Below are 57671 nucleotides of genomic sequence, written 5' to 3'. Positions count from 1 at the left end.
TGCCCGCGCTCTCCACGATCAGGCCGCCGCCCCGGGGGTCGCCCAGACGGTCGCTCAGGGCATGGCGGGTCAGCCGCTCGGTGATCGGCGAGCGGCAGACGTTGCCGGTGCTGACGTGGAGGATGCGGAAGGAAGTGCTCTCGTGCCCCGCTATGCCACGCCCCTCAGGGGCGGTCAATTGGCCACCTCGAGGTCGGGTACGACCTTCCGGAGCTCCTCCGGGGAGAGCGCGCCCTGACGCAGCAGCAGCGGCACCTTGCCCGTGACGTCCACGATGGACGACGGCACGATGCCGGGGGTCGGGCCACCGTCGAGGTACACGGAGACGGAGTCGCCGAGCATGCCCTGGGCGGCGTCGCAGTCCTCCGGCGCAGGGTGCCCCGTGAGGTTGGCCGAGGAGACCGCCATCGGACCGACCTCGGTCAGCAGCTCGATCGCGACCGGGTGCAGCGGCATCCGGATCGCCACCGTGCCCCGGGTGTCGCCGAGGTCCCACTGCAGCGACGGCTGGTGCTTGGCGACGAGCGTGAGCGCGCCCGGCCAGAAGGCGTCGACGAGCTCCCAGGCCTGCTCGGAGAAGTCCGTGACGAGCCCGTGCAGCGTGTTCGGGGAGCCGATGAGGACGGGCGTGGGCATGTTGCGGCCCCGGCCCTTGGCGTCGAGCAGGTCCGCGACCGCCTCCGCACTGAAGGCGTCCGCACCGATCCCGTACACGGTGTCGGTGGGCAGCACGACCAGCTCGCCGCGGCGCACGGCGGACGCGGCTTCGCGCAGACCGGTCACACGGTCGGTCGCCTCGTTGCAGTCGTATCGCCGAGCCATCTAGCGGGCCTCCTCGTACACAGGGTGGGTCAGGGCAGCGCGGATCACGGCATCGCCTTGCGGGCGGTCGCGAAGCGCGGGCGGTTGTTCAGGTCCGGGTGGTCGGCGGCATCCGCCCAGCCGGCCTCCTCGTTGAAGATCCACGGCACCTGGCCGCCCTGGGTGTCCGCGTGCTCGATCACGACGAGGCCGCCCGGGCGCAGCAGACGGTGCGCGGTGCGCTCGATGCCGCGGATGGTGTCGAGGCCGTCCTCGCCGGAGAACAGCGCCATCTCCGGGTCGTGGTCGCGGGCCTCGGGAGCGACGTACTCCCACTCGGTGAGCGGGATGTACGGCGGGTTGGAGATGACCAGGTCGACCTGGCCGTCGAGCTCCGGGAGCGCGGTCAGCGCGTCGCCCTGGTGGACGGTGACCCGCGAGCCCTCCGCGTTCTTACGGGTCCACAGCAGCGCGTCGTCGGAGAGTTCGACGGCGTGCACGCGCGAGCGCGGCACCTCCTGCGCCATGGCCAGCGCGATGGCGCCCGAGCCCGTGCACAGGTCGACGATCAGCGGCTCCACGACGTCCATGGCGCGGACGGCGTCTATGGCCCAGCCCACGACCGACTCGGTCTCGGGCCGGGGCACGAAGACGCCCGGCCCGACCTGGAGCTCCAGGTAGCGGAAGAACGCCCGGCCGGTGATGTGCTGGAGCGGCTCGCGGGCCTCGCGGCGGGCCACCGCCTCCCAGTAGCGGGCGTCGAAGTCCGCGTCCTTGACGTTGTGCAGCTCCCCCCGCTTGACGCCGTGCACGAACGCGGCGAGCTCCTCCGCGTCGAAACGCGGTGAGGGAACGCCGGCGTCGGCCAGCCGCTGGGTGGCCTGGGCCACCTCGGCAAGCAGCAGGTTCACGCTGGTCCTCCGTGGTACGGGGTGGGGCTACGGAACTTACGCCACTCAGGCGGCGGCGAGCTTGGCCGCCGAGTCGGCGTCGACGCAGGCCTGGATCATCGCGTCCAGATCGCCGTCGAGCACCTGGTCCAAGTTGTACGCCTTGAAGCCGACGCGGTGGTCCGAGATCCGGTTTTCCGGGAAGTTGTACGTCCGGATCTTCTCGGACCGGTCGACGGTACGGACCTGGCTGCGACGGGCGTCGGCGGCCTTGGACTCGGCCTCCTCCTGCGCGGCGGCGAGCAGCCGGGACCGCAGGATACGCATGGCCTGCTCCTTGTTCTGGAGCTGGCTCTTCTCGTTCTGGCAGGAGGCGACGATGCCGGTCGGCAGGTGCGTGATGCGGACCGCGGAGTCGGTCGTGTTGACGGACTGGCCGCCGGGACCGGAGGAGCGGTACACGTCGATACGGAGGTCGTTGGCGTGGATCTCGACGTCGATCTCCTCGGCCTCGGGGGTCACGAGGACACCGGCCGCGGAGGTGTGGATCCGGCCGGCCGACTCGGTGGCGGGCACGCGCTGGACGCGGTGCACCCCGCCCTCGTACTTCAGCCGCGCCCAGACGCCCTGGCCGGGCTCGGTCGCGCCGTTGCCGCCCTTGGTCTTCACGGCGACCTGGACGTCCTTGTAGCCGCCGAGCTCGGACTCGGTGGAGTCGATGATCTCGGTCTTCCAGCCGACGCGCTCGGCGTAGCGCAGGTACATCCGCAGCAGGTCGCCGGCGAACAGGGCGGACTCGTCGCCGCCCGCGCCGGCCTTGATCTCCAGGATGACGTCCTTGTCGTCGCTGGGGTCGCGCGGGACGAGCAGCAGCCGCAGCTTGTCGGTCAGCTCCTCGCGCTCCTTCTCCAGCTCCTTGACCTCGGCGGCGAAGTCGGGGTCGTCGTGCATCAGCTCGCGGGCGGTCTCGATGTCGTCACCGTTCTGCTTCCAGGAACGGTAGGTGGCGACGATCGGGGTCAGCTCGGCGTAACGCTTGTTCAGCTTGCGCGCGTTGGCCTGGTCCGAGTGGACCGAAGGGTCAGCGAGCTTCTTCTCAAGATCGGCGTGCTCGCCGATCAGTTCCTCGACCGCCTCGAACATCGGGGGCTCCTGGTTTTCGTACGAACGGACTGCGGGGACGGCAAAGCGCCGGTCCGGTAGCTCCCTGCGGGAGCGACCAAGGACCGGCGCAGTGACGTGCTACTTCTTGGCCGCAGCCTTGCCGAAGCGGGCCTCGAAGCGGGCCACGCGGCCGCCGGTGTCGAGGATCTTCTGCTTGCCCGTGTAGAACGGGTGGCACTCGGAGCAGACCTCGGCACGGATGGTGCCCTCGGCCAGGGTGCTACGGGTGGTGAACGACGCGCCGCAGGTGCAGCTGACCTGGGTCTCGACGTACTCGGGGTGGATCTCGCGCTTCAAGGTGTCTCCTAGTTTCGGGAGGGCTCCGGGTCGCTGTGCGGGATGCACCTGCGTGAACCGGGGCCGACGTACCAGTCTGCCAGGACCGGCCGTATCTCCCAAAACCGGGTCCGTGATGAAACTATTCCGGGCTACTTCACGACGCCGTCGGCCTTGCCCGTCGCGGTGTCCTTGGTGGCGGAGGCCGGGATCGGCTCGTCGCTCTTGAGCGCCTGCCAGACCTGCTGGGACTGGGCCCGCAGCGGTATGACGCGGTTCGGGTCGGCGGGGTCGTACCGGACCGGCATCGTGACCATGTGGACGTCGTCGGCGCCGAGCCCCGCGAGGCCCTGGGCGAAGCCCATCAGCTCGTTGACCGAGTCGAGCTCGGAGTCGGGGGTGATGGCCTTGGTGGCGGTGTCCGCGATGTCGAGGAGCTTCTTCGGGTTCGTGAGGACGCCGACGTCCTTGACCTGGTTCATGAAGGCCTTCATGAACGCCTGCTGGAGCTGGATGCGGCCGAGGTCGCTGCCGTCGCCGACGCTCTTGCGGGTGCGGACCAGGCCGAGGGACTGCTCGCCGTCGAGGGTGTGCGTGCCCGGGGCGAGGTCCAGGTGGCTCTTGGAGTCCTTGATGGGCGCGGTGGTGGTGATCTCCACGCCGCCGAGCTTGTCGATCAGCTTCATGAAGCCGGTGAAGTCGACCTCGATGTAGTGGTCCATGCGGATGCCGGACATCGACTCGACGGTCTTCACGGCGCAGGCCGGTCCGCCGACCTCGTACGCGGTGTTGAACATCGCCCGCTTGTCGGCGGGGACGGCGGTGCCCCGCTCGTCGGTGCAGGCGGGGCGGTCGACGAGGGTGTCGCGCGGGATGGAGACGACACTGGCCTTCTTGTGGCCCTCGTAGACGTGGACGACCATCGCGGTGTCGGAGCGGGCGCCGCCCTCGTCCTTGCCGTAGGCGCCGTTCTCGCCGGAGCGGGAGTCGGAGCCGAGGACCAGGATGTCCATCGAGCCGTTGTCGAGGTTCTTCGGCCGGTCGGTGCCCAGCTGGGCGTTGATGTCCACGCTCTTGAGGTTGCCGTTGAGCTTGAAGTAGACGTAACCAAGTCCGGAGCCGCCGACCACGACGATCGCGGCCGTGCTCCAGGCGGCGACGGTCACCGCGCGGCGGCCCTTGGCGGGCTGCTTGCGGCGGCGGCCGTTGCCGCTTATTCGGCCGCTCTTGCTCTGCTCGGTCATGGCATACCCCAGGTCTATGGTTCACCTTCTGTGACGGCGAAGCATCCGAAAGGGTTGCAGAGGAACCTGTGAGGTTTCGCAGAGCGACGGACGGCAACGCATCGCGCCCACCGTGCGGGGCACGGTGGGCGCGATGGTTCGTGCAGGTCACGGCCGGGTCACGAGATCTACTCTCTACCCGGGCCGTGTGACCGAGGTCTCGCCTCAGTCGTTGTTGCCGGCTCCAGGGGTCGTCTTCTGGATCTGGAGCAGGAACTCGCCGTTCGACTTCGTCTGCTTCATCTTGTCGAGCAGCAGCTCGATCGCCTGCTGCTGGTCGAGCGCGTGCAGCACGCGACGCAGCTTCCAGGTGACCGCGAGCTCGTCGCTGCCGAGGAGGATCTCCTCCTTACGCGTACCCGAGGCGTCGACGTCGACGGCCGGGAAGATGCGCTTGTCGGCGAGCTTCCGGTCGAGCTTGAGCTCCATGTTGCCGGTGCCCTTGAACTCCTCGAAGATCACCTCGTCCATGCGCGAGCCGGTGTCGACCAGCGCGGTGGCCAGGATGGTCAGCGAGCCGCCGTCCTCGATGTTCCGCGCGGCACCGAAGAAGCGCTTCGGCGGGTAGAGCGCGGTCGAGTCGACACCACCGGACAGGATGCGGCCGGAGGCCGGGGCGGCGAGGTTGTACGCGCGGCCCAGGCGGGTGATCGAGTCGAGCAGGACGACCACGTCGTGACCCAGCTCCACGAGGCGCTTGGCGCGCTCGATGGCCAGCTCGGCGACCGTGGTGTGGTCCTCGGCCGGACGGTCGAAGGTCGAGGAGATGACCTCGCCCTTGACCGACCGCTGCATGTCGGTGACCTCTTCCGGACGCTCGTCGACCAGGACGACCATCAGGTGGCACTCGGGGTTGTTGTGGGTGATCGCGTTGGCGATCGCCTGCATGATCATGGTCTTGCCGGTCTTCGGCGGGGCCACGATCAGGCCTCGCTGGCCCTTGCCGATCGGCGACACGAGGTCGATGATCCGCGTGGTCAGCACGCCCGGGTCGGTCTCCAGACGGAGCCGGTCCTGCGGGTAGAGCGGGGTCAGCTTGTTGAACTCGGGGCGGCCACGGCCGGAGTCGGCGGCCATGCCGTTCGAGGAGTCCAGGCGGACCAGCGCGTTGAACTTCTCGCGGCGCTCGCCCTCCTTCGGCTGACGCACGGCGCCGGTGACGTGGTCACCCTTGCGCAGGCCGTTCTTGCGGACCTGGGCGAGCGAGACGTACACGTCGTTCGGGCCCGGCAGGTAGCCGGAGGTCCGGATGAACGCGTAGTTGTCGAGGATGTCCAGGATGCCCGCGACGGGGATCAGGACGTCGTCGTCGGAGACCTGCGGCTCGCCGGTCGCGAAGTCGTCACGGCCACGACGGCCACGACGGTCGCGGTAGCGGCCGCGACGGCCACGACGACCGCCCTCGTCGTCGAAGTCGTCCTGCGGGCCGGTGTTCTGCTGCTGGCCGCCCTGACGCTGCTGGCGCTGGCCGCCCTGGCCACCGCCCTGCTGGTCGTCGCCCTTGCCGCGGTCACGGCGGTCGCGCTGACGCTCACCGCGCTCGCCACGGTCACGGCGGTCACCGCGCTCGCCACGGTCACGGCGGCCGCGGCCCTCGGCGGTGTCGGCGGCGGTCTCGGCCTTGGCCTCGGCGGACGCGTCCGTACGGGACTCGGTTCGGGAGTCCGTCCGGGTGTCGACCTTGGTCTCGGTCTTCACGGCCTGGGCGGACTCGGCCTTGGCCTCGCCCTCCGGGCTGCCCGCGGGCGCGGTGGCCCGACGACGGCGGCGCTCGCCGGCCGGCTGGTCGTCGGAGGCCGGCTGGCCCGGGATGTCGATCTGCTGCTGGGCGACGGCCTGCTCGGCCTTCTCCGCCTTGGGGGCAGCGGTCTCGGCGGCGGCGCTGTCGGCCGTACGGGCCTTGGAGGTGGCGCGGCGCTTCGGCTTGGTCTCAGCCGTGTCGGCGGCGGCCTTGGCGGGGGCGGAGGAGCCTCCCTGGGCCTGCGCCTCCTTGATGACCTCGATCAGCTGGCTCTTGCGCATCCGCGCGGTGCCCCTGATGCCGAGGCCGGACGCGACCTGCTGCAGCTCGGCCAGGACCATGCCCTCGAGGCCGGTGCCGGAGCGGCGGCGCCGTGCGGTGGTGCCAGTGGCAGCACCTGCGGCGGGCGCGGAATTGTCGACCGTGTTGTCGGCAGTCACGCCCATCAGATCGGTGGTGTCGCTCACGAAGGGTCCTTCCCTGGAGCGGACGTCGGCCATCTGGCTCGGCGACCGGTTGTGCTGTCCGACAACGGTCCTGGCTTGTGGACCGTGTCGGGGCGGTGGTCCCGCCGGGTACGGCGGAAGAGAAAAAACGTGCTTGGGTCCGGCCCGAGGCCCCCTGCTCGGCCCTCACACGGGAAGAGCGAGGGGTGTCGTGCCGGTTCCGGAGCGTGCTCGAAACTGCTCAGGCAGGCTGCTCAGGCAGTTGGGGAGGCTCCCGGAAGAATCGGTGGTCCCGGATGGGGACACTCAGCACCGCGCCACAAAGGCGCCGGGTGCTGACTTGAGGTTAACACTACCGGCTCCAACAAACATTCCCCCTCTCCCTCACCGGCAATCACGTGTCCCTACGGCGCGAGCGGCAGAACACTCGCTCCGGACACATCGAGGTCGAGCCGGTTCGCGGCCCATCCCTCGCCCGCCAGTCGGGCGACCTTGTCGGCCGACCCGTGTTCGGCCAGCGCGAGCACCGTGGGGCCCGCGCCGGAGATGACCGCGGGGACTCCGTCCGCCCGCAGCCGGTTCACAAGCGCGATGCTCTCCGGCATCGCGGGAGCCCGGTACTCCTGGTGGAGCCGGTCCTCGGTGGCCGAGAGCAGCAGCTCGGGGCGGCGGGTGAGCGCCTCGACGAGGAGCGCGGCACGCCCGGCGTTGGCCGCGGCGTCGACGTGCGGGACGGTGCGCGGCAGCAGACCGCGCGCGGTCTCGGTCAGTACGGGCTTTCCGGGGACGAAAACCACCGGAACGATGGAATCGGAAGGGTCCATCCTGATCGCCCGCGCGGCACCGGACTCGGTCCAGGCGAGCGTGAAGCCGCCGAGCAGACAGGCGGCGACGTTGTCGGGGTGTCCCTCGATCTCGGTGGCGAGTTCGAGGAGGGCCGCCTCGTCGAGGCGGGTGTCGCCGCCTATGGTCACGGCGCGGGCGGCGACGATGCCGGCGCAGATGGCGGCGGAGGAGGAGCCGAGGCCGCGGCCGTGCGGGATGCGGTTGGCGCAGACGACCTCAAGGCCGCGCGGCTGCCCGCCGAGCAGGTCGAAGGCGGTACGCAGGGAGCGTACGAGCAGGTGGCTCTCGTCGCGCGGGAGCGTGTCGGCGCCCTCTCCGGCGATGTCGATGTGCAGCCCGGAGTCGGCGACCCGGACGACGACGTCGTCGTAGAGACCCAGCGACAGACCGAAGGCGTCGAAGCCCGGGCCGAGGTTGGCGCTGGTGGCGGGAACGCGCACCCGTACGGCGGCGGCGCGGAACGCGGGACCGGCCATCGCTCGATGACTCTCCTTGACTTGCGACTACGGGGATTTCAAGAGAAGTACACGAAAACCCGGGGGCCGCGTCTGCCTCGGGGGCGACAACGGCAACGACACCGCGCATATGCAACGGGGCGGGTTGGGTACAGCCTATCGAAGGAAGGTTCTGTGGCGACATAGGGCGCACAGGAGGCGCACGATGCGTGTCGCAAGCCTTCCTGTGCGCCTATGTACGTTCCTGATCGGGTTTCACCCCGATGGGAACCCCCGGGCGAGGGGGTCGGATCAGGCCAGGCCGAGACGCTCGGCCGCGGCGGCGGCGTCGACCGGGACGGTGACCGGCTGCGGCGCGCCGGCGACGGCCCAGTCGGGGTCCTTCAGGCCGTTGCCCGTGACGGTGCAGACGATCCGCTGGCCGGGGTCGACCTTGCCCTGCTCGGCGGCCTTCAGCAGACCGGCGACGGAGGCGGCGGAGGCGGGCTCGACGAAGACGCCCTCCTGCGAGGCCAACAGGCGGTAGGCGCGCAGGATCTCACGGTCCGTCACCTCGTCGATGAAGCCGCCGGACTCGTCCCGCGCGGCGATCGCGTAGTCCCACGAGGCCGGGTTGCCGATACGGATCGCGGTGGCGATGGTCGACGGGTCCTTGACGACCTCGCCGCGCACGAGCGGCGCGGAGCCGGAGGCCTGGAAGCCCCACATGCGCGGGGTGTGGGTGGCGAGGCCATCGGCAGCGTACTCGCGGTAACCCTTCCAGTACGCCGTGATGTTGCCGGCGTTGCCCACGGGCAGGACGTGGATGTCGGGGGCGTCGCCCAGCATGTCCACGATCTCGAACGCGGCGGTCTTCTGGCCCTCGATACGCACCGGGTTGACCGAATTGACCAGCGCCACCGGGTAGTTGTCGGAGAGCGCGCGGGCGAGGTCGAGGCAGTCGTCGAAGTTGCCGTCGACCTGGAGGATCTTCGCGCCGTGCACGAGGGCCTGACCCATCTTGCCGAGCGCGATCTTGCCCTGCGGCACGAGGACGGCGGACACCATCCCGGCGCGTACCGCGTAAGCCGCCGCGGACGCCGAGGTGTTGCCGGTGGAGGCGCAGATGACGGCCTGCGCGCCCTCCTCCTTGGCCTTGGAGATGGCCATGGTCATGCCTCGGTCCTTGAAGGAACCGGTGGGGTTGGCGCCCTCGACCTTGAGGTGCACCTCGCAGCCCGTGCGCTCGGAGAGGACCTGAGCGGGAACGAGCGGCGTGCCGCCCTCACGGAGCGTGACGACCGGCGTCGTGTCCGTGACCGGAAGGCGGTCCCGGTACTCCTCGATGATGCCGCGCCACTGGTGGGTGCCCTTGCTGGTCATGGGTCCTTACTCCCCTTCAACACGCATGATGCTCGCGACACCACGCACGGTGTCGAGCTTGCGCAGCGCCTCGACGGTCCCGGAGAGGGCGGCGTCGGGCGCGCGGTGGGTGACGACGACGAGGGAGGCCTCGCCGTCCTTGCCCTGCTGGCGGACCGTGTCGATCGATACGCCGTGCTCGGCGAAGACCGTCGCCACCTGGGCGAGAACGCCCGGCTTGTCGGCCACGTCGAGGCTGATGTGGTACCGCGTCACCACGTCGCCCATGGGGCTCACGGGCAGCTGGGTGTACGCGGACTCCCCGGGGCCGGTGGCCCCGTCGAGCTTGTTGCGGCACACGGCGACCAGGTCGCCGAGGACGGCGGAGGCGGTCGGAGCGCCGCCGGCGCCGGGGCCGTAGAACATGAGCTGCCCGGCGGCCTCCGCCTCGACGAAGACCGCGTTGTAGGCCTCGCGGACGGAGGCGAGCGGGTGGCTCAGCGGGATCATCGCGGGGTGCACGCGCGCGGTGACGGACTCGCCGTCGGCGGCCCGCTCGCAGATCGCGAGCAGCTTGATGGTGCAGCCCATCTGCTTGGCGGAGGCGAAGTCGGCCGCGGTGACCTCGGTCATGCCCTCGCGGTAGACGTCGTCGAGACGGACGCGGGTGTGGAAGGCGATCCCGGCGAGGATGGCGGCCTTGGCCGCGGCGTCGAAGCCCTCGACGTCGGCGGTCGGGTCGGCTTCCGCGTACCCGAGGGCGGTGGCCTCGTCGAGCGCCTCGCTGTACCCGGCCCCGGAGGTGTCCATCTTGTCGAGGATGAAGTTCGTCGTCCCGTTGACGATGCCCATCACGCGGTTGATCTTGTCGCCGGCGAGGGACTCGCGCAGCGGCCGGATGAGCGGGATGGCACCGGCGACGGCGGCCTCGTAGTACAGGTCCTCGCCGTGCTCCTCGGCGGAGGCGTAGAGGCTCGCGCCGTCCTGGGCGAGGAGCGCCTTGTTGGCCGAGACGACGGAGGCGCCGTGCTCGAAGGCGGTGGTGATGAGCGTGCGGGCGGGCTCGATCCCGCCGATGACCTCGACGACGACGTCGATGTCGCCGCGTTTCACCAGCGCGGTCGCGTCGGTGGTGATGAGCTCCGCGGGGACTCCCCCACGCACCTTGTCCGGACGGCGGACCGCCACGCCGGCGAGCTCGACCGGGGCACCGATGCGCGCGGCGAGGTCGTCGGCGTGCGTCGTCATGATGCGCGCCACCTCTGAGCCGACCACTCCACAGCCCAGCAGCGCCACCTTCAGCGGACGCGTACGCATCATCCGACCTCGTCTCTCGTACTTCTTCGTATCTCTACGGTTGTCCAGTCTCACTCACCGGACGAGGGTTTCTGTCCCTCGTCCGGATCCTGAGATATCTATTTCATCACCCGACGTCGAGACGCAGGAGATCTTCCTCCGTCTCACGCCGGACGATCACGCGCGCCTCGCCGTCGCGGACGGCGACGACGGGCGGGCGCAGTGCGTGGTTGTAGTTGCTGGCCATGGAGCGGCAGTACGCGCCGGTGGCCGGTACGGCGATCAGGTCGCCGGGTGCGACGTCGGCGGGCAGGAACGCGTCCCGTACGACGATGTCGCCGCTCTCGCAGTGCTTGCCGACGACGCGGGCGAGCATGGGCGCGGCGTCGCTGGTGCGCGAGACGAGGGCGACGCTGTACTCGGCGTCGTACAGCGCGGTGCGGATGTTGTCCGACATGCCGCCGTCGACGGAGACGTACGTACGGAGCCCTTCGAGGGGCTTGACGGTGCCGACCTCGTACAGCGTGAACGCGGTGGGTCCGACGATGGCGCGACCGGGCTCGACGGAGATGCGCGGGGTGGCGAGGCGGGCGGCCTCGCACTCACGGGCGACGATCTCCTTGAGGGCCTTGGCGATGTGGTGGGGCTCGCGGGGGTCGTCCTCGGAGGTGTAGGCGATGCCGAGGCCGCCGCCGAGGTCGATCTCGGGGAGCTCGACGCCGTGCTCGTCGCGCACCTCGGCGAGCAACTGCACGACACGCCGCGCGGAGACCTCGAAGCCGGCCATGTCGAAGATCTGGGACCCGATGTGGGAGTGGATCCCGATGAGCTCGAGCCCGTCGAGGGAGAGGGCGCGCCGGACGGCTTCCGCCGCCTGTCCCCCGGCCAGGGCGATACCGAACTTCTGGTCCTCGTGGGCGGTGGCGATGAACTCGTGGGTGTGCGCCTCGACACCGACGGTCACGCGGATCTGGACGCGCTGGCGCTTGCCGAGGGACTGGGCGATGTGGGCGACGCGGACGATCTCCTGGAAGGAGTCGAGGACGATCCGCCCGACGCCGACGCTGACGGCCCGGTGGATTTCCTCTTCGCTCTTGTTGTTCCCATGGAAGGCGATGCGCTCGGCGGGCATGCCGGCGGAGAGGGCGGTGCTCAGCTCGCCGCCGGAGCAGACGTCGAGGTTGAGCCCCTCCTCGGTGAGCCAGCGGACGACGGCGCGGGAGAGGAAGGCCTTGCCGGCGTAGAACACGTCCGCGTCCTGGCCGAAGGCGTCGGCCCAGGCGCGGCAGCGGGCGCGGAAGTCGGCCTCGTCGAGGAAGTAGGCGGGGGTCCCGAACTCCTCGGCGAGCTCGGTCACGCTGAGCCCTCCGACGGTCGCCTGACCCTGCTCGTTACGGCCGACCGTCCGAGCCCACACCTTGGGGTCGAGCAGATTGAGGTCGGCGGGCGGGGCGGTGTAGTGCCCCTCGGGGAGGACGTCGGCGTGGCGGGGCCCGGCGGGATGGGCGGAACGGCTCATGTCTGCATCTTTCAAATCTGGTCGGGCGCGGAGATGCCGAGCAGGGAGAGGCCACCGGCGAGCACCACCCCGGCGGCTTCGGCGAGCGCGAGCCGGGAGCGGTGGGCGGCCGAGGGTTTCTCGTCGCCGAGGGGCAGGACGGTGTGCTGGAAGTCGAGCAGCGCGTCGGCGACGACTTCGAGATGCCGGGCGACCCGGTCGGGGGCGCGGTGGCGGGCGGCGGCCGCGAGCACGGCGGGGTGATCGCCGAGGGCGCGAAGCAGGACGTCGACCCCGTCGACGACCGGCCCGACCTCACTCCGAAACCCCAGCTCCTCGGCGTTCCGCGCGAGGGCACGGGCACGGGAGTGGGCGTACCGGACACGGAAGAGCGGGTTGTCCTCGTGCTGCCGGAGGAGCCGGCGAGGGAGCGTGGCCCGGTCATGAGCGGCCACCGCAAGCAGGCCCCAACGTGCGGCGTCGATCCCGAGGTGCCGGAGGAGGTGGTGGGGGGTGTGGGGTACGGGGAGGGGGGCGAGGGGGGGTACGGGGAGGGCCCTGTGGCGGCGGGGGCCGGTTACGGTCTGGCGAAGGGACCCGGGGACGGCCGGGCGGGGGGAATCCGTGACGGCGGGGGCGGCGGCCACGCCGAGCAGGGACCATGCGTCGTCGGCGGCTCCGTCGCAGTGGACCCGCACGGCGAGGCCCTGGGAGACGAGGATCCGCCGCAGGGCGTCGGCGGTGACGGCGGCGCGGAGGTCGGCGCGGTGGAGGAGGTCGACGCTCTCGCCGCTGAGGGGCCGGGTCCCGTACCGGTGCCCCAGCCGCAGAATTTCCCGTACGAGTTCCTGCTGGGCACCGTCGTGGAGGGTGAAGTTGAGGAAGCCGGGCCCGGTGACCTCGACGGCGGCGATCCCGGGGCTCCGGTGGAGCCGGTCGCGGAGGATGGCGGCGACGTCGAGGGGCGGGCGGTGGGCGGCGCGGGCGAGGGTGAGGGCGACGTTACTGGCGTAGTCGCCGCGCCCACCGGGCCGGGGCCGCTCGACCTTGATGCTCGCGGGAACGCTGACCTGGAGCGCACCGTCGTCGACCGCGCTGCGCACGGCGTGCAGCACGGTGAGGGAGAGGTCCGCGGGGGTCACGGGACAAGCGTAGGGGAGAAGGGGGGTCGGAACGCGAACCGGTTTCGCGATGCGGGCACCGCAGCGGCGAGACAGGAACCGTCGAGCGGCGCGACGGCGACAGCGACAGCGACCCCTATGGACAGCTGCCGGCGCGCCCGACCCCGTGCCGTCCGTCGCTCTGTCCGTCGCGTCGTCCGTCGCGGGGTGCGTCCCGTCGTCCATCGTTACTGCCGTCGTGTCTTGCATCGACCCCCGACGGCCCCTCCTGTCCGCCACGCCGCTCCCCGGGCTCCCGCCCGTCGCGGTGCATGAGCTTGCGTACGACGCGTACGAGCTCGGTGGGTTCGAAGGGCTTGGCGAGGAAGGCGTCGACGCCGGCGGCGACACCGCCGTCCATCTCGTGCTGTGTGCAGGCACTGACGATGGCGACCGGCAGATGACGGGTACGCGGATCGGACCGCAGTCTCTCGGCGGTGCGCAACCCGTCCAACCGGGGCATGACGACGTCGAGGGTGACGACATCGGGCTGCACCCGATGCACGACATCCAGACATTCGGCACCATCGGCCGCGGTCACGACCTCGAAGCCCTCAAGCTCGAGATTGACCCTGATCAGCTGCCGGATCACCCGGTTGTCATCGACAACGAGCACCCGACCGGACATGCCTGACACACGACGAGAGTAGGTCGCCGGAAGTGGCTGCGTCCGGGTTTTGCCCACTTCCGACCCGTGAGGGGGAACGGGGGGCCGGTGACTCGACGGAAATACCTGTTCACGGGCACGGCCCGGATGCTGGTAGGGTTCTACCCGTCGCCGCCGAACGCGGCGGACGCCCCCGTAGCTCAGGGGATAGAGCAACGGCCTCCGGAGCCGTGTGCGCAGGTTCGAATCCTGCCGGGGGCACTTCCGGAAAGAGGGCCTGACCAGCGGAAACGCTGGTCAGGCCCTCTTCGCGTGGGGGCTCAAACAGCAACGGCCTACCTGGCCGCTTCTGCTCCCGGCGGCGTCACCCTGACCTGGACCTTTACCGCGCCGGACGCACAGTGTCCCGTATGTCCGATCCCGCGAAAACGACGTCGTGGGACATGCGCGGGACGAAAAGCCTCCGGAGAGGGCGGAGAACCCCACCCCCACCCCGTGACCTGCGCTTTTCCCGCCAGCGCGGGTCAACCGCATACGGAGGGCGGGGCCATTGCACTTCGCGTCCTCTTCTCCGGCCTGGTTCTTTACCTCGATACGGCGCGGGCTCCCTCCGACATCGGCGCACCCAGGGACGCGCGGGGCATGAAATCCCGTGGGCCACCGGAGTGACCGCGAGGAGGTGGACGGTCTCTCATCCGTATTCGTCCAGAAGCGCGTCGATGCGCCTGTTGGCGAGGGCCTGACGGCCGTAGAGGCATTTCGCGTACCGGGTCATGAGGACCTCGACGCTGTTGCCCGCCCGTTCGGCGACCTCGGTGGGGTCGACGCCGGCGTTCAGCCAGGTGGACAGGGCCGAGTGCCGCAGGTCGTAGGGGCGGACGGCGAGGGGAGACGCCACCAGGTCCGGCGGGAGGGCGAGTTCGCGGGCCTCGTGCCAGGCGCGATCGTACGTGCTGGAGCCCACGATGCCGCCCTTCTCGTTGAAGAACAGCCGACCGCCGTCCGCGGTACCGAAGGTGTCGACGCTCTCCCTCCACAGGCGGACGAGTTCGGGCGGAAGCGGCACGACACGCGTATCGCTCGGTGGGCGGCTCTTCAGGCCGCGGAGGTCGTGGTTCCGTCCGCTGTCGGTCCACTTCTTGCCGACGGAGGGGCGGGTGGCGTGCAGAACCGCGGTGCCCCACCCTGTCGCGGGCAGGTCGCAGTCGGGCAGCGCGACGGCCACGGCTTCGGCCGGCCGCAGTCCCGCGTAGTACATCCCGGCGAAGAGGCCGACCAGCCTTCGCCCTCGCGCCCGCTCGTAGCCGCCTACGTAGGAGACCGCGCAGAGCAGGCTCCGCGCCTGCGCAGGGTTGACGACGACACGGGGATCGACCTGCTGGACGGTCTCGGTGATGCGCCAACTGACGTGGGCCAGGGGATCGGCGCGGAGCCGTCCCAGTTCGATCGCGTACCGCACCGAGTTCACGAGCGTCGTGCGCTTGCGTCGCTGTGTTTCGGCAGCCGCGACCATGCCGTTCCGCTTCAGCCGGATAGCCTGCAGCACGCCGCGCATCACGACCGGGTCCAGAAGGTCGTCCAGGGGGCGCGAAGCCCGGGCGACCCAGTCCAGAGCGAGCCGCACCTCCGTGGGCGCGGTGCGCGCATCGGGCCGGGGGATCACGAACGCCCAGTTCCGCAGCGCCCGCCGCAGCAGCTCGTCATCCGGCCGTCCTCGCGTCCTTCGGAGCATCGCCATGGTGAGGGAGCAGAGGGCGTCGTTGGTCTCGCTCCGGGTCTTCGCCGAAACCTGCCCCCAGCGCACCTCCAGGTATTCGAGCGCGAAGGCGTACCAGCTGATGGTGGTCGCACCGCGCCCGCTCCGCGCCCGGCCGAAGTCGTCAGCGGCGACTTCCCTGACGGCTCGGACCAACGAAGCCCCGAGCTCGTCCGCCAGAGCCCTGACATCCACTCCATCGCCGGCCGCCGGCCGCCGCCGGGGCTTCATCACCCTCGGCCCGCGCCGTCCGGGTGCATTTCGTACCTGGCCTGCCGAACTGCGCATGACGACCACCGCCTCTCTCCAGGTCAACGTGCCGCCTGCGGCTCCCATGCCAGCCAAGAAAGCCCCACCAGGAGGATGAAGGGTAGGATACGTAGCATGAGCGAGCCCACCGGAAAGTACTCGATCACCATGCCGCGCGACATCGCCGAAGCCGCCAAGGCCCGCAGCGGCCCCTCCGGCCTTTCCGCCTACGTGGCCGCCGCCGTCGCCCGCCAGATCGAACGCGACAACCTCAACGAACTCATCACCGTCGCCGAGGCCGAGCACGGCCCCGTCACTGACGACGAGGTCCAGTCCCTGCGCGACCAGCTCGCCGAAGCCCGTCGCGAGCAGAACCAGCATGGAGCGAGCGCAGCGTGACCCGCTCCCCCGCGGTCCCCGGCGGAACCCTCGTCCTCGACAGCGAAGGGCTGGCGAAGGCCGTCCTACGCGACCGCACGGTCACCACTTGGCTCGCCCTGGCCCGCGCCGACGACCTGCGCGTGATCACCTCGGCGGCCACCCTCGTCGAGGTGGTCCACCCCCGCATCAACCGCCCGGCCCTGGAGTGGACTCTCTCCCGCCTCGTCGTGGAGCCGATCACCGAACCGATCGCCCGCCACGCCGCCGCCCTCCTCGCCGACGCCGGCCTGCACGGACACAAGTACGCCATCGACGCCATGCTCGCAGCCACCGCCCTCACCGCGCCCGGGCCGGTCACGGTCCTGACCTCCGACCCGGAGGACCTCAGCGCCCTCTGCGGCGGACGCGCGACCGTGATCAAGATCTGACCGCTCCGCCCCATTGAAGCCTCGGTCGGAATCTCAACGCTCCGTCCATGCTTGCTAGCGCAGCCGGAACGTCACGTCGTCGAGCCCATATCGGTCGCACCGTAGTCGGGGTCATACAGGCGCAGCATGGAGACGAAGCTGTCGAGCAGGTCGAGTTGTTCGGCTCTGAGCGACGGCGCATTGAAGTGCATGACCGTGTTGCGGACGTCCTTCACGCGGCCGAGCAGCCCGATGAAGTGGGCTCTGTCGACGAGGGGCCAGCCGAGTTTGTCCCAGCGTTCCTCGTTGTCCAGGAGGCGGACGTACTCGCCGAACATCATCTCGTCGACCGACGTCTTCTTCTTGTGCACTTTCTGCACGTCGGCCTCGTCGTAGACGCGTCCCAGGCAGCGTCGAAGGCGGCGCTCGATCTCAACCAGGGTGAAGAAGGGACGGGCCACGGTGCCGAACTCGCCGGCGAGGTCGGCGGAAGTGACGATGCCGCTCACCTGCCCGTCCGCAGCTCGGACGAGAACGAACTCGTGCGCGCGGATCGCCGGCAGTACCGGTAGCAGGTGAGCCGAGGCGTTGACGATCTCGTACTCCGTGCTGATCGCGTTGGCCAGACACGTCTTACGTCCGGTCGCGTGCATGTGAACGATGGATGCCCAGGTGACGACCCCGTGGAGGGTTCCTGATGTGTCGATCACGGGAAGCTGTGAGTACCCGTGCTCCGCCATCTTTCCCATCGCGGCGGACAGAGACTCATCGGGCGTGATCGAGGCGACCCTGTGGGCGCAGGGCAGGTCATGCACCCGCATGGCCGCCTGCGGGAACACTCCGACGGATTCCTCCGAGTCATCGGCCAGGTCCCGCTCGACGGCGCCATCGCCGGCTTCGGCAGCCGTGTCCCGCTCCTGGCCGATCGGGACGATCGCGACCTCGTCGTCCAGCGAGCCCACCGCGAAGTCCGGCACCGTGTTCAGGCCGGCGTTCGTCAGATCGAGCCGGATCTGAGGGACGGACGCGTGGTCACGGATCCGGTAGCCCCACACCGCCAACAGGCCCCGGATCGTCAGGGATGCACCCTCCAGTCCCTTGACCGCGGCATCAAGCGGCGTCGGCATCGCTCGCCCCCTCACGCACCGCGGCCTTGCCCATCTCTCGCTCCACGAGTTCCAGGAGCCTGGCCGTTCGATCCCGGTAGAAGGCATCGAAGTCGTCCGTGCGCAACGCCTTGGCGTCGATGAGGTGCGTTCCGATGATGTCGTCGAACCAGTCTCCCGGACTCCCGGTGTGCCGTTCGAAGGCGGTCAGGTACGCCGACGGCGGGCCGGCCCCCATCGCCTGCATCGCCCGGTAGGACAGCGGCGTCTTGTTGACGATGCTGCTCATCCGGGTGCCGTCCACGCCGTTCTGCTCGAACCACGCCTTCGGGAAGACCTGCCGGATGTCCACGTACTGCCCGATCAGGAACTGCTCGTTGATCGGTTCCCCGTGGAAGTACCAGTCGATCGCCCCCTCCTTGAGGAGGAGGGCGTGGATCCCCTTGTACGCGGCGCTGTTGCGTGAGGCGAGCCGGTGCAGGCGCTGTTCCTGGAACGTCGCCTCGGTGACGGTGTCGGGCTCCGCGCCGCCGTCCTTGATCCAACCGACCACCTGCTCGACGTCCCGCACGAACCGGGTGTCCGTGACCCCTCCGTAGAGCTCGCCGAGCACACCGCACCAGTACCAGCGGGAGAGCTTCTCCTGGGCGTCCGGCTCGTGCAACGCCTCACCGAGCAGGACGGCGATGGCCGCCAGGGGCACCACCTGCGACCCGTACGGCAGGTCACGCTCGCGGAAGACGTTCTGGGTGGCCAGGAAGCGGCCGACCCAGGACAGCGCCTCGGCCGTCTGCGGGGCGATCCGCGTGAGTCGGCCAGCGGAAGGTGCAGCAGGTCCCGGCGCTTGCAGCTCACCGCCGGGGCGTTGGCCGCACCGGGGTGCTCCGCCAGGAACTCCTGCTTGCGCATGTACGTGCGCACCAGCGCAATGGCTTGGAGGAAGTCCAGGCTCGTGAGTCCGGTCTCCTGGCCGGTGTCCCTGTCCAGGGTGCCGAACACCGGGTGGTCTGCGCACAGTTTGCCCTTGATGTCCTGCCAGTCCTTGATGAGGCTGAAGTCCTGGCCGCCGTGTTCCGCCGAGTACTGCGTGTCCCCCGCGTAGGTGGCCGTGAGCAGCTCGAAGACGTTGAGGACGACGCCGCCGGTGTTCACCCGCTCGAACACCGAGCACACCGCCTCCTTGCGGGTCTCCTTCGGGAGGCGGATCAAGGGCACCTTGAAGCCCTTGACCGTGTCGATGACACGGGCCTGGAACGCCGACCACAGATCCCAGCGGTCGTCGCCACCACTCACATAGACCCTTTGCCACTTCCCGGTCAGGTCCGGTTCGAAGATCAGGTTCAGAGGAAACAGGCCGCTCGCGCACTCCTTCTCGCGCGTCGAAAGGTCCCGGATCGCGTGGCCGTACGCGCCGCGCACCACCCGGTCCTCGGGTACGGACACGATCGCCTCGTCGCGGTCCGCCGCCTCATCCACCGCCTTGACGATGTCGATGTAGTACCAGCGCCTGAGCGGCTTGTTGCGTGTGCCCGTCGTCTCCACAGGCCGGTCGGACCGGAGCGCCTGGTACAAGGAGGTCAGCCGCTGCTGACCATCGAGCAGCAGTTGCTCTGGCACCGTGTGCGGCTGCACCTCGGTGCCGTGCAGCGGCCGGGCCTTGAACTGGGCGTCGCCGCCCGTCTCCAGCGTCATCGCGACACCCAGCGGGTAGTCGAGCGTCACGGTCGCCAGCAGGGCGCGGATCCGGTCGTCGTCCCACTTCCACTGTCACTGGAAGTCGGGGAGCTGGATCCTGCCAGCCGCCACGTCGTCCAGCATCTTGCTCAGACTGGGCCCATCCAACGCCACCCCAAACCCCCAGTAACACAGGCACTCCCCTACGCCACAGGGCCGACATGCTACTGGCAGCCGGCGATCCCCAGGCCGGATTCGATCAGGCTTGCACAGAGGCTTCTAATCTTCTAATCTTTGGGGGCTTGAAGTTCCAGGTTGTGGAGGTCGGTCGTGCCCAAGCGTTCCATCGAGATCGACGACGAGGTGTTCGCCTTCCTGCAGAGCAGGAGCGAACCCCTGGTGGACACCCCCAATGACGTATTGCGGCGCCTGCTGCTCCAAGGCACCGAAGGCCTCACAGAAGGCCCGGAGGATCGGCGCCCCGGTGACCTGATGCCGTTCATCACGGCGGGCCTGCTCGAGGCCGGGGACAAGCTGATCCACGTCCAACCGCGCCGCGGGCTGACGCATGAAGCCACGGTGACGGCGGACGGGTGGCTCGTGATCGAAGACGGGCGTGCGTTCTCCAAGCCTTCACCCGCCCTCAAGGCGCAGACCGGGGTCGACATCAACGGCTACGGCAAGTACGTCCTCAAGAAGAACCCCGAGGTCCGGCTCCAGGACCTCCGCGAACAGTTGCGAGGCGGTGCCTGATGGCGACGAACCTGATCATCCTCGGCGATCGTGAGCCTCTGGCCTGGGTTCTCGAGAACCAGCGGATGGCCTTCCCCGCCGGGCGCAGCACCGGGCTTCCCGAGAAGCGGGACGAGATCCTCCTCTACACGACCAGGGGCTGCTTCCGGAATCCCGGACGCGACCGCGGGCGGATCATGGGCCTAGCGACCGTCACCTCCGGGGTCGCGGCCCTCCCGGAACCCGTCTCGTTCGGCGACCGGGACTTCACCTCGGGGTGCACCCTCCTCGTGCACGGGCTCGCCCCGCGCCACGAGGGAGTGATCCTCGCCGACCTCATCCCGCAGCTTCAGGTTTTCCCGGATCCGAAGACCTGGAGCGCGCGCATGCGGCGTGCGTCGCTGAGGCTCCCTGAAGCGGACGCGGATCTGCTGCGCCGGGAGCTTCAGCCGATGCTCCGAACCCGTACGGCGGTTCTCGGCCAGTACGCGCTCTGATCCGGCCGCTGCCCTGCCTGGCCTGCTTTGTTTCCGGCAGGACAGCGGAACGCCAGCCGTAAACTTGCCCACGAGCTGTGTGCGCCGTCGGCCGGACGCGGCCCTCCCGCGCGTCCGGCTGCTCCAGGCACGCGTACCGCCGACGACACCACGATCAGGGTTCGACACGGGTGGGGGCGCGGTCCATGTACGAGCTGAATGAGGAAAAGGATCCGGCGGTGCTGGGTCCGTTCGAGCTGCTCGCCGTGCTCGGGCAGGGCGGAATGGGCCGTACCTACCTGGGGCGCAGGCTCCCGCTGGAGAACCTCGGACCCGAGCTGGAGACGGAATACCACCTGGCCGAGTTCACGGAGTGGGCCCAGCCGACCCTGGCGGCGGTCAAGGTGATCAAGCCGTCGAAGCTGCGGGACAGTTCCGAGCACTCCGAGGAGGAGGCACGGGCGCGGTTCGCGCAGGAGATCGAGACGATGCGTACGGTGGCCAGCGCCCGGGTCCCGGCGCTGCTCGGCGCCGATGCCGACGCCGAGCAGCCCTGGCTGGCCATGGACTACGTCCACGGCCCGACCCTTCACAAGCTCGTCCACACTTGCGGGCCCTTGGCCGTGGGCCCGTACGGCGCACTCGGCCTCGCCCTGGTGGACGCACTCCGCGCCATCCACGGCGCCAAGCTGCTGCACCGGGATCTCAAGCCCGGCAACATCGCGCTCGGCCCCGACGGGCCCGTCGTCCTCGACTTCGGTCTCGCGGTCCTCACCGAGCGGGACAGCGCCGCGGCTCTCACCAAGACGGGTGTCGGCTTCGGCACCCCGTCCTACATGTCGTTGGAGCAGGCGACCGACACCAAGCACGTGACGGAGTCGGCGGACATCTACTCGCTGGGGGCCGTGCTGTTCTTCGCGGCCTCGAAGCGGCCGCCCTACCCGTTCTCCCCCCTGCCCACCGCGCCGAAATGGGACGGCCTGTACGCGCCGTACCTGCCGCTGCTGGGCCGGATTCTGGTGCAGGTGGAGGCGCAGCGACCGTCGCTCGACGAGATCGAGAGCGACCTTCAGCAGTTGCTCGCCGTGCACGGGCTGACGGAAGAGGCCGCCGCGGACCAGCTGCGGGCTCTCGTGGCGGAGTCCGGGCTGGTTCCGGAGCTCCCTGCGAAGGCCCTCTCCGACCTGCCGGCCCCCGAGATCCAGCAGGTGGCCCAGCAGGCCGTCAACCAGGGGGCCTCTCCGGACAGTCCCTGGGTGCCCGACCTGTTCGACGAGTTCCTCGAGGCCGAAGCCGAGGACGTGGAGCCCCTGGACGTGCCGGCCGAGCCCGCACCCGGCCCCGCCGAGTACGTGCCGACCGTGGTGGACCCCGGCGCGCAGCCGGCTCCGGAAGCCGGGACACCGCAGCCCACCGTGACCAGCTACCACCTCTCGCCGCCGCAGCCCCCGGTGGCGCCCGATCCGGCCGTGGCTCCGTCCGTCGCCCTGCGGGCCGCCGAGCGGCTGCGAAAGGTCTACGCCCACAGCGGGCGTCTCTGACCTGACAGGGCTCCGGGGCGCCCACCACAGCCTGCGACAGCGAGCTATAGACCCCCGGATCACGAGGGCCTTTGTCCGTTTAGGCTTCAAAAGGGGCCCGCGCCGTCCCGGTCCCCGGTAGAAACAGAACCTCGCGCACCCGAGTACGGCGTGCGTCCCACCGTCCTGTCGAAAGGAACCGCCCACCATGCCCGACGCAGCGTCCGACCTCCCTTCGGGCCCGCCCCCGGCGGGCACGGTGATCGAGGTACGGGACGAGGAGTGGCTGGTCCGCAGCAGCAGCCAGGTCCGCGCCGGCGAGATCCTGATCGAGGCCGTCGGCGCCTCCGAACTGGTTCGCGGGCACCGGGCGCGCTTCCTCACCTCGCTCGACGGCATGCCCCGCGTCCTCCGACCCGAGAACACCCGGCTCGTCCACGACACGTCCGAAGGCTTCCGTCTCAGCCGGCTCTTCCTGGAGGCCGTGCTGCGCAAGACCCCGCTCCCCCAGATCGAACGCCGCCTCGCGCTCACCGAGGGTTTCCTGCTCGATCGCATGGACTACCAGCTGCGGCCGGCGCAGAAGGCTCTCGAGAATCCGCTGAGGCCTCGCCTGCTGATCGGTGACGTCGTCGGTCTCGGCAAGACGCTGGAGATCGGCATCCTCCTCGGTGAGCTGATCCGCCGGGGCCGTGGCGAGCGCATTCTCGTGGTCACCCCGGCACCGGTCCTCGAGCAGTTCCAGCATGAGATGTGGACCCGCTTCTCGCTGCCCCTCGTCCGGCTGGACAGCGTGGGCATCTCCCGGATCGAGCGGAAGATCCCGGTCGGCCGGAACCCGTTCACGTACTACAAGCGCGTCATCATCTCGATGGACACCTTGAAGAACGCCAAGCGCTACGGGGCCTGGCTCAAGGGCATCGAATGGGACGCCGTCGTGATCGACGAGTCCCACAACCTGATCAACCGCGGAAGCGACCGCCGCGTCCTGGCCGAGCTGCTCGCCAAGCAGACCGACGCCCTGATCCTCGCGAGCGCCACCCCGCACAACGGTGTGATGCGGGACTTCACCGGCCTGGTCCGGCTCCTGGACCCGATCGCCGTCAAGGACGAGCAGAACCCGAAGGCATCCGAGCTGCACCACCTCATGCTGCGCCGTACGAAGGTGAGCAAGGAGGTGGCCAAGGCTCTGACGGGCTCCTGGGCGCCCCGCGGCAAGTCGAAGCCGATCCCCTGTACTGCGGGCGAGCTGGAGGAGCGGGTCTTCGCCGAGCTGGCCGACAGCTGGCTGCGGAATCCGGACCCGCACGGGGCCGATCATCTCTTCCCGTACGTGCTGCTGAAGTCCTTCCTGTCCTCGCACCGCGCGCTGTTCGCGACGGCCCGCAAGAAGTTGGCCGGCCTGGGCCATGCCCTTCCCGAAGGGCACAAGAACGTCACCGACCCACCGCTGACCGGTGCGGAGGCACACTCGGCGGTGCCGGAGGTCGCCTCGCTGCTGCGGCTGACGGAGCTCGCCCGCGAGATCGAGCAGGCGTCGGCGTCGGCTGCTGGAGGCGTGGCCACGGCCAAGCTCGCCGCCCTCGTCACGTACCTCCGGCAGATCAAGGTCGGACCGGGCAGCCCGACCCGCGCGGTCGTGTTCTCGGAGCGTCGCGAGACCCTCAACTGGCTCGGTACGGTCCTGCCCGCGCTGCTGGGGTGGAAGAAGCCCAAGGACGGCGAGGACGCCGTCAAGGTGATGCACAGCGAAGTCTCCGACACGGTCCAGATGGACTATGTGGACGAGTTCGCGCGGGCCGGCAGCGACGTACGGCTGCTGCTGACCGGTGACGGCGCCTCCGAGGGCGTCAACCTGCACCGGCAATGCCACCACCTCGTCCACTGGGACCTGCCGTGGAGCCTGATCCGGGTCGAGCAGCGCAATGGTCGTATCGACCGCTACGGGCAGACCGAGAACCCCGAGTTCCGGGCGCTGATCCTGCGCAGCGAGGTCGAAGGGGCCCTGGACGACCGGACCGTCGCCGAGAAGGTCCTCGCCCGCGAGGCACGGGTCCATGAGGTGCTGGGTGCGGTGGAGGCCGCCACGAAGGAGGACGACTGGAGCAAGGAGGAGCGCCGGGTGATGGAGGCGCTGCTCCGCGATGCCCCGCCCGAGGAGGCCGTCGCCGACCTCCAGGCGGTCGACGTGGACGCACTCGCCGAGGGCGACGGGCTGGGCGACGAGTTCCCTGTGGCGCGCCGGACGATGAGCGAGTTCGGGACCGGCCCGGCCCCGATGGAGCCGGAGGGCGACGTCCCCGGCTCCGAGGAGGGCTTCGCCGTCGACTTCGATTTCGATCTGGACCTGGATCTGGACGACTACGGATCCAACGCGCCGGAGGAGCCCGCTCCGACGCAGGACGGACCCGGCTCGGCCACGGAGGACTCCGACATCCCAACCGTGGACGAACTGCGCCTGTTCGACGCCGCGCCGGAGCGGAACCGCCTCCTGTATGTACGCACCGGCCTGGAGGAGCTGGCCAAGCTGGAGTCACTGCGCCTCGACACCGCCTTCGTCGGCACCGACCTCAGCTTCGACACCCCCGAGGACCTGGCCGACCGGCTCGACGTGCTGCCGCCCGGCTATCTGCGCGACCAGAACATCACCCGGCGGATGAAGCTGACCTTCAGCCGCGAGGACGCGGCCGACTCCCTCAAGAGGGCTCGCGAGGACTCGAATTCGTCCTCGCTCTGGCCGGATGCCCACTACGTCGGCGAACTTCACCCGGTGGTCGAGTGGATCACCGACAAGGTGCTCGTCCACGTCGGCCGGCAGCAGGCCCAGGTCCTCCAGGTCGATCCGCAGTGCGCGCCGACTCCGGTGGTCCTCACCCAGGGAGTCTGGTCCAACGCCGAGGGACGGCCGACCCTGGTCGCCTGGCTCGCGATCGACCGGCTCGACGAGCCCGAGCCACGCGTCCGGGAACTCACCCCGGAGCTTCTCGCCGAACTGGGCATCGGCCCGGACATGCCCGACCACTACACCCCCGGCTCCCTGGAGGACCTTCGGCCGCTGGTTCCCAAGGCCGTGGCTGAGACCCGGCGTGCGCTCGTCGGGCTGCGGGAGATCGCCGACCGGGAGGTCGACGCCCCGCTCCGCGCGTACGAGAAGCAGGTCGGCGACTGGCGGCAGGAGCTGCTCCCGGGCTTCACCCGCTCCACCCGCGACGAGGCGGCGGACCGCCTGGCCGAGGCCGCCGCCCGGCTGCGGACCTCGGGCGACCCGATGGTCCGGGTCCTGGCCGTACTGGAGCCCGGCGCATGAGCCCCCGGCGCAAGAGTCCCCGTCCCCTCGACCGCACCCCCATGAACAGCGAGCAGGAGCAGCAGGCGTGACGTTCGACTCCCTGATCAATGAGCGCGAGTACTTCCCGTCCTTCTACCTGGACGACATCCTGCCGAAGCAGCTCGCGAGCGGCCCCCTCAAGGAGTGGTCGGCCCTGGAGCGTCAGGGGCAGTCCACGCCCCGGCAGAACCTGCGCGACCTGACCCGCCCCTACATGGACGTACGGGCGGAGCTCGGCCCGGACGCGGAGAAGTACAACGGGCTGTCGTACGCGCCCGCCGTCGCCGCGCAGGAGGCAGCCGCCGCCGTGCTGAAGGCCGCGGGACCGGACACGGAGCCGCCCGCCTTCCAGCCGACGCCGGCGGATGCCGAGGCCGACACCTCGCCCGAGGGCGAGTGGCGGGCCACCCTGGCCGGGTGGCACGAACGCCTGCTGAAGGCCCTGGACTTCACCCCGCAGCCCGGCCACTTCACCGCCCACACCCCGACCGGCCCGATCGCCGTGCCGGTGGCCCACTCGGAACCAGGCGTCCTCGTCCTGACCGGCGGCTTCGCGGAGGACCTGGACGCCACCCGCGGTGACGGTCCCGCGAATCTCCTCCCCGCCCCCGTCCGGGTGTCGGCCTCGAAGACCCTGACGACGGTCCGCGAGCTGGCTTCCTGGGTCCTGAACGCGGAGAACGCCCCGCGCTACGCGCTGCTCCTCTTCGGCGGCGTACTGATCCTCGCCGACCGGCAGGCCTTCTCCCGCGGCCGCTATCTGGCGGTGAACCTGGACACCGCCCTGCCGCGCAAGGCGGCGAAGGGCGCGAAGGCCAACGAGATCGACCTGATCGCGGCGATCTTCGCGGCCTCGTCGCTGCGGCCCGGCGAGGACGGCTCGGACGACGAGATCGCCAAGCTGGTCGCCGAGTCCCGGGACCACTCGGTGGGCGTGACCGCCGAACTCCGCGTCGGCCTCCAGAAGTCCGTCCAGCTCATCGCCAACGAGGTGCTCAAGCGAGCCCGCGAGGAATTCGGCGTCCACCCCGAGGACCTCCCGGACTGGCTGCCCGACACGCTGAAGGAACCCGACGCCCTGCGGCACCTCCTGACCGAGGAGTCGCTGCGCTACCTGTACCGGATCCTCTTCCTGCTGTACGCGGAGGCCCGGCCGGAGCTCGACATCCTGCCGGTGAAGAGCGAGGCGTACGCGACCGGGTACAGCATCGCCCGGCTCCGCGAGCTCGTCGTCCAGGAGAAGCTCGGCAGCGCCTCCCGGAACCGGTTCCACTTCCACGAGTCCCTGGCCCTGCTCTTCGAAAAGGTGTTCACCGGCCACCCGGTGGCGAACACGGTCACCGACCGGAGCGCGCCGATCGAGGAGGCGCCGGAGCTGGTCGAGGACGACGGCCACGAGAGCGTACGCATCGAAGCGCTGCGCTCGCGTCTCTTCGACCCCGAGTCGATAAAGCTGGTCGGGCAGTCCATCCCCTACCCGCACCCGACCCGCCCCGACGGCTCGCCGGCCCCGGCGGAACCCCTGGACCTGAGGCTGCGCAACAAGGTGCTGCACCAGGTCCTGCGCCACCTGACGCTCGTCGAGGGCCGGGGCAAGAGCCGCGGCGGGTTCATCAGCTACGCCAACCTCAGCATCAACCACCTCGGCGCGGTGTACGAGGGCCTGATGTCGTACACCGGCTTCATCGCCACCGAGCCGATGTACGAGGTCGCCAAGGGCGGCAACCCGGAGGGCGGCTCCTGGCTGATCACGACCGACCAGGTGCAGAGCGGGCTGTACTCCGACGCGCCGGGCGACAGCGTCTTCGTCAAGGAGGACGGCATCAACCCTGAGACGGGCGAGCCCGACTCGGTGCTGCACCCGGTCGGCTCGTACGTCTACCGCCTGGCCGGCCGCGACCGCCAGACCAGCGCCTCCTACTACACACCCGAGTCCCTGACCCAGGCGACGGTGGAGCAGACCCTCCGCTTCCGCCTGGACGACGAGGGCCGGGTCGACCCGCGCGAACCGGAGAAGTCCGAGGTCACGGCGGCGGAGGTGCTGCGCTGGCGGGTGTGCGAGCCGGCGCTCGGCTCCGGCGCGTTCCTCAACGAGGCGGTCAACCAGCTGGCCGAGCTGTACCTGAAGCTCGCCCAGCACGAGCGCGGCGAACAGATCGACCCGGAGGAGTACCCGCGCGAACTCCAGAAGGTCAAGGCGTACATCGCCCTCCACAACGCGTACGGCGTCGACCTCAACAAGACGGCGGTGGAGCTGGCGGAGATCTCTCTGTGGCTCAACACCATGTACCCGGGCATGCGGGCGCCCTGGTACGGGGTGCACCTGCACCGGGGCAACTCGCTGATCGGGGCTGCGCGGAAGGTGTACCCGGGCCAGTCGCTGGACAAGGGCGGGTGGCTGAAGGCGTCTGAGCAGCAGGCGCCGAGGGCCGTCCCGCTGACCGAGAAGCTGGGGGGCACCGGCGTTCACCGGCCGGTGCACCAGTTCCTGCTGCCGGCGCTGGGGTGGGGGTCGGTCGGCGACTCCGTGTCGGTGCGGAAGGCCACGGGGCAGAGCGTGGTGGCCGGGGCAGTCGCGGACTGGCTGGAGCCCGAGCTCATTGAGGCGATGAAGAAGTGGCGCTCGGGCATCCGCCGGGCGCCGAAGGGCGAGAAGAAGACGGCGGCGGCTTCGGAGAAGGCCCCGACTAGCCAGGCCACAGTGCTGGCGCGGGAGGAGCGGACCGGGCAGGGCGCGCTCGATCTGGGCCTGGAGATCTGGGAGCAGTCGGGCTTCGACTTCTCGGCGGCAGCGGCGGCTGAGGCTGCGGCGCCGACTCCCGCGAAGCGGACGGCGCCGACGCGACGCGGCGCGGGCGCGGACGACGGCTCCTACGGGCAGACGGGGCGCCTGCGGGCGCTCGCCGAGCGGGTGGAGTACCTGTGGGGCCTGGTCAAGCTGCGGCTTGAGCTGTCGGAGCAGGAGATCTCCCGTGACATCCCGGTGTGGGGTGCGGAGGGTCGTGAGGAGCGGTCGGCCCCGGTGATGGACCGGGAGGCCGTGCTTGATGCCCTCCAGGCGGAGGGCAGCCCGTACTGGCGACTCAGGCAGGTCATGGACGCGTGGTGCGCGCTGTGGTTCTGGCCGCTGGAGGAGGTCGCACTCCTGGACGGTACGGCGCCGGACTACTTCCGTGGGGCGCAGGATCTGAAGAAGCTCAGCAAGGGCAGCGTCGACCGCAAGGTGGCGCTGCGGGACTTGGACGACTGGATCGAGTTCGCGGAGTCGGTCGTCGGCCGGGTGGATGCGGAGCCGGGGAAGGACACCGGCTCGCTGTTCGAGATCCCGAAGGTCAACGGGCTCAAGGACCTGGACGAGTTCGAGCGGTCCCTCGACGAGAAGATGACGGAGATCTCGGGCTGGACAGACCCCCTGAACCTGGGCGACCTCTTCCCGTGGCACGGAACGGCGGCCCAGATCGCAAAGGAGCGGGGCTTCTTCCACTGGGAGCTGGACTTCGCGCATGTGTTTGCGGGGGGTGGGTTCGACCTGATGGTCGGCAACCCGCCGTGGGTCAAACAGGAATGGAAGGAAGGGACCACTCTCGCCGAATTCGAACCTTGGTTTGAACTAGCGGGCAAATCGAGCAGTACTGCATGGGTTGACCGAAAGACCTCCATCCTGCAGAGGTCAGTGCCGCGCACGATCTTCCTCGGTGAACTTGCGGACGCTGCGGCGACTTCCGAGTTCCTCTCATCAGCTGATGCATACCCCGAACTAGCCGGGACCCAGCCCGACTTGTATCGCAACTTCATGCTGCTGTCATGGCGAGGTACAGGACACAGGGGGATTTCCGGCCTGATCCACCCCTCAACTCACTTGACGGGAGCAATGGAAGGACAGCTAAGGAAGGCCACCTACAGCCACCTGAGAATTCACGCAGATTTCGCGAACGAACTTTATCTATTCGCGAAACCTGTCATGAACGACACTCGCTTCAGCATCAACGTGTACGGGAGCTCGCGCGAAGTTGGGTTCCAACACCTGACTTGGCTCTTCCACCCCGACGTTCTTCTAAGTTCCTTGCGACATGACGGGTCCGGCCCAATTCCAGCGATCAAGCGATGGGATGACCGGCAAGGGAAATACACTTGGGACCTTCGCCCCCATAAGAGCCGAGTAACCTTCGTAGACCGACAGACATTGTCGAATTGGAATGCCCTAAGGGGCGAGGAAGACCGATCTTCAGCGGAAGACACTCCCCTCTTGTTCCCCATCACCACCGCAGAAAAGGAAGCGATCGCCGCTATCGCCGCCTGGCCGCACCGCCTAGGCGGCCTTTCACCAAAGATCAGTCAAGGTTTCCACGAAAAGGTCGACCAAGCGGCAGGGTATTTCGACAAAAATCCCACATCGCCAGCTGACTGGGCCGATGTCATCCTGCAGGGTTCGTTCATCGGAGTGGCGACACCATACAGTAAGCAACCGCCTGCTGGGGGGTCGAAGAACAACCGTGACTATCAGCGATGGGATCACGAAAATCTACCGACCAACGCCATCCCCCGAACCAACTTTCGGCGTACGGCGAGCCTCGCGCAATACGTAGAGAAGCAGGATCTCTGGTTCGACGACGTAGCTTTCTCCCGGGCCTCCGACGACCAGAAGGCAAGAGAAGACGCAAAGATTTCCCTCACCCAAGAGAATCCTGCACTGACGGGGGAAGAGCTGGAGAGGGCTATTCTCGCACACCTCCGCTCGAGTTTCTATAGGCCCTACTCAACGTTTCATCGAGTCGCCTGGCGTGAAATGAATCGCCCCAAGAATGAGCGTGTGCTCCAGGCGTGCCTAATCCCGCCCGGACCTACGCACATCCACGCGATGCGAAGCATGGCCCTCACGTCTTTCGAAGACATCGCACTGGTCGCCGGTTTCTTCGCGAGCATCCCCTGTGAATACCTGCTGCGAATCACGAACCGCAAGCACATGGACGTTTCAGACGCCAAGGTCTTCCCTGTCCCGCAGCAAAACCATCCACTAGCACCGGCTCTGGTTATGCGCACACTGCGTTTGAACTGCCAAACCGCCGCGTACGCGACTCTTTGGCAAGACCTCTTCGAGCCTTCATGGCTGGATGAGACATGGGCCGCAAATTCCCTGTGGCCATCGGAACTGGCATACCTGGCTGCCAACGTCGGGCCTCAGTGGACACCGGAATCCCCGCTACGCTCCGAACTGTCGCGTCGAGCTGCGATCGTCGAGATCGATGCACTCGTCGCCGTTTGGCTGGGAATCAGCGCGGACGAGCTGGCTGCTATTTACCGAGCGAGGTTCCCAGTCTTGCAGCAGTACGAGGAAAGGATGTGGTTCGACGCGAAGGGGAGGCGCATTGCCTTCGCGCCACATGCCAAGGGTTTTGGGCAGACGGAAGCAGCCTGGGATCAGCTCAGTTCACATGAGGACTTCCCGCTCGAAGCCAATGTGCCCGATGGGTACGAGGGACCGCTCTACCGGGCGGACCGGGTGAAGGAGATGCGGGCCGCGCACGCCGAGTTCACGCGGCGGATGCGGGCCGCCGGCTGGGAGCCCGGGGACACGGAGCCGCCGGGAGCCGCCCAGGAGTAGGCCGAGCGCCGCAGCCACGCGGTCGCCCGACTGTCCGCCCGTTCCCCTCAGGGGACAGGGCGGACGGTCGGGCCGTAACCAGCTCTCCCTGCTCGACAGGCACGGACCGCCCGACAACTGGAACTCGCCCGGCAAGGTTCACATCCTTCTACGGTGACGCACGACTAAATAGCAGCAGCCTCTACTCCGTCGACGACTCACAGCGGTAAGCGTTGCCTTGGCTCCCCCGAGCGCCGAAACGAAGCGGCCTCGAACCTGGGCGGGGTGCGGGCCGCGGCATCGCTCCTGTCAGTTCACCTGGGCCAAGGCGCGGTCACACGGACGACCACGATGACGTCGTCACGCCGGTCTTCCTGGTACCAGACGATCAGGAGGCCGCGCGCGTAACTCTTGAGGCGGGACACCGCAGGCTCGCCCTGCGTCGGCGGACCCAGATACCGGACCGAAGCGGCATCCGCGAGCTCCTGGGCGATCTTCTCGGCCTCGGACCTGTCCTCCGGGGAAAGATCCGCCCCGTCACCCTTATCGCCTACGACATGATCTGCGTCCGGGTCGTACCCCACGTCCACTCGCTCAAGCCGCGACCTCGCGCTCCGCCTCAGCGATCATCCGGCTGATCTCCGCCGACGCGGCCCGCCGCACGGTCCTGTCTTCCGCAGTCCCGGAAACGGTCTCCAGCTCATGCAGCCGGGCCGCCCTCTCCGGCGTCCGACGCAGCGCCACCCAAATTCCCCGTGATGTGGTTGCAGCGCACACACATGCGGACGGGCTTCCGCGTCGGCGCGTTGCGGGTCGGCTCGTTCACCAGGCCACCCCCGTCGCGTGCACGTCCCGGGTGTCCAGGTCGATACCGAAGTCCGCCGCCATCACGAGGCTGAGGCACCGCCACCGCTGGCGGGCGCGCTCCTCCTGTCGCTCGCATTCGACGAGGTAGGGGCGGATGAGGGCCGTGGCCTCTCCGTCGAGCGTTTCCGTCAGCCCGTATGGGGACCTGGGCCGCGCAGTCCGCTCCCGTGGGCCGAACCGTTCGCGCAGTACTGGCCGAACCTCCTCGGTCCGCCGGGCGGAAGGCGGAGTGGCGGGCAGGGCGCCGGACCGCCGTCGTCCGGAACCGGGCACCAGCACGCCCAGCAGCCACGCGAGCAGCGCGGCGATAAGGTTTCGCATAGCCGAAGCTCCTATCTTCGGTCAGCCCCTGGAGATGGCCCTTGCCCGGCCGCCCAGGGGCGTTTTCGTGTGCGGGTCGTAGTCTACGCACACTGTGCACAGTGTGCACTGCGTGCTCCCCAAAGTGTGGCTTGCGCAGTGTGCACAGAGCATGAGGGTGTGATCTATGAATGGCAGCGCGTAGCAAACGACCTTGAGCGTCGCATCCGTGCTGGAGAAATCCCGCCGGGCGGGCGGCTTGAAAACGAGCGCGAGTTGGCGGACGTGTACAGCGTCAGCGCGGGAACGGTGCGTCGCGCTGTCCGGGAGCTGCGTGAGCGCGGCTTGGTCGGGACCCTGCCCGCCAAGGGCTCGTACGTCATCGACCCGCTCCCATCCGCCGACGAGCCCAGCAGCTAAAAGCCCCCCCCCCCCGCTTCCCCGGCCGATTCCAGCCCCGCTGTCCGACCCCGCACGTAAAGTGGTCGAGATCGGGGGTGAAGCGATCACCCCTGGTCGGTGACACGAGTCCGGGCAGGACCCGGAGCAGGACGTACGGGGAGGGCCGGCGGGCGCCATGAGACCCACACTCGCCGCGCAGGCTTTGCGCGACACGACAGTCGAGTATCTGACCACCACCTTCGCGCTGGCCGAGCCCGATACCCAAGAAGCGCTGACCGCCTTCCTCACCGACCCGGCCGACGGGCTGTTCCGCGGGCCGTACCACCGGATCCGGCGCCCCTTCCGCGCCGCGGAGGACGGCTGGCAGCGGCACCTCGACTGGTGGAAGGGCGATTTCTGGCCGTACGCGCATCAGGCCGAGGCCTTCGCGCGCCTGACCACCAAGGACGGGCACGTCCCGCAGCCCACCCTGGTCACCACCGGTACCGGCTCCGGAAAGACCGAGTCCTTCCTCGTCCCGATCATCGACCACTGCCGGCGCGCCAAGGCGGCCGGCAAGCACGGGATCAAGGCCGTGCTGCTCTACCCGATGAACGCCCTCGCCGGCGACCAGGCCGACCGAATCGGCAAGTTGCTGACCGATGAGCGCCTGGCGGACGTGACCGCCGGTCTCTACATCGGCGAGGCGAGTTCCACCAAGAACGGCTCCCCGTACGGGCGCGTCGCGGTGGACCGGGCCGAGATCCGGCGGAATCCGCCGGACATCCTGATCACGAACTACAAGATGCTGGACCTGCTGCTCCAGCGACAGCAGGACGCCCCTCTGTGGGCCGACGCCGACCTCGCGTACATCGTGATCGACGAGTTCCACACGTACGACGGCGCCCAGGGCACCGACGTCGCCATGCTGCTGCGGCGGCTCGGCGCGGTCGTCGGGGCTGCTGAGGAAGACCGGCCGCTGGGCTCGATCTGTCCGGTGGCGACCTCGGCGACCCTGGGCGAGTCGCCGGTACGCGACCGGCAGGACCAGGGCGGTGCGGGCGGTCCCCGGGCCATGCTGGACGTGGCCTCGCAGGTGTTCGGCGTGCGGTTCCCGGACGACGCGGTGGTCGGGGAGGACCGGCGGGACCTGAACTCCTTCCTCTCCCCCGTCGACCTGTCGCTGCCGCTGCCCTCCCCCGCCGATCTCATGGCCTTGCCCGATCCGGCTGACGGCGACGGCTCGCTCGACGAGGTCTCCCGCGTGGTGCTCGGCTGCGACACCTCCGACGCCCGCGAGATGGGACGCCGGCTCCTCACGCACCCGATCACGCACGATCTGCTGACCGCCGACGTGGACCAGCCGCTCACGGCCGACGAGATCCTGGCCGCCTTCCCCACCAGCTCCCCGTGGCGGGTGACGGCGGCCCAGAATCCGGAGGAGGCCGCCAAGGCGCTGGACCGGTTCATCGCGCTGATCTCGGTGGCCCGCGATCCGAAGGCGCCCGCCGATCAGGAGCGGCCTCTGCTGCTCGTCGAGACGCACCTGTGGGTACGCTCGCTCTCCCGCGTCCTGCGGTTCGTCTCGTCGAAGCCTGTGTTCTCCTGGACGGACGACGACCAAGCCGCCACCGCCGCCGTCGTGTCCGCCGCGCAGGAAGACCGGCGCCGCGCCGTGGCGCGGGCCGGTCGGCTGCCGTCGGCGTACTGCCGACACTGCGGGCGGTCCGGCTGGAGTGCCGTCATGCCCGAGCGGAACCCGACCTCCCTGGTCACCGCGCCCGATGACATCTACCGGCTCAGCGCAGGTGGCGGCAACGGCAAGGCCCGGGTGCGGGCGCTCATCGCGGCAACTCCCGCGGAGGCGGCGAGGCAGGCTCGGCTGGACCTCGACCGCAGCATGCGGCGCGGAAAGCGGGCGGCGGCCCGTGAGGCGACCGTGCTCGTCCTGGAGGACAGCGGGGAGGCGCTGCGCAAGATCGACCCCGACGAGGTGTTCCGCGCCGACGGCTCGATCGCGGAGACTCCGGAGAAGGGGGTGTTCGTCAAGACGTGGTTCGACAACGCCGACCAGGACGACTACGCGAAGCAGGACCGCTGCCCCGCGTGTGGGCAGGCCCAGGGGATCCGCTTCCTCGGTGCCGGTGTGGCCCCGCTCGCCTCGGTGGCCGTCACACAGCTGTTCACCGGCGGAGAGCTGCCGAAGGAGGACGCCGAGGGCAACGACCGGCGCAAGACCCTGATCTTCAACGACTCCGTGCAGGACGCGGCCCATCGGGCCGGGTTCGTGGCGTCGCGGGCCTGGAAGTTCTCGCTGCGGTCGCTCATCCAGGAGCAGTTGGTGGAGCGCTCGGCGGAGGAACCGGGCTACGCCGCCGACGGCGTACCGCTCAATGAGCTGATCGCCGCGCTGGTGAAGCGGGCCTCCGTGGACAAGGAGAAGCTACTCGCCTCGGTCGTGCCTCCCGACCTGCACGACGTGGACCGGGTGAAGCGGCTCCTCGCCGGCAAGAAGCGGCTGCCCAAGGGGGCATGGGACCTGGTCGGTGAGCGGCTGGCGTTCAACACCCTGCTGGAGTTCGGACTGAACTCACGGATGGGTCGGACGCTGGAACTCACCCGCACGGTGGCGGCCGAGGTGCATCTGCCGGACCCGGAGCGTGCGGCGAAGCTCGCCGAAGGGCTGTACGAGGAGCACCTGCGACGGCAGCTTCCCGTGGACCCGGAAGAGGCGGAAGAGGGCGAGGAGGCCGCCGGGGAAGCCGTACGGCAGGTCCTGCCCCCTTCCGGACCGGAACGGCTCCGACGCTTCGAGGGCTTCGTGCGCGGCCTCCTGGAGCACGTGCGGATCAGTGGCGGCATCCGGCACGAATGGCTGGACAAGTTCATAGACGCCGAGGGGCGCAGCCGGTACTCGATCTGGAGTGGGCGCCCCGAGGGCATGCAGGCCTTCGGCTGGAACTCCGACGCGCCGGCCTTCGTCCTGGTGGGGTCGCGCACGGGCAAGACGGACTTCGAGCGGGTCGACACCAAAGAGAGCTGGTACACCGACTTCGCCGAGCGCTGCCTGGGCATGGACCGCACCCTCGCCGCCGGTTACCTGGCCGAGCTGCTGCCGCGCCTGGCGGACGCCGAGATCGGCGCCCTGGCCCACCGGCGTACCGGGGAGAACAAGGCCGGTGGCAACAACCGGGAGCACGGGGTCTACGGGCTCACCCCCGGGCACATCCGGGTGCGGCCGCTGACCGACGAGCAGACGGCGCAGGCTGCGCTGGCCTGCCCGGATTGCGGCTGGACGCAGACGGTGCCGCCGGAGCGGGTCGGGGTGTGGCAGGGCTTGCCCTGCCCGCTCAAGGGCTGCGCCGGGCAGCTGGCGGTGCCCTCCAAGGACGCTCCCGGCCGGGCCGGGCGAGACTACCGACTGGACTACTACCGGAAGCTGTACCGGGAGGCGGGACCGTACAGCGTGGTCGCCGCCGAACACACCGGTGTACTCGGCCGCAAGGAGCGCGAGGAGGTCGAGAAGGGCTTCCGGCAGGGTGTCCGACACACCGACCCGAACGTGCTCTCCTGCACCCCCACCCTGGAACTCGGCATCGACATCGGCCAGTTGGAGGCGGTCGTGCTGGCTTCGCTGCCGCCGAGCACGGCCGGGTACGTCCAGCGGGTCGGCCGGGCGGGCCGCTCCACCGGCAACGCGCTCATGGTGTCGCTCGCCGACACCAGCCCCCGCGCCCTCTACCACCTGGCCGAGCCGCGGCAGCTGATCGCGGGGCGGATCCTGCCTCCCGGCTGCTTCCTCTCGGCGGGCGAGCTGCTGCGCCGCCAGTACGTCGCCCATCTCATCGACCTGGCCGCGCGCGGTCGACTGGAGGGTGTCGTCCCGCTGCCCGACCGGGTGACGGCCCTGTTCGGGCGGGTCGGCTGGCTGCGGCGGTTCTCGCAGGCCGTGACAGGCCGGCGGGACCTGGTCGACGACTTCCTGACACTGTTCCCCGAGATCGACGGAGTGCCGGACTCGGGAGTCTCCAAGGACGCTCGTGCCTCCCTGCACCGCTATGCCGCCGGAAAGCTGGCCGAGGCGTTGCAGGAGGCCGAGAAGGCGTGGGAGGCCGAGCGCACCGAACTCGTGGACCGTCGCGCCCTCATCAACGAGGCGGCGGAGGCGCTCCACGAGAACGTGGAGGACGAGGCCCGGGAGAAGCGGAACCTCGCTCGGGAGGCGATGGCCGTCGCCAAACAGCTCCAGGAGTTCGCGCAGGCCGGAGCACAGGCGTTCCTGGTCGAGTGGGGCCTGCTGCCGAACTACAGCCTGGTGGAGCACGGCGTACGGCTCGAGGCCGCGCTGACCCGCAAGGAGCCCGCCCGGCGCGCCCGAGGCACCGCCGGTGCCGATGCGGGCAAGGCACCCGCGTCGCAGTGGCGCACCGAGACCCGGACGTACACGCGGCCGTCCGAGTCGGCGCTCACCGAGCTGGCCCCGGGGAACTCGTACTACGTCCTCGGCTACCACCACACGATCGACGGCTTCGATCTCGGGCCGCGCCCCAAGGAGGACGAGGAGGACCCGCGTTCGGCCGTGGTCGCATGGCGGGTCTGCCGCGAGTGCGGACACGTCCGTACGAAGAACGCCGAGGCCGACAAGTCGGCCTGCCCCCGCTGCGCCGGACCCGACATCGGCGGCAAGGCCGCCCTGCACCATGTGATCGTCCCGCATAAGGTGACCTCCCGGGACAAACGGGACGACGCCCGGATCATCGACGACCACGACTCGCGGAACCAGCGCTACTACTCGACCGCCACGGCGGTGGACATCGACCCGGCCGCCATCAAGGAGAGCTGGCGGCACTCGGGCGCCACCTTCGGCGTCGACCACGTGCGCGAGGCGGTCATCCGGAGGTTCAACCTCGGGCCCGCCAAGCTGAGCCGCCGCCCTGACACGTTCTTCGCCGGCACCGAGGTCACCATCACGCCTTTCGTGCTGTGTCCGCTGTGCGGCGGCGCAACCGACCACGAGCCCGGGCACGTCCCCGTACAGGAGGAGCTGTCCGAGTCACTCGCCGGGCGTCCGGAGTTGGCCCACCACCGTCCCTGGTGTCCCACGCGGCGCCGCGGCCGGGCCGTCCAGTCGCAGGACCGGCGCGTGATCACCGCGACCGAGCACCGCACCGAGGCCCTGCGCATCCTGCTGCCAGCCGCGACCCTGCACGTGCCGGAGAGGCTGGCGTCGTTCTCCGCGGCCCTGCACCTGGGGCTCGCGCTGCGCTACGGCGGTGATCCGGCGCACATCCGGTCGACGCCGAGCACGGAGCCGGACCGCGAGAGCGGGCTGACCCGCAACTACCTGGTGCTCTACGACTCGCTGCCCGGCGGCACCGGGTATCTCCAGCGACTCGTCGAGGGTGTGGGCGAGGAGTTCCGGGCGGTACTGGCGGCCGCCCAGGAATACCTGCGCGACTGCCCGTGCCAGGACGGACCCCGGCGCGCGTGCCACCTCTGTCTGCTGGGGTACGCGCCGGAGCGGGAGTACCCGCTGCTCGACCGCCGCGAGGCCCTGTGGATGCTCGACGACGTGCTCGGCGAGGACGGCCGCAGCCGGTGGGACGTCAAGCCCGTCCGGAAGGACCGGGCGGGCCGTACCGAGGACGAGGAAGCGGACCGGAGGCGCTTCGCCCGACAGGCGCAGAGTGACCTGGAACGGCGCTTCATCGACTGCCTCGACCGCTGGCTCGCCGATCCCGCCCACCAGGCCGACGTGGAACACGAGGAGACCCCGACCGGCCGCCAAGGCAAGCAGTTCACCCTGCGCCGACGGGACGGCTCGCCGATCCGCTGGGAGTCGGTGGCGCAGAAGCCGCTGTACGCGCAGGGCACGGTGCCGGATCTGCTGCTGCGCCCCGTCGCGGGTGAGACCACCTCGGACGGCGCTCCGCCCATGCCGGTGGCCATCTATCTGGACGGCTACCGGTGGCACGCGTCCGCGGCGACGAACCGGATCGCGGGGGACGCCGCCAAGCGGGCCCGTCTGCGTGCCGACGGCATGCTGGTCTGGCAGATCACCTGGGACGACGTCATGGCGTGGGAGAAGGAGCTGCGGTCCCGGGCGGGCCGGGGTGCGGCGGCGGACGGGGACGAGGCCGCTCAGGGGCTCGCCCGTGCTCTGGCGGGGCCGTCGGCGCAGGCCGCGTGGCCGCCGTACTCCGTCGAGGGCGAGACCTCGCCGGGTGGTCGGGCACGGGGCAACTGGGAGAAGCAGCGGCAGGATCCTGGCGAGATCGACCGGCTGTTCGCCGGTGCCATCCCCGCCCTGCTCGGCTTCCTCGCCGACCCGGACCTCCGGCGTTGGCGTGCGATGGCCCGGCTCTGTGTTGCGGGTCTGCTGCAGCTGGCGAAGCGGGACGAGGTCGTCGACGCCTCTCCGGAGGCGGCCGTGCCGTGGATCGAGGCGGCGCTGCGCGACGACGACCGCCCCCTGGTCCGTGGTCAGGGTCTGAGGCTCTACCCCGTGCGCGACGGGTCCGGTCTGTCTCTGACGTTGATCGGCGACACCCGGGTCAAACCGCAGGGGCTGAGTGCGCTGGCCGTGCTCGACGACCGCGCCGAGGCTGTCGCCGGTGACAGCGATGCGCATCGACGGCGCTGGAAGGCATGGCTGAGCTGGGGGAACGTGCTCCAGTTCCTGGATCCGACCGGGACCGGCCGGGCCGACGGGCTGCAACTCGCCCGCAGCGAGCTGGACTCGTTCGATGCGGGGCTGCTCGCGGCCACGGCCGTACGGGCGGACGGACTCCTCACGGCCCTGCGGGAAGAACTCCCGGGGACGGGGCTCGTCGTGCCGGAACACGACGACCGGGACGGGGCACCAGAAGCGGCCGGCGAGGCGGCTGTTCGTCCCGTACCCGCGGCCGTCAGAACTCCCGCGTCTCCCACTGCGCTGGAACGCGCCGCATGGGAGCTCGTCCTGCGTGAGCTGTCATATGTGGGCGACCCGGCGATTGAGGCCCTTGCCAAGGCGCTCGCGGAGCGCGGGGAGGTCCCAGCCGCCGAGGCGGGCTGGGACGCCGCCGGCATCTCCCGGCCGCTCGAGCTGGCCTGGCCGGACCACAGGATCGCGGTGGTCCTGGACGAGGACGCGGCCGACGACCGTTACATGGCGGAGTGCGTCGCGGCGGGGTGGCAGGTCCGGGCACCCGGCGGATGGGACGAGAAGCAGCTCGCAGCCCTGCTCGACGACGGGAGGCAGGGCGCGTCCGGAGAGGGAGGGGACCGGCGATGAGCCATGGGGTCAGGACACAGGTCGCGGTCACGCCGCAGGCCAACGAGGACATCCGGCGCCTCGACGCGGCGACGAAGAACGCGGTGGGCGACTTCGTCCGCCGGCTGCGGGCCGACCGGTCGAACCGGGCCCTGCGGCTGACCCTGCTTCGTGAGGCGGGCGGAAACGGGCGCCTGTTCCTTGCGGCGCTCGACGGCAGCCGCATGGGCCTGCTGCTCGAAACCGAGGAGAACCGCTTCAGCCTGCTGGCCGTCCGGGTAGGGCCGTCGGCCCGGGAAGAGCTCGCCCGACTGACCGTGGAGATCAACGCGGTCTCGGGTGGTGTCGAGCTCGTCGATCAGAGCGAGGTCAGCGCCAATGTGGTGGCGATGCCCGTGCGCCCCGAGCCCGCTCCGGAACCGGGCATCGCACCGGAGAGACCCTCGGTCACCGAGACGTCCACAGCTCCGTCGGGCGTCGGGGCCGGTGCCTCCACGGTCGCACCGGCCGCCCTGCCGGTCCCGCTCTTCGCCCCATACGAGGACGAGGAGCTCATCGGCCTGGGGGTCATCGCCTCCCTCCTGCCCGCCCTCCGGCGGATCACCGACAGCCGTCAACTGAGTACAGTCCTCAGCCACAACCTCCCCGGGCTCACCCGGGAGGTGCTGCTCGCGCTGCACGACGGCATGGAGCCGAGCGAGGTCCGCAGGTTCATCACCGCCCCGTGGCGGGCGGACGAGGAGATCGACCCGCAGGACTGGGCCCGGGCGGCACGCCGGCCCGTGTCCCAGGTCAGTACCGACGACGCGGCCGTCCTGGACGCACTCGGGGACGGTTTCGACGCCTGGCGGCTCTTCCTCCACCCCGAACAGCAGAGGCTCGCCACTGCTTCCTTCAAGGGATCGGCGAAGGTCACCGGCGGTCCGGGCACCGGCAAGACGGTCGTGGCCCTTCACCGGGTCCGGCACCTCGTCGCTCAACTGCCGCCGGGCCAGACCAGACCCGTCCTGCTGACCACGTACAACACCAATCTCGCGGCCGACCTGAAAGAGCGCCTGCATCGGCTCGGCGGCGACGAGCTCGTCCGCCGGGTCGACGTCAAGTCCGTGGACCAGCTGGCCAGGGAAGTGGTCGAGCAGCATCCGAGTTCCGTGCTCGGCACGCCCATGGGCGACGAGGAGGCCATGGCACTCTGGCACCGGGTGTGCGCCGAGGCAGGGGTCTTCGACTTCGACGCCGACTTCCTCGACTCCGAGTTCAAGCACGTCATCCTCGCCCAGGGCTGCGGTACCGAACGCCTGTACCTCCGGGCCGAGCGACGGGGCCGCGGCGTGCTGCAACGGGCCGGACGGAAGCAGGTATGGGAGCTGGTGGCGAAGTACCGTACGTTTCTGGAGGGTCCGCCCAGACGCACCACGTACGCACTGATCGCCGACGAGGCCGCGCGGATCGAGGAGCACCGCATGGCCAAGGCCGCCGAGCAGGCACGTTACAAGGAGGAGCACGGCGGCCTGGACCTCATCCACCGCGAGGCGGGCAGCGGCATGTGGCTCAAGCCCCGCTACCACCACATCGTGGTGGACGAGGCTCAGGACCTGTCGGCCTCGCACTGGCGGATGCTGCGCGCGATGGTGGCACCCGGACCGAACGACCTCTTCCTGGTCGGCGACGCTCACCAGCGCATCTACTCTCACCAGGTCGTCCTGGGCAGGCTCGGCATCAGCACTCCCGGCCGGGCCTCCCGGCGACTGACGCTGAACTACCGCACGACACGCGAGATCCTCGGCAGTGCCCACGGCCTGGTGCACGGCGAGACCTTCGACGATCTCGACGACGGTGCGGACACCCTGGATGGATACCGCTCCGTCCTGACGGGGCTGGCCCCTCAGTACTGGCGGGCTCCCGACTGGGAGACCGAGATGAGGGCCGTCGCCACGCTACTCAAGGAGCGCCACGAGCGCTACGGCACTCCGTATTCGGCCATGGCCGTCAGCCTTCCGGACAAGGCCGCGGTCACACAGCTCGCCTACACCCTGGCGTGCGAGCCCTTCCTGATCCCCGCGAGTGAGATCGGCAGGGAGGGGCCCCGCGACACCGACACCGTGCGCATCGGCACCATGCACCGTTTCAAGGGGCTCGAGTTCCAGCGGGTGTTCCTGGCCGGTATCAGCGACGGTTTGGTTCCCCATCAGCGCATCGAGACCTTCCGGCTGAGCAACCCCGACCGATACCGCCAAGAGGAACAGCGAGCCCGCTCGCTGCTCTTCGTGGCGGCCACCCGGGCACGCGACGAGCTGGTCGTCTCCTGGCACGGGCGCTCGAGCCGCTACCTGCCACGGCATGCCGATCACGATGCCGGCCGTGCGACGTCCCTGCTGACGGGCGACGGTCCTCCGTCGGATTCGAACGCGGCCTGATCTCTGAGGCGTGTGCCGGGGCGCCGGGTGCCCCGGCACGGCATTGTGCCTACAAGCCGTGCTGGTCCATCAGTCGCAACAGGTTCCGTTTGCGCTTCTGGGCGGCGCGCAGGTCGGTGACGTACGCGGTGAAGTCGTCGGGCGTACCGAGGTGGCGGTGGCAGTCGCGGATATTCAGGAGCAGGCCGACGAGCTGTTCGTAGGCGCGGTTGCCTGTCTCGCGGGCGAGAGGGGCGGCGAGTCGGAGGTAGACGGCCAGGGCGTCCGCAGGGCGGGTCGGGCGGGACTGGTCGGTGAGGGCGAGCCACTGGCTGTCATGGGCGCCGTGCTCGTGGGCTGCCTGCCAGGCGGCGTCGACGTCCCTGTCGTCCAGCAGGACATCGACGAGGACCCGGTCACCGGACGCATCCGGCCGTTCGGCGTCGTCACGGAGCAGCGCCAGTGCCTTCTCGCGCTCGGCCGTCCAGCACGCGGCGGCGACGGCCGCGGCGCGCAGCTGCCGGTAGGTGAGCAGGGTACGGCGGGCGGTGAAGTGGTCACGGCGCAGGGTGACAGCATCGGCCGATCGGCCGGTCCGGGTGTAGCGGTCGGCGAGGTGGTCGACCAGGGCGGTGTCGACGCTGGCCAGGTCCTCGGTCTCCCGGATGCCGCGCTCGGCCCATTCCTGGGCTTCGGCGGTACGGCCGGCTGCGTCGAGTTCGCGGGCGATGAGCAGGTGGGTGTGACCGTTCGGCGCGAGGTCGGCGGCGTGTACGGCGATCACCGTGTCGATGTCCCGCCCCGACTTCTCCAGGCGCTGCATCAGATGTTTCTCGGCCCAGCCGGTGCGGTTCGCCTGCCATGCCTCGGCCGCGTGCCGGCGCAGGGCGGCCGTCCCCCGCTCGCCGAGCAGGTCCTCGTAATCGAGCGGGTCGATGTCCGTCAGGTCGGCCGCCTCGTCGAGGGCATGGGTCACCAGCCAGTGGGCGAGTTCCTCCGGATCGGGGCGGGCCGCGCGGCAAGCCTCGCGGTGGGCGTCGGCGAGATCGGCGCCGACCTGGCCGAGCCGGCCGTCGGAGTCGTCGACACTTCCGATCGCGGAGGCCAGCAGGCCGAGCGCCTCCCGGGCCAGAGTCGTCGCGTCGGCCGCCCGGCCGGAGGCGGTCAGCGACCGGATCGCGGTGACCGCCTGCCCAGCCTGGTCGGCATAGGCCCGGGCGTCGGCGTACTCGACGTAGCCGTACTGCGCGAACGGGCCGATGTCGAGCAGCTCACGGATACGGGAACGGATCCCGGCCACGTCGCCGCGGGCGCTCGCCATCCGCAGTTCCAGGCGTTTCCGCAGGTTCCGGTCCTCGACCATCTCCTCCCGCACGAGAGCGAGCAGATCGTCCCGCGACAGGCCGGTCAGCCAGGCGTCGAGGCCACGGACCCGTTCCCGGGCCGTTCTCCGCAGGCGGGGCAGGTCGGCCTCCTGCGCAATCACCGTCAGGCCCAGCGCGACCAGATGCTTGCAGAAATTGCCCTCCTGGCCGTACGGGCAGTCGCATGTACCCGTCGGCTTCCTGCGGCCATCGAGGAGTAGTTCCGCCTCGTATCGCTCCGTGCCACGGACCGACGCCCTGATCCAGCCGTCACCGAACTCGACCCCGGACACCTCGTCCACATAACCGAATCCACGCTCGAACGAACGCTCCCCGGCCAGCGCCCTCAGTTTCGCTTCCGTAAGACCGCCCACGACTCTCCGTGCTCCGATCCGGCTCGGACTCCCTCCGACGGCCCTCATGCTAGAGGCCGCCACGCCGAACGACTCCGGAGATCAGAACGGCGCCACCCGACGAAGCGATGCTTCCGGTTGTTCGAGCCGCCCTCACCGTCCTGTCGCCTCAGCCCTCCAGCCGCCCTGTGCGGCCCGTGCCCCCACCTGTAGCGTCGTCACCCAGCGTCCCTCTCCGGAAAGGTGCCGCATGACCAAGCCCGCCACCGTAAACCTGACGAAGGCTTCGCCCACGGTCTCTCTGGACAAGCACGGCGTGACCTCGGGGCTGATCAAGGTCAACCTCAACTGGACCTCGCCACAGGCCGTCGCCCAGCGGGCGGCCGGCGAGGCCCGTGGCCTGTTCGGCCGGATCCGGGCCTCGATGCGATCGGCCGCGGCCAGGAAGGTGGATCTCGATCTCGGCTGCATGATCCGCTGCACCGACGGTTCCAAGACCGTGTCCAGGCCCTGGGCAACGCCTTCGGAGCGGTGGACCGCTTCCCGTACGTCGCGCTCGACGCCGACGACCGCACCGGAAGCCGGGAGACGGGAGAGAACCTTGTCATCAACCTGGACCACCAGGCCGAGTTCCAGAAGCTCCTGCTCTTCGTCTACATCTACGAAGGGTCCGGCGACTTCCGCGGTCTCGACGCGGTGGTGACGCTGACCTCCGACCGCGGCGACCGCTTCCGGGTGGTTCTGGACGAGTGCCCGCCGCAGGCGTACGCGTGCGCCATCGCCCTCATCAAACGGCAGAAGGGCGAACTCGTCATCGGACGCGAGGTGCGCTGGTTCACCCCGGCGGACGGCCCCGGTGTCCAGGACGTGGTCTCCCGGGCGTACCGGCTCGGCATGAAATGGACACCTGGCCGGAAGTAGCACCCGGTCGCGGATAGGCCGCGCACTCTCTCGGGTGCACTCGGTACCCGAAGGGCGTACGGTCCGACGGCTGCCCGGCGAGCTGCCACGTTCCGGGCGTTCGGGCACTTGGTCACCGAGGCCTCTCGATCTCCCGAGACGGGACCGTACGTCCTTGGGCGCTGTAAGCCCTCGTGATGCCCGCCAGGTCGCGACAGGCCTCCGCCTTAAGGGCAGCCAGCACAGAGTAGCAACCAAACAAGACATTTCATTTTCGCGGGACATGTCCGGGACCGAGCACCTCACATTGCGTCAGCTAAGTTGCTGACCTGCGCAAAGCGCCGGAAACACCGACGGCCTCCGGAGCCGTGTGCGCAGGTTCGAATCCTGCCGGGGGCACTTCTGCCGGATCCACGCGATCGCATCGCTGACCCGCCGAAGTGCCAAGCATGAAGGCCCGAACTCGGTTGCGCCGAGTCCGGGCCTTTGTCGTTGATGCGCGCTGGTCCGCGTGCGGGGCGTGCGAGCCAGGCGGGAGGGTCAGGAACCTCCGTCCTCCTCCCGCCCTTTGTCCCTGGAGGATGCGTGGTCCTTCTCCCGGTTGGATCTCGGCTTCCAGTGCCCCGTGCGACGACGTCAAGGTCGCTGATCGAGCAGCCATGCAGACGTTGAGAGCCGGACCCGGTCCTCCTGGGTCCGGCTCTTTTTGTCGTTGCTACGGGACGTCGTCAGGAGCGTTTGAAGAATTCGACTTCCGCCAGGGCTATGTGGCGGCCCTGTGACAGACCGGCCGCGTCGTGGATCACCAGTTGGACCGAGACCACGTCGCTGTGGCCCGTCTGGATGGTCTGGGGGCCTGGCTTGTCGGCCAGGGTGATCGTCTTTTTCTTTGTTGTGCCGTCCGATGCCGTGATCAGCAGGTCCGCTCGGATCGGGCGGGCCTGGTTGCGGTGGGCTTCCGCCTTCTTCGAGACGCCCGTGTGGACCACCACGTTCACCAGGCGGAACGGGGAGCGGAAGGTGAACGTGAGTGAGTCGCCGACCTTCGGCGCGCCCCAGTACGTGTTGCTCAGGCCGTCCGTCGCCAGCGTCGCCTCGTGCTTCGGGACCGACGCCGTGGCCTCGACCGACGCCGGGGTGACGGGCGTTGCCTTGCCCAGCTTGTCCCGTACGTCCTCGTACAGCCAGCGGCCCGCCGGGATCAGGAAGTAGCCGCCCACCACCAGGCCCAGCAGCACCAGGGTGATCACCGCGCGGCGTACGAACGCGCCCGAGCCCGCCCGCACCTTGCGGCGGAACGGCCACACCGTCCGCCACCACGGCAGCGGCGCCACCGGAGCAGCCTGGCTGAGCGGGGTCGCACAGCGGCGGCAGAAGCGGCGTCCCCGGGCGTTCCGTGTGCCGCAGGACGGGCACGGCAGGCCGTCCTGCGGTTCCTCCGACGCCGTCTGCCTCACCTTCGGGCGCTGCGCCATCGGTTTCGCCGGTTGCACCGCCACCACCGGTGTTTCCTCGGGGGGTTGTGTGGTGGACTCCGATGGTGGTCGTGCCGGCCTGGGGGTGCGTGGGGCGGCCACTGGTTGCGGGGGTGCGGCTGGGGTGGGTGGGGGGTTGTGCGGTGGGTGGGGGTTGTGCGGTGGGTGGGTGGCCGTCGTGGAGGTGTCCGGGGGGAGTTGCCCCGGGGCCTCCTGCTGGAGGTCCGGATGGAGGTCCGGGGGGAGTTGCCTTGGGAGCTCCTGATGGAGGTCCGGCGTCAGCTGCCCGGGGAGGTCCCGCTGGAGGTCCGACGTCAGTTGCCCGGGGAGGTCCCGCTGGAGGTCCGACGTCAGTTGCCCGGGGAGGTCCCGCTGGAGGTCCGACGTCAGTTGCCCCGGGAGGTCCCGCTGGAGGTCCGACGTCAGTTGCCCCGGGAGGTCCGTCGGCAGTTGCGTTGGAAGGTCCGTCGGGAGGTCCCGCGGGAGGTCCGGCTGGAAGGTCCTCAGCAGGCCCCTCAAGAAGCCCGGCTCGGGTTCCGTCGGGAGTTCCGTCGGGATCTGTGGGGCAGCCGTCGGGGGTGGGGGCAGCTGGGCGTGCGAGGGCTCCTTCGCCGGGGGCGTCGGCTCGTTCGACCAGCCGACGTACGCGCCGCAGTTGCCGCAGAAGTCGTCCGTGGCGTCGTTCGCCGTGCCGCAGTCGGGGCAGGTGCGCATGGGTCAGCTTCCTTCCTCGGGTGGGCCGGGGAGGAGTTCTACTCGGCATGTGAGGTGGACCGGGCAGGAGGCCGTGACGACCTCCAGGACCTGGTGGGCGGTCACCGTGCGGGGGCCTGTCGGCCAGGCCCGTACCAGGAGTTCGCCCGCCGGGGCCGGGGGGAGTTCGGTGTTCGGGGTGGTGGACCACTTCGCCCCGCCGCCGTCGATGATCTGGGCCTCCACCCCCAGGCAGAGGCGCAGGCGTTCCTCCAAGCCTCGGCGGGTGCCTCGCCGGCGGTGGAGTTCCATCGCTCGGGCCACGACCGTTCTGGCCAGGTCCTCCGGCCAGTCGTCCTCCAGGTCCACGCCGAGCCAGGTCGCGAGCCACCGCAGGAAGTCCGGGGGCGTGAGGGCGGGGTCGAAGTACGCCGGCAGGTTGTCCAGCGTCGACAGCACCGGGGCCAGGACCGTGTCGAGGCCGGCCGTGAAGCGCTGCGCGAGGTCGTCGTCCGCGTACAGGGCCGGCAGCAGGGCGCCGATCGGATGGCGGCTCGGCAGGCCGGGGACCGCGGCTCTGGTCATGCTCCGCCGCCCAGGTCCCCGGGGGTGACGACCACCTGGTGCTGGTACGAGAAGACCAGGGCGCCCCGCGCCACGTCGATCCGCTCCACCGGGGAGCCCCTCCGCCCGGTCACCGGGTCGGCGGGGAAGAGGCGGACCTCCTCCACCAGGGCGTTCTGCGCCGCCCGTTGGAGGACCGCGAAGACCTCCCCGTACTGGACCGGACGGCCGAACGGCCAGCCCCTGCCGTCGGCGCCGCCGTGCAGCGGGTTCAGGTGCCGGAACAGCGCCGCCAGCGCGGCCTCCCGTACCCGGTCCACGTCCATCGGCTCGGCCACCAGGCGCGCCACCACAGTGACGCCCTGGTACGCGGGGGGTTCCACCACCAGGCGGGTGCCGACCAGGCGGCGTTCGTCCAGGCTCGTCGTGATCGCCGACAGGACCTGCTCGGACGGGATCAACTGCTCGAAACGCAGGCGGTCGTCGCCCTCGTCCGCCACCGCGTCCGGCACGACCAGTACCCGTACCGCCCCGCCCTCCCCCGCCACGGCGGGCAGGCAGCGCACCCGCTTCACCGAGGGGGCCGCCTCGCGCGCGATGAACTCGTAGTCCTGGGCGGTCACCGCCCTGTCCCGTACCCGCAGCACGTGCGGCGCCCGCAGCTTGGCGTTCTCCACGCTCTCGCCGTCCACACCGCCGCGCGCCGCCTCGCGGTTCTCGACCCGGGCGACGTACGGGACGGAGCTGCGCAGCACCGAGATCGCGCCGCGCGCCACGTTGCCGGCGGCGCCGCCTCCGGTGCGGTAGCGCGGGATCCGCACCATGGCGCTCTGGTCCGGGACGGCGCCGTAGGTGCGCAGCGTGCCGTCCGGTTCCCGCAGCGCGGGCGGGAACGTGAACTCGCCCGTCGTGGCGTCCACGACGACGTGCCGGTCGGCGGGCGACGAGTCGCCGAAGTGGTCCACCGGCGTCCAGGTCTGCCAGCCCTCCGCCGAGGACACCTCCAGCACCGGAGGCTCGCCGTCCAGCAGCAGCGGCGGGCGGGGAAGCCGGAACCGCTGGCCCGCCACCCCGTCGGAGGCGCCCAGCAGGGTGTCGTACACGGTCTCCGCGTGCTCGACGGTCATCGTGCCGCCGACCGTGAACACCTCCGCCTCGCGGACGGTCGGCGACTCGGAGTAGAACGGCTGGCCCGCCTCCGGGGCGGTGACGCGGCAGCGCAGCCAGCCCGCCCGCGTACCCGCGACCACGGACGCCGTGTGCCCCGCCGGTACGAACACGAGGACCTCACCCGGCCTGTTCAGGCCGCCGGTCGTGTCCGATCCCGTCTCGCACAGCGCCCACCGCGCGCCGTCCCAGGCCTCCCACACGAGGGGCGGCTGCCTCGGGTCGACACCGACGCCCTCGACCCGGCTGTCCAGCCGGACGGCGACGATGCACCGCGGCACGGCCGTCGGCAGACCGAACAGCAGCGCGTCGCCGGGTGCCGGGGCGGCCTGGAAGCAGGGGATGTCCCGGCCCTCGCCGAGCGCGGTCGTACGGTCCGTCTGCTCGCCGCCCGCCGGCGCGGTCACCAGGCGGGTGAGGGAGCTGGGCATGATCGGCAGGTCGTCGACGGTGCTGAACACCACCGCGTCCTCCGTCTCGCTCCGTACGGTGGCCACCTCGACGCCCGCCCGCAGCATCACGGTGTCGGGCTGGGGCGCGGACAGCCAGAAGTCGACGTCCGCCGTCGCCGCCGTCGGCGGGAAGAGCTTGACGCCCAACAGGTCGAGGAACGCCATGTAGTTCTTGTCCGGCACCCGGTTCAGCCGGTAGAGCAGCTGGTCCACCATGTACGCGAACGTCTCGATGAGCGTGACCCCGGGGTCCGACACGTTGTGGTCGGTCCACTCCGGCGACCGCTGCTGCACATAGCGCTTCGCCTCGTCGACGAGTTGCTGGAACCGTCGGTCGTCCAGGTTCGGTGAGGGCAGGGCCATCAGCGTCCTCCTGCCTCGTCGGCGCCCTCGGTGGAGGGGATGGAGTAGAAGGGAAAGACCAGGTTCCGCAGGTCGTTGGTGGAGCGGACGGTGTACCGGACATCGATGTAGAACGTGCCCTCGTCCACGGCGTCGAACGCGACGACCACGTCGTCCACCTGGATCCGCGGCTCCCAGCGCTCCAGCGCCGTCCGCACCTCGTGGCCGATCCGGCCGGCGGTCTCGCCGTCACCCGGCGCGAAGACGTAGTCGTGGATCCCGCAGCCGAACTCGGGGCGCATCGGGCGCTCGCCCGGCGCCGTCCCGAGGACCAGCCGGATCGCCTCCTCGATCTCCCGGTCCCGCTCCACCATGCCGATCCCGCCGGTGGGCCCGACCCGGAGCGGGAACCCCCAGCCCCGGCCTATGAACCGCTCGCTCACATCGGCCCCCCGATGAGGACGTTCGGCGCCCCGACCATGATCTGCGCCCCGCACGCCGTCTGGTCCCGCATGCAGGCGGCGGGCAGCCCGCCGATCAGCACGGCCCCGGTCACGGCGGCGCGCGGGTTCGGCAGGATCACGTTGGCCGGGCCGAGGTACGCGTGCGCCGCACAGGCGTGCAGGCTTCCGGTCACCGCGGCCGGCTTGCCGCCGATGAGCACGGTGGGGACCATGACGGCGCCGGGCGGCGGGGTGCCGATGACACCGCCGTGGGCCGTGGGGTCTCCGACGCGGGCTGCGGGAGGCATCTTCTTTCTCCTTGCTGAGCTGAGCTGAGCTGAGGTGGGTGGGGCGTTAGGGCGGGTGGTGGGGTGATGTGGGTGGGGGTGATGTGGTGGGGGGACTGTGGGTGGGAGTCGGGCTGTTGGTGTCGCTCCGGCTGCGAGTGGAGCTTTTACGGGGCTCCTAGTTGAGGCGGATCATCCGGGCCTTGATCGTCGCCAGCAGACCGCCGTCGACCGTGACCCCCGTCTTGCCGTTGATGTTCACCGTCCGGCCGTTCAGGTCGATCGACCCCGTCCCCGCGTCGAGCGTGATGCCCCTCGGCGTCAGCGTCACCGAGCTCAACGCCCGTCTGCCGCCCGGCCCGAAGACGGTGAGTTCGATCTGGTCGCGGCGTTCGTCGAGCTTGACCTCCAGCCGCTTGTTGCCGCTGGCCAGGCGTACACCGGACGTTCCGCGCGGGGTGTCGAGCAGTTCGAGGCGGTGGCCCGAGCGGGAGACCAGCGAGCGGCGTTGCACCTTGCCGCTCGTCCTGTCGACCAGCGGGACGTCGTGCGGCGACGGCTTGTCCACGCCGTTGTAGAGGCCGCCGAGCACGTACGGGCTGTCGAGGAGACCCTGCTCGAAGCCGACGAGGACCTCGTCGTTGACCTCCGGGCTGAACACCCCTCCCCCGCCCTGGCCGCCCCACTGGACCGTGCGTACCCAGTCCGTCACGTACGTGGCGTCGAGCCAGGGGAACTTCAGCTTCACCCAGCCGCGCTGGCCGCCGCCCGTCTCGCGGATGTCGGTGACCACGCCGATCGCCAGACCCGGCATGCGCGGGCCGCGCGCGGGCGCGTTCGCCCCCGTGGCCAGGCCCGTGAGGGATCGGTCGGGCGAGGAGCTGACCACGATCGTCGTACGGTAGCCGCCCTGGGGCTCCAGGACGTGGTGGGCGGCGGTCGCCGTGTACCGGCCCGAGAACGCCTTGCCCACGTTGCCCAGCGCGACCGGCTTGCCCGCCCGCAGCTTGGGGTTGCCCTCGGCGACCGCCTCGATCTCGCCGAACCCGGCGCTCACCGACGCGGCGACCGAACCGGCCACGGCCGTCGTCTCCGCCTGCGTACGGTACGGCGTGTCGGTGACCGTGACCTTCGCGGACGCGCCGAAGGCGGAGGCCACGGAAGGGCTCATGCCCGGGGTGACGGTGGTGCTGCGGACGGACGGCCGGGTGGCCACCAGGGGTGTCTTGGTGGTGACGTTCCAGCCGCGCACCTCCACGTTGCCCGCCCCGTCGGCGCCGGTCAGGACGGCCCGCAGGGCCAGCAGGTTACGGCCGTACTCCAGGACCAGCGGGCTGCGGGTCGCCGGCGTGGACGGGGCCGGCGCCGACGCGGCCGGCGTCGGCTTCACGAACTGGAGCAGGCCCTTCTCGTCGATCCGCACGTGCGCGCCACTTTCCGCCGCCAGGAACTGGAGGAACTCCCAGTCGGAGACGTTGGGCTGGGACAGCTGCGTGTGTGTGACGGGGGCGGCCTCGATCTTGCCGCAGGCCAGACCGGCCCCGGCGGCCACCTTCCGGACGATGTCCGCCGTCGTCATGTTGCGGTACGCGACGACCTTCCGGCCCCGCTGGAGGCGGTGCGCCTTGGAGTACGCCCGGAGCACGGTGAACGAGCCCGTGGTGTCGGTGTCCAGCTCCACGGCCGTCACCTCGCCCGTGAACAGCCGCTCCCGCGCCTGACCCTTGACGGTCACGACCGAGATCTTCAGCGGGGTGCCGATGGTGATGCCGGTGGCGGTGAGCAGTTCGTGGTTCGGGTCGCGGTACGTCAGCACGGCGGTGTCCGGCAGGCCGACGTTCTCGTCGACCACGCAGCTGACGAGCTGGGCGACCCAGGCGGGCGGCAGTTCGGCGGGCGCCTCGACGATCGGGTCGGCCGCGAACGACCTGCCGCCCCGCTCCTCCGTGGAGTTCATCGTTCCTCCTCCGCTGTCCCGTCCTCGGTGCCGGGCACGATCAGTTCCGTACCGGGTACGAGCACCATGGGGTCGTCGATGCCGTTGGCCTCGGCGATGACGCGCCAGGCGGTGGCGTCGCCGTACTCGCGCCACGCGAGCAACGGCAGGCTGTCCCCCGCGACGACGCGGTGCGTACGGCGGGCCTCGCGCGAGCCCGACGTCGGGTTCTGGCCCGGGGCGTCGACGCTCGCCTCCTCGATGGAGAGGGAGCAGGTGGCGCGCAGCGGCTTACCGTCGACATCGAACAGGGTGTAGTTGACGGAGAAGTTGGACAGCACTCCGTCGAAGGAGGTCGTCTTCGACGTGCCCCATTCGAAGCGCACCCACGGGCTCGCCGGTGTCTTGCGGGCCAGGCTGGCCTTGGTGGGCACACAGGCCACCATCATCTGCTGAACGGCCTGTTCCACGGAGTTGTCGTGCTTGGCCGTCCCGTCGAGGAAGACCTCCAGGGAGAGCGAGCGCGGTCCGCTGCCGACGAACTCGGGCAGGGCCGACTGGCCCGCCATCCGGGAGGGCGTGCGCCGCCACTCGGTGGTCTTGCTCATGGACAGGCTCGACGGGTTGAACTGGAGCTTGACGCGGGCGAGGGTGCCGCCCGGCTTGGCGCCGACCTTCGCGGGCGGCTCCATGATCGTCAGTTGGGCTCGGGCGCGGCTGGCTCGGGCGGGTGACATCTCCTACGTACCTCCTCTCGTGGACGGTGCCGGGTCTCAGGACGGGCGCAGGCCCTCGTGGGCGATCTCCAGCGTCTCGATCGCGGCCTGGGAGTTGGCCGGGTCGAAGGACGGGCCCTGCCAGCGGACCGGGACGATGCCGAGCACCTGCCAGCTGACGATGCGGCTGAGGTCGGGCCTGAGCGCGACGATCTCGCCGTCCTTGGGCTCGACCCGCTGGATGATCTCGTCGAGCCAGCGCGCGATCTTGGCGGTGTCCGCAGTGACCGGGCGGGTGAGGGTGATGTTGGACCACGTGATGCGGCCGGGGAGCTGCCAGGCGAACCCGTTGTTGCCGCCCTCCGCGTACTGCTCCATCTCCACCTCGGCGCCCAGGCCGGAACAGGTGTGGAAGGCCCCCAGGTCGTTGCCGCCGATCGCGAGCCGGAAGAACACGCTCGTGGCGACGATGCTGTCCGTCATTTCTCTCCTAGCCCTGGGGGCCTGTTCTTTGGTCGGTGGCGGGTGGCGGGTGGGCTACGGGCGGTGGGCGGTGGGCGGTGGGCACGAGGGTCAGCGGCGGCCGTCGTAGGGGCGGCCCGTGCGCTCGCGTCCCCTGCGCATCTCGGCCCGGAGCAGGCGGGCCACCGGGTCGATCAGCTGCCGGGCCAGCTCCTCGATCTCCTGACTGCGGGAGGAGGGGGAGGCGGCTTTGGTGGGGGTCGGGGTGGTCGCCGCCGTCTTCTCGGTGGCCGAGTCGGCTCGTTGGACCGGGGTGACCCGGGTGACCGGGACGCCGCTGAGGCCCGCGTCCGCCATCCGCTGGACCGCCTTGGCCTGGAGCGAGCCGGCGGGCGTCCCGGGCGAGACGGGTGGCCGAACCGGCTCGGGTCCAGTCGCCGGCCCGGCACCCCGCGTGTACGTCAGCGGCTGGGCTTGACGCTGCACGGGGGTGCTCGCCGTTTCCCCGGTGGCGGGGCGCGTGGGCGACGGGTCGAGGCGTACGAGCGGTACGGGGGGCGCGGGGGGTGCGGCGGCTGCCGGGCTTACGGCTGGTGCCGGGGTCACGGCGCGTGCCGGGGGCGCGGCGGGTGCCGGGATCACGGCGCGTGCCGGGCTCGCGGCGAGTGCGGCTGCCGGTCCGGGCGCGGAGGAGCGTTGGACCGGGGCGGGGGCCGGGACAGCAGCCTGGGCCGGTGGCGTGCTCACCGGCATGGGAGTGCCTGGGGAAGTCGCCTGGTCCGTCGAGCCGTTCGGGGAGCCGTTGGTCGCGGCCGGGCGCAACCGGGCCAGCAGGCCCCTGCCGGGCGGCGTGGGAACGTTGGCGCTGCGCTGGACCGCCGGGGCCGGCGCGGGAGCGGGCGTCCGGGACGGGTCGGCGGGGCCCTCCGGCGTACCGGGTGCGGGGTCCCGGCGCCAGGAGGCGGCGACCACGGGACGGCGGGACGCCCCGGCTGCGGAGGGAGGCGCGGAGAACCCTTCGGCGGCTCCGGTACTGACGACCAGCGGGCGGTCGGCGAGCAGTCGCCGCGAGCTCTGGACGAAGGGCGTGACGGCCGGTGCGGCACCCGGTGATGCCCCGGTGGCCGCGGACACGTGCAGGGGCGTACGGGGTGTCGCGTCGCCCCGGGCGGGGGTGGTCGAGGCGGGGGTCCGCGCGTCGACATCGGTCGGCCCGGACGGCGACTTGCCGGCGCCCTGGGCAGTGGACGGGGCGGCGGGCTTCTCGACCGCGCGGGCCACGGGGACCAACGGCTCCGGCCTCGCGTCCGCCGGGCGCGCGAGCGGGACGACGGGGGTGGCCTCGGCCGACGAGCCGTCCGACGCGCTGGGCGTGGGAGTACCGGTCGGGTCGGACGTCTTCTCGGCCGCGCGCTGCACGGGTGTCGACGGAGTCGACCCGGTCGGCGAACCAGGCGTCGAAGTGCCGGACGCGCCGGACGTCCTCCCGGCTGCGCGCTGCACGGGTGTCGGCGGAGTCGAGCCCGCCGAGCCGCCCGACGCGCCAGGCGTCGAAGTACCGGACGCGCCCGACGTCCTCTCGACCGCACGCTGCACAGGTGCCGCCGAAGCCGACCCGGCCGACGAGCTGCCCGACGAGCCAGGCGCCGACGTACCCGACGTCCTCTCGGCCGCACGGGACACCGGCACGAGCGGGGTGGCCCCCGGTGCCGAGGCGTCGGCCGGAGCCACCGGAGACGCCCCTGCCGAGGTGCCGGGCGTGCCGTGCGCCGGGGCACCGCTCGGACCGGTTGTCGTCTCCGCCGCACGTGACAGCGGTACGACCGGGGTGGGCCCGGTCGGCGGTGCGTCAGGGGTGCGGGGGCGCGCGGGCGTGCTCGCGCTCGGGAGCGGGCTGCGCTGGACCGGTGCGTCGCCACCGAGCAGGGGTGCGGCGGGCGTCGAGGCCGGGGCGCGCGTCGCCGTCGGGGGGAGTTCCCGTAGGGGTGCCCCCAGGCCCGACCGGGTGGTGGGCTTCCGGACGGTCGGTCCGGGAGCGGACGGTGGGGGTCCCGAGGGGCTCTCGGGCTCCGTCGTCCGGCGCATGACGGGCAGCGGCTGCGCCGGGGTGGGCGCGTTCGTGACCGTCGGGCTGCCGATCTGCCGTGCGGTGGAGGGCAGTTCGCCCAGGGGCGCGCCCAGGCCGGGCCGGGTTGCGGTACGCGGGCTCCGGTCCGGCCCTTCGGCCCGTGCGGGCTCTTCCCGTACGGGGTTCCCGTCGGGGGACGGTGTGGTCGCCCGGTCGGCGGCCGTGGCCGGTGAGCGCGGCGGAACCGCAGCGAGCACACGCGGTGCCATCGCCGGGCGCCGGGCCACGACCATCGGGGCGCCGACCGGGCGCGGCCGGACGGGGGAAGCCGGCCGGGTCCGCCGGGGGGTGGCGGACGATTCGGGGGTCTGGGGTGCGGGGCCCGTGGTGGGGGCGCCCGCGTCGGACGGTTGCGGCGCCGCGCCCACGACGGGCAGCGCGGCGGGCCGGTTCGCGTCGGCTCGCCCGGGCTCGTGGGGCGTGGCGGGGGCGCCGGAGCCGTCGGCCGGCCGAGCAGGCGCCGCCGAGTTGTCCGGCGTCTCGGCACCCGTACGCCGGGACACGACCAGCGGGTCGGAGGCCGCCGGTACGACGGAGGGACCGTCCCCGCCCGTGACCGGCCGGGGCGCCGCCGGGCCCGCACCCAGTACGGGTGCGGTCATCGCCGGGCCGCCGGGTTCGGCCCGCTCGGGGACCGGCGTCCCGGCACCCGTACGCCGGGACACCACCAACGGGTCGGACGCCGCCGGGACGTGCGTCGCACCCGATACGGGCACGGTCATCGCCGGGCCGCCGGGTTCGGCCCGCTCGGGGACCGGCGTCCCGGCACCCGTACGCCGGGACACCACCAACGGGTCGGACGACGCCGGGACGTGCGTCGCACCCGATAGGGGCACGGTCATCGCCGGGCCGCCGGGGCCGCCGCGCTCGGGGGCCGCGTCCCGAGTGTTCGTCGTGCGCCTGGGCGCCGTCCGCTCGGGGGTCGGGGTCTGCGAACCCCCCGTGCGACCGGACGCCACCAGCGGGTCGGAAGCCGCCCGTTGGATCGGGCGCTCGGGGCCCCCGGCCGGACCGGCCTCGGCCGGCTCGGGGTCCGGGGCGCTGTCCACCGCGCGGAGGAGCAGCGGGCCGCCGCCCTCGGTCGGTGTCGGGCGCGGGGTGGTGGTGGGGCGGGCCACTCCGTGGATCAGGCCGGTGGGGGCGGACGGCAGGAGGCCGTGGCCGAGGTCCGTCGTGAGCGTCGGGTTCTGCCAGGCGGCGAGGCCCGAGCGGAAGCGGAGGCCGTCGCTCACGCCCAAGGGCGAGCGGGCGATGGTGACCGGGGCCGGGGCGACCTCGCGCCAGCCTCCGTCCCAGTCCGGGCGCCCGGCCGGGGCCTGCGGAGTGGCGGCCTGACCGGGCTCCCGTACAGCGGTGTCCCGCGACGCCGACGCGGGAGCCGACGGGCCGCCGCCGACCCGCCGGAACCGCGACGCGGGGCCGGACGCGGACGCCGACGCGCCGCCGCCCTCCCGCCGGAACCTGTCCCAGAAGCCCATGCCCTCACCTCACCCGCCTTCGTTCACCCGTGTGTTGATCCGCGCTATCTCCCGCACCCACTGCTGCCGCTCCGCGTGGGTGAGGTCGAGGATGTCCTCGCGCTGCCAGTGGAAGTGGTAGGCGACGTACGCGATCTCCTCCCGCAGCCGGGGAAGGGCGTACGTCACGATTCCCCCAGGCGCCCGCCGGAGAGGTCCACCTCGAAGGGGCTGTGGCAGTGCGGGCAGGTCACCGCCGCGTGCGTGTGGCCCTCGCTGTTGATGCGCCGGTAGAAGTCCTGGAGGAAGGCGACGTCGGTGGCGTACATGCGCTCGACGACCCCGGCGTGGACGTCGGTGATCGTGCCCAGGCTGGTGATCACCTGGCTGAGCAGCACCACGCTCAGGTACGCCGGGTTCTCCTTCACCCGCAGGTCGATCTGCGGCCGCAGCTCGTCCCGGGCGGTCGCGAGCCGCATGGAGCCCGTGCGGTGGACCGTGCCCTCGTCGTCGACGTAGCCGCGCGGCAGCTCGAAGGTGAACTCCGTGCGCAGTTCGTCGCGTTGCCGCCCGGGCGCCGGGGCCTGGGCGGGCGCCGGCGCCGCGGCCGGGGCGGCGGCCGCCGGAGCGGGCGCCGGGGGGTACGCGGCCGCGGCGGGCCCGAGGTGTTACGACAGGTTGGCGGGTGTGAGCGGACATGCGCTACTTAGATAACGATA

At 70.6% G+C, this 57671-nt stretch carries 39 protein-coding genes, 1 tRNA gene and 2 pseudogenes (1 of these 42 running past the window's edge); 12 read left to right on the top strand and 30 right to left on the bottom strand.

The annotated features are described in order from the left end of the window. The 13 genes from ACWF79_RS17125 to ACWF79_RS17065 all read right to left on the bottom strand — a co-directional run. Positions 1-178, bottom strand: the start of a protein-coding gene (locus ACWF79_RS17125; RefSeq protein ID WP_383165249.1) for an arsenate reductase/protein-tyrosine-phosphatase family protein. Its footprint begins 467 nt before the window's first position; the window shows 178 of its 645 coding nt (coding positions 1-178); it begins with the start codon at positions 176-178; its stop codon lies beyond the left edge, outside the window. Then, complete coding sequence (locus ACWF79_RS17120; protein WP_453728907.1) at positions 175-822, bottom strand: L-threonylcarbamoyladenylate synthase; 648 nt, start codon at positions 820-822, stop codon at positions 175-177. Before ACWF79_RS17120 ends, ACWF79_RS17125 begins: the two co-directional genes overlap by 4 nt. Positions 823-866: 44 nt before the next feature. After that, entirely contained in the window at positions 867-1712 is an 846-nt protein-coding gene (gene prmC, locus ACWF79_RS17115; protein WP_453728906.1) for a peptide chain release factor N(5)-glutamine methyltransferase, read from the bottom strand. A gap of 45 nt (positions 1713-1757) precedes the next feature. Then, a complete protein-coding gene (prfA, locus tag ACWF79_RS17110) occupies positions 1758-2834 on the bottom strand; it encodes a peptide chain release factor 1 (RefSeq protein WP_453728905.1) in 1077 nt (358 codons plus the stop codon). 99 nt (positions 2835-2933) lie between these two features. Beyond that, entirely contained in the window at positions 2934-3152 is a 219-nt protein-coding gene (gene rpmE / locus ACWF79_RS17105) for a 50S ribosomal protein L31 (protein ID WP_383553251.1), read from the bottom strand. A gap of 131 nt (positions 3153-3283) precedes the next feature. Further along, positions 3284-4375 carry an LCP family protein gene (locus ACWF79_RS17100; RefSeq protein WP_453728904.1) on the bottom strand — a complete coding sequence of 364 codons (1092 nt, stop codon included), beginning with the start codon at positions 4373-4375 and terminating at the stop codon, positions 3284-3286. Between the two features lie 204 nt (positions 4376-4579). Beyond that, positions 4580-6622: a transcription termination factor Rho gene (gene rho / locus ACWF79_RS17095; RefSeq protein WP_453728903.1), complete on the bottom strand. Its 2043-nt coding sequence runs from the start codon at positions 6620-6622 to the stop codon at positions 4580-4582. A 383-nt stretch (positions 6623-7005) separates the two neighbouring features. Next, entirely contained in the window at positions 7006-7923 is a 918-nt protein-coding gene (gene thrB, locus ACWF79_RS17090; protein ID WP_361959650.1) for a homoserine kinase, read from the bottom strand. A gap of 270 nt (positions 7924-8193) precedes the next feature. After that, positions 8194-9264, bottom strand: a complete 1071-nt coding sequence (gene thrC / locus ACWF79_RS17085; RefSeq protein WP_361672536.1) for a threonine synthase — start codon at positions 9262-9264, stop codon at positions 8194-8196. Positions 9265-9270: 6 nt separating this feature from the next. Further along, complete coding sequence (locus ACWF79_RS17080; RefSeq protein ID WP_453728902.1) at positions 9271-10563, bottom strand: homoserine dehydrogenase; 1293 nt, start codon at positions 10561-10563, stop codon at positions 9271-9273. Between the two features lie 103 nt (positions 10564-10666). After that, a complete protein-coding gene (gene lysA / locus ACWF79_RS17075; protein WP_453728901.1) occupies positions 10667-12058 on the bottom strand; it encodes a diaminopimelate decarboxylase in 1392 nt (463 codons plus the stop codon). Between the two features lie 11 nt (positions 12059-12069). After that, a complete protein-coding gene (nrtL, locus tag ACWF79_RS17070) occupies positions 12070-13179 on the bottom strand; it encodes an ArgS-related anticodon-binding protein NrtL (RefSeq protein ID WP_453728900.1) in 1110 nt (369 codons plus the stop codon). A 115-nt stretch (positions 13180-13294) separates the two neighbouring features. Then, positions 13295-13825, bottom strand: a complete 531-nt coding sequence (locus ACWF79_RS17065; RefSeq protein ID WP_453728967.1) for a response regulator — start codon at positions 13823-13825, stop codon at positions 13295-13297. Positions 13826-13993: 168 nt separating this feature from the next. On the opposite strand from ACWF79_RS17065, the gene ACWF79_RS17060 reads away from it, so the two are divergent. Beyond that, positions 13994-14065, top strand: a tRNA-Arg gene (locus tag ACWF79_RS17060). A 430-nt stretch (positions 14066-14495) separates the two neighbouring features. Here ACWF79_RS17060 and ACWF79_RS17055 read toward each other — a convergent pair. Next, positions 14496-15716, bottom strand: a complete 1221-nt coding sequence (locus tag ACWF79_RS17055) for a tyrosine-type recombinase/integrase (protein WP_453728899.1) — start codon at positions 15714-15716, stop codon at positions 14496-14498. A 228-nt stretch (positions 15717-15944) separates the two neighbouring features. Here ACWF79_RS17055 and ACWF79_RS17050 point away from each other — a divergent pair, with 228 nt between their 5' ends. Further along, on the top strand, positions 15945-16208 hold the full coding sequence (locus ACWF79_RS17050) for a CopG family transcriptional regulator (RefSeq protein WP_453728898.1): 264 nt from the start codon (positions 15945-15947) through the stop codon (positions 16206-16208). Then, entirely contained in the window at positions 16205-16618 is a 414-nt protein-coding gene (locus tag ACWF79_RS17045; RefSeq protein ID WP_453728897.1) for a PIN domain-containing protein, read from the top strand. Before ACWF79_RS17050 ends, ACWF79_RS17045 begins: the two co-directional genes overlap by 4 nt. 71 nt (positions 16619-16689) lie before the next feature. On the opposite strand, the gene ACWF79_RS17040 is transcribed toward ACWF79_RS17045, so the two are convergent. From ACWF79_RS17040 to ACWF79_RS17030, 3 genes and pseudogenes are all read right to left on the bottom strand, one after another. After that, positions 16690-17724, bottom strand: a complete 1035-nt coding sequence (locus tag ACWF79_RS17040) for a CBS domain-containing protein (protein ID WP_453728896.1) — start codon at positions 17722-17724, stop codon at positions 16690-16692. Continuing rightward, the gene (locus ACWF79_RS17035) at positions 17708-18409 is read right to left on the bottom strand and encodes a hypothetical protein (RefSeq protein WP_453728970.1); all 702 of its coding nucleotides are present in this window, start codon (positions 18407-18409) and stop codon (positions 17708-17710) included. Before ACWF79_RS17035 ends, ACWF79_RS17040 begins: the two co-directional genes overlap by 17 nt. A gap of 452 nt (positions 18410-18861) precedes the next feature. Beyond that, a pseudogene (locus ACWF79_RS17030) lies at positions 18862-19425 on the bottom strand (hypothetical protein); the annotation flags it as partial. Positions 19426-19707: 282 nt separating this feature from the next. Between ACWF79_RS17030 and ACWF79_RS17025 the strand changes: the two are divergent. The 5 genes from ACWF79_RS17025 (at position 19708) to ACWF79_RS17005 (ending at position 31035) form a co-directional block, all read left to right on the top strand. Beyond that, complete coding sequence (locus ACWF79_RS17025) at positions 19708-20130, top strand: restriction system modified-DNA reader domain-containing protein (protein WP_453728895.1); 423 nt, start codon at positions 19708-19710, stop codon at positions 20128-20130. Further along, positions 20130-20606 (top strand): hypothetical protein, encoded by a 477-nt coding sequence (locus ACWF79_RS17020; protein WP_453728894.1) that lies wholly within the window; start codon positions 20130-20132, stop codon positions 20604-20606. The genes ACWF79_RS17025 and ACWF79_RS17020 overlap by 1 nt, the downstream gene beginning before the upstream one ends. Before the next feature lie 218 nt (positions 20607-20824). Next, complete coding sequence (locus tag ACWF79_RS17015) at positions 20825-22126, top strand: serine/threonine-protein kinase (RefSeq protein ID WP_453728893.1); 1302 nt, start codon at positions 20825-20827, stop codon at positions 22124-22126. A 187-nt stretch (positions 22127-22313) separates the two neighbouring features. After that, positions 22314-25412 carry an SNF2-related protein gene (locus tag ACWF79_RS17010; RefSeq protein WP_453728892.1) on the top strand — a complete coding sequence of 1033 codons (3099 nt, stop codon included), beginning with the start codon at positions 22314-22316 and terminating at the stop codon, positions 25410-25412. Positions 25413-25479: 67 nt separating this feature from the next. After that, a complete protein-coding gene (locus ACWF79_RS17005) occupies positions 25480-31035 on the top strand; it encodes an Eco57I restriction-modification methylase domain-containing protein (protein WP_453728891.1) in 5556 nt (1851 codons plus the stop codon). Between the two features lie 801 nt (positions 31036-31836). On the opposite strand, the gene ACWF79_RS17000 is transcribed toward ACWF79_RS17005, so the two are convergent. Continuing rightward, the gene (locus tag ACWF79_RS17000; protein ID WP_453728890.1) at positions 31837-32202 is read right to left on the bottom strand and encodes a hypothetical protein; all 366 of its coding nucleotides are present in this window, start codon (positions 32200-32202) and stop codon (positions 31837-31839) included. 159 nt (positions 32203-32361) lie between these two features. Between ACWF79_RS17000 and ACWF79_RS16995 the strand changes: the two genes are divergently transcribed. From ACWF79_RS16995 to ACWF79_RS16985, 3 genes are all read left to right on the top strand, one after another. Further along, on the top strand, positions 32362-32601 hold the full coding sequence (locus ACWF79_RS16995; protein WP_453728889.1) for a GntR family transcriptional regulator: 240 nt from the start codon (positions 32362-32364) through the stop codon (positions 32599-32601). Between the two features lie 157 nt (positions 32602-32758). Further along, positions 32759-39838 (top strand): DEAD/DEAH box helicase, encoded by a 7080-nt coding sequence (locus ACWF79_RS16990; protein WP_453728888.1) that lies wholly within the window; start codon positions 32759-32761, stop codon positions 39836-39838. After that, positions 39835-42234, top strand: coding sequence for a UvrD-helicase domain-containing protein (locus ACWF79_RS16985; RefSeq protein WP_453728887.1), 2400 nt, complete (start codon positions 39835-39837; stop codon positions 42232-42234). The genes ACWF79_RS16990 and ACWF79_RS16985 overlap by 4 nt, the downstream gene beginning before the upstream one ends. Before the next feature lie 49 nt (positions 42235-42283). Here ACWF79_RS16985 and ACWF79_RS16980 read toward each other — a convergent pair whose 3' ends face one another. Continuing rightward, positions 42284-43951: an SWIM zinc finger family protein gene (locus tag ACWF79_RS16980; protein ID WP_453728886.1), complete on the bottom strand. Its 1668-nt coding sequence runs from the start codon at positions 43949-43951 to the stop codon at positions 42284-42286. 510 nt (positions 43952-44461) lie between these two features. Between ACWF79_RS16980 and ACWF79_RS16975 the strand changes: the two genes are divergently transcribed. Next, positions 44462-44851 (top strand): hypothetical protein, encoded by a 390-nt coding sequence (locus tag ACWF79_RS16975; protein ID WP_453728885.1) that lies wholly within the window; start codon positions 44462-44464, stop codon positions 44849-44851. 707 nt (positions 44852-45558) lie between these two features. Here the strand turns inward: ACWF79_RS16975 and ACWF79_RS16970 are convergent. The 11 genes and pseudogenes from ACWF79_RS16970 to ACWF79_RS16920 form a co-directional block, all read right to left on the bottom strand. Next, positions 45559-46164 (bottom strand): NADase-type glycan-binding domain-containing protein, encoded by a 606-nt coding sequence (locus tag ACWF79_RS16970; protein ID WP_453728884.1) that lies wholly within the window; start codon positions 46162-46164, stop codon positions 45559-45561. 858 nt (positions 46165-47022) lie between these two features. Continuing rightward, the gene (locus ACWF79_RS16965; protein ID WP_453728883.1) at positions 47023-47583 is read right to left on the bottom strand and encodes a phage tail protein I; all 561 of its coding nucleotides are present in this window, start codon (positions 47581-47583) and stop codon (positions 47023-47025) included. Beyond that, positions 47580-49544 (bottom strand): putative baseplate assembly protein, encoded by a 1965-nt coding sequence (locus tag ACWF79_RS16960; RefSeq protein ID WP_453728882.1) that lies wholly within the window; start codon positions 49542-49544, stop codon positions 47580-47582. The genes ACWF79_RS16965 and ACWF79_RS16960 overlap by 4 nt, the downstream gene beginning before the upstream one ends. After that, on the bottom strand, positions 49544-49966 hold the full coding sequence (locus tag ACWF79_RS16955; protein WP_453728881.1) for a GPW/gp25 family protein: 423 nt from the start codon (positions 49964-49966) through the stop codon (positions 49544-49546). The genes ACWF79_RS16960 and ACWF79_RS16955 overlap by 1 nt, the downstream gene beginning before the upstream one ends. Beyond that, positions 49963-50274 (bottom strand): PAAR domain-containing protein, encoded by a 312-nt coding sequence (locus ACWF79_RS16950; protein WP_453728880.1) that lies wholly within the window; start codon positions 50272-50274, stop codon positions 49963-49965. The genes ACWF79_RS16955 and ACWF79_RS16950 overlap by 4 nt, the downstream gene beginning before the upstream one ends. A gap of 157 nt (positions 50275-50431) precedes the next feature. Continuing rightward, positions 50432-52210 carry a VgrG-related protein gene (locus ACWF79_RS16945; protein WP_453728879.1) on the bottom strand — a complete coding sequence of 593 codons (1779 nt, stop codon included), beginning with the start codon at positions 52208-52210 and terminating at the stop codon, positions 50432-50434. Continuing rightward, positions 52207-52926, bottom strand: a complete 720-nt coding sequence (locus ACWF79_RS16940; protein ID WP_453728878.1) for a CIS tube protein — start codon at positions 52924-52926, stop codon at positions 52207-52209. The genes ACWF79_RS16945 and ACWF79_RS16940 overlap by 4 nt, the downstream gene beginning before the upstream one ends. A gap of 36 nt (positions 52927-52962) precedes the next feature. Continuing rightward, a complete protein-coding gene (locus ACWF79_RS16935) occupies positions 52963-53388 on the bottom strand; it encodes a phage tail protein (protein ID WP_453728877.1) in 426 nt (141 codons plus the stop codon). Positions 53389-53478: 90 nt separating this feature from the next. Further along, positions 53479-56973, bottom strand: a complete 3495-nt coding sequence (locus ACWF79_RS16930; RefSeq protein ID WP_453728876.1) for a hypothetical protein — start codon at positions 56971-56973, stop codon at positions 53479-53481. Positions 56974-56982: 9 nt separating this feature from the next. Continuing rightward, the gene (locus ACWF79_RS16925) at positions 56983-57141 is read right to left on the bottom strand and encodes a DUF6760 family protein (protein WP_018492281.1); all 159 of its coding nucleotides are present in this window, start codon (positions 57139-57141) and stop codon (positions 56983-56985) included. After that, positions 57138-57584: pseudogene (locus ACWF79_RS16920) on the bottom strand (hypothetical protein); the annotation flags it as partial. The pseudogene ACWF79_RS16920 and the gene ACWF79_RS16925, both read right to left, overlap by 4 nt. Positions 57585-57671: the final 87 nt, after the last annotated feature.

The sequence above is a fragment of the Streptomyces sp. NPDC054975 genome (genome assembly GCF_053609105.1).
The sequence above is the reverse complement of the archived record's forward strand: the minus strand, read 5'-3'. Positions and strand labels throughout refer to the sequence as shown.

What these genes read in the sequence shown, in the direction of transcription:
- ACWF79_RS16960 (WP_453728882.1), bottom strand. Translation starts at nt 49,544, where the DNA reads ATGGCCCTGCCCTCACCGAACCTGGACGACCGACGGTTCCAGCAACTC.
- ACWF79_RS16940 (WP_453728878.1), bottom strand. Translation starts at nt 52,926, where the DNA reads ATGTCACCCGCCCGAGCCAGCCGCGCCCGAGCCCAACTGACGATCATG.
- thrB (WP_361959650.1), bottom strand. Translation starts at nt 7,923, where the DNA reads ATGGCCGGTCCCGCGTTCCGCGCCGCCGCCGTACGGGTGCGCGTTCCC.
- ACWF79_RS16930 (WP_453728876.1), bottom strand. Translation starts at nt 56,973, where the DNA reads ATGGGCTTCTGGGACAGGTTCCGGCGGGAGGGCGGCGGCGCGTCGGCG.
- prfA (WP_453728905.1), bottom strand. Translation starts at nt 2,834, where the DNA reads ATGTTCGAGGCGGTCGAGGAACTGATCGGCGAGCACGCCGATCTTGAG.
- ACWF79_RS17020 (WP_453728894.1), top strand. Translation starts at nt 20,130, where the DNA reads ATGGCGACGAACCTGATCATCCTCGGCGATCGTGAGCCTCTGGCCTGG.
- ACWF79_RS17080 (WP_453728902.1), bottom strand. Translation starts at nt 10,563, where the DNA reads ATGATGCGTACGCGTCCGCTGAAGGTGGCGCTGCTGGGCTGTGGAGTG.
- ACWF79_RS17100 (WP_453728904.1), bottom strand. Translation starts at nt 4,375, where the DNA reads ATGACCGAGCAGAGCAAGAGCGGCCGAATAAGCGGCAACGGCCGCCGC.
- lysA (WP_453728901.1), bottom strand. Translation starts at nt 12,058, where the DNA reads ATGAGCCGTTCCGCCCATCCCGCCGGGCCCCGCCACGCCGACGTCCTC.
- ACWF79_RS16950 (WP_453728880.1), bottom strand. Translation starts at nt 50,274, where the DNA reads ATGCCTCCCGCAGCCCGCGTCGGAGACCCCACGGCCCACGGCGGTGTC.
- ACWF79_RS16965 (WP_453728883.1), bottom strand. Translation starts at nt 47,583, where the DNA reads ATGACCAGAGCCGCGGTCCCCGGCCTGCCGAGCCGCCATCCGATCGGC.
- ACWF79_RS17010 (WP_453728892.1), top strand. Translation starts at nt 22,314, where the DNA reads ATGCCCGACGCAGCGTCCGACCTCCCTTCGGGCCCGCCCCCGGCGGGC.
- ACWF79_RS17120 (WP_453728907.1), bottom strand. Translation starts at nt 822, where the DNA reads ATGGCTCGGCGATACGACTGCAACGAGGCGACCGACCGTGTGACCGGT.
- ACWF79_RS17065 (WP_453728967.1), bottom strand. Translation starts at nt 13,825, where the DNA reads ATGTCCGGTCGGGTGCTCGTTGTCGATGACAACCGGGTGATCCGGCAG.
- ACWF79_RS17050 (WP_453728898.1), top strand. Translation starts at nt 15,945, where the DNA reads ATGAGCGAGCCCACCGGAAAGTACTCGATCACCATGCCGCGCGACATC.
- ACWF79_RS17040 (WP_453728896.1), bottom strand. Translation starts at nt 17,724, where the DNA reads ATGCCGACGCCGCTTGATGCCGCGGTCAAGGGACTGGAGGGTGCATCC.
- ACWF79_RS17000 (WP_453728890.1), bottom strand. Translation starts at nt 32,202, where the DNA reads ATGCGAAACCTTATCGCCGCGCTGCTCGCGTGGCTGCTGGGCGTGCTG.
- ACWF79_RS16935 (WP_453728877.1), bottom strand. Translation starts at nt 53,388, where the DNA reads ATGACGGACAGCATCGTCGCCACGAGCGTGTTCTTCCGGCTCGCGATC.
- ACWF79_RS16985 (WP_453728887.1), top strand. Translation starts at nt 39,835, where the DNA reads ATGAGCCATGGGGTCAGGACACAGGTCGCGGTCACGCCGCAGGCCAAC.
- thrC (WP_361672536.1), bottom strand. Translation starts at nt 9,264, where the DNA reads ATGACCAGCAAGGGCACCCACCAGTGGCGCGGCATCATCGAGGAGTAC.
- ACWF79_RS16945 (WP_453728879.1), bottom strand. Translation starts at nt 52,210, where the DNA reads ATGAACTCCACGGAGGAGCGGGGCGGCAGGTCGTTCGCGGCCGACCCG.
- ACWF79_RS16990 (WP_453728888.1), top strand. Translation starts at nt 32,759, where the DNA reads ATGAGACCCACACTCGCCGCGCAGGCTTTGCGCGACACGACAGTCGAG.